53 protein-coding genes and 1 riboswitch (1 of these 54 cut by a window edge) are annotated in these 56659 nt (G+C 72.3%); of the genes, 10 read left to right on the top strand and 43 right to left on the bottom strand.

Going from position 1 to position 56659, the window contains the following annotated elements; all coding sequences use genetic code 11:
* A protein-coding gene (locus tag ACZ68P_RS30005) for an AAA family ATPase (protein WP_471011698.1) crosses the window boundary here: on the top strand, positions 1 to 584 show its 3' end. The gene continues 1318 nt to the left of window position 1, outside the view; the window shows 584 of its 1902 coding nt (coding positions 1319-1902); its start codon lies beyond the left edge, outside the window; it ends in the stop codon at positions 582 to 584.
* Between the two features lie 198 nt (positions 585 to 782).
* Here ACZ68P_RS30005 and ACZ68P_RS30000 read toward each other — a convergent pair whose 3' ends face one another.
* From ACZ68P_RS30000 to ribD, 10 genes are all read right to left on the bottom strand, one after another.
* Positions 783 to 1874, bottom strand: coding sequence for a hemolysin family protein (locus tag ACZ68P_RS30000; protein WP_471011697.1), 1092 nt, complete (start codon positions 1872 to 1874; stop codon positions 783 to 785).
* The gene (locus tag ACZ68P_RS29995) at positions 1871 to 3211 is read right to left on the bottom strand and encodes a hemolysin family protein (RefSeq protein ID WP_471011694.1); all 1341 of its coding nucleotides are present in this window, start codon (positions 3209 to 3211) and stop codon (positions 1871 to 1873) included. The genes ACZ68P_RS30000 and ACZ68P_RS29995 overlap by 4 nt, the downstream gene beginning before the upstream one ends.
* A 209-nt stretch (positions 3212 to 3420) precedes the next feature.
* On the bottom strand, positions 3421 to 3873 hold the full coding sequence (locus ACZ68P_RS29990) for a PH domain-containing protein (protein WP_471011692.1): 453 nt from the start codon (positions 3871 to 3873) through the stop codon (positions 3421 to 3423).
* Positions 3874 to 3920: 47 nt separating this feature from the next.
* Complete coding sequence (gene hisG / locus ACZ68P_RS29985) at positions 3921 to 4769, bottom strand: ATP phosphoribosyltransferase (RefSeq protein WP_471011691.1); 849 nt, start codon at positions 4767 to 4769, stop codon at positions 3921 to 3923.
* 75 nt (positions 4770 to 4844) lie between these two features.
* On the bottom strand, positions 4845 to 5117 hold the full coding sequence (locus ACZ68P_RS29980) for a phosphoribosyl-ATP diphosphatase (protein WP_053643769.1): 273 nt from the start codon (positions 5115 to 5117) through the stop codon (positions 4845 to 4847).
* Positions 5118 to 5152: 35 nt separating this feature from the next.
* Positions 5153 to 5638, bottom strand: coding sequence for a 6,7-dimethyl-8-ribityllumazine synthase (gene ribH, locus ACZ68P_RS29975; RefSeq protein ID WP_365722503.1), 486 nt, complete (start codon positions 5636 to 5638; stop codon positions 5153 to 5155).
* Positions 5639 to 5722: 84 nt separating this feature from the next.
* The gene (locus tag ACZ68P_RS29970; protein ID WP_471011688.1) at positions 5723 to 7000 is read right to left on the bottom strand and encodes a bifunctional 3,4-dihydroxy-2-butanone-4-phosphate synthase/GTP cyclohydrolase II; all 1278 of its coding nucleotides are present in this window, start codon (positions 6998 to 7000) and stop codon (positions 5723 to 5725) included.
* Complete coding sequence (locus ACZ68P_RS29965; protein ID WP_471011777.1) at positions 6997 to 7587, bottom strand: nicotinamide mononucleotide transporter family protein; 591 nt, start codon at positions 7585 to 7587, stop codon at positions 6997 to 6999. The genes ACZ68P_RS29970 and ACZ68P_RS29965 overlap by 4 nt, the downstream gene beginning before the upstream one ends.
* A gap of 44 nt (positions 7588 to 7631) precedes the next feature.
* Positions 7632 to 8240, bottom strand: coding sequence for a riboflavin synthase (locus ACZ68P_RS29960; RefSeq protein WP_471011687.1), 609 nt, complete (start codon positions 8238 to 8240; stop codon positions 7632 to 7634).
* A 2-nt stretch (positions 8241 to 8242) separates the two neighbouring features.
* Entirely contained in the window at positions 8243 to 9331 is a 1089-nt protein-coding gene (gene ribD, locus ACZ68P_RS29955) for a bifunctional diaminohydroxyphosphoribosylaminopyrimidine deaminase/5-amino-6-(5-phosphoribosylamino)uracil reductase RibD (protein WP_471011685.1), read from the bottom strand.
* Positions 9332 to 9506: 175 nt separating this feature from the next.
* Positions 9507 to 9637, bottom strand: a riboswitch (FMN riboswitch).
* Between the two features lie 271 nt (positions 9638 to 9908).
* Between ribD and ACZ68P_RS29950 the strand changes: the two genes are divergently transcribed.
* Both ACZ68P_RS29950 and ACZ68P_RS29945 read left to right on the top strand, forming a co-directional pair.
* The gene (locus ACZ68P_RS29950; RefSeq protein ID WP_471011683.1) at positions 9909 to 12269 is read left to right on the top strand and encodes a chitinase C-terminal domain-containing protein; all 2361 of its coding nucleotides are present in this window, start codon (positions 9909 to 9911) and stop codon (positions 12267 to 12269) included.
* A gap of 206 nt (positions 12270 to 12475) precedes the next feature.
* Positions 12476 to 13252, top strand: coding sequence for an SDR family oxidoreductase (locus ACZ68P_RS29945; protein ID WP_471011681.1), 777 nt, complete (start codon positions 12476 to 12478; stop codon positions 13250 to 13252).
* 139 nt (positions 13253 to 13391) lie between these two features.
* Here the strand turns inward: ACZ68P_RS29945 and ACZ68P_RS29940 are convergent, their stop codons facing one another.
* Positions 13392 to 14531 carry an ROK family transcriptional regulator gene (locus ACZ68P_RS29940; RefSeq protein WP_471011680.1) on the bottom strand — a complete coding sequence of 380 codons (1140 nt, stop codon included), beginning with the start codon at positions 14529 to 14531 and terminating at the stop codon, positions 13392 to 13394.
* 108 nt (positions 14532 to 14639) lie between these two features.
* On the opposite strand from ACZ68P_RS29940, the gene ACZ68P_RS29935 reads away from it, so the two are divergent.
* The 3 genes from ACZ68P_RS29935 (at position 14640) to ACZ68P_RS29925 (ending at position 18321) form a co-directional block, all read left to right on the top strand.
* Positions 14640 to 15857, top strand: a complete 1218-nt coding sequence (locus tag ACZ68P_RS29935; protein WP_471011678.1) for an MFS transporter — start codon at positions 14640 to 14642, stop codon at positions 15855 to 15857.
* Positions 15858 to 15955: 98 nt separating this feature from the next.
* Positions 15956 to 17413, top strand: coding sequence for a uracil-xanthine permease family protein (locus ACZ68P_RS29930; protein WP_471011677.1), 1458 nt, complete (start codon positions 15956 to 15958; stop codon positions 17411 to 17413).
* Between the two features lie 74 nt (positions 17414 to 17487).
* Positions 17488 to 18321 (top strand): DUF5995 family protein, encoded by an 834-nt coding sequence (locus ACZ68P_RS29925; protein ID WP_471011675.1) that lies wholly within the window; start codon positions 17488 to 17490, stop codon positions 18319 to 18321.
* 55 nt (positions 18322 to 18376) lie between these two features.
* Here ACZ68P_RS29925 and ACZ68P_RS29920 read toward each other — a convergent pair whose 3' ends face one another.
* Entirely contained in the window at positions 18377 to 20071 is a 1695-nt protein-coding gene (locus ACZ68P_RS29920; RefSeq protein WP_365722536.1) for a flavin monoamine oxidase family protein, read from the bottom strand.
* 61 nt (positions 20072 to 20132) lie between these two features.
* A complete protein-coding gene (locus ACZ68P_RS29915; protein ID WP_471011674.1) occupies positions 20133 to 20939 on the bottom strand; it encodes a carbon-nitrogen hydrolase family protein in 807 nt (268 codons plus the stop codon).
* Between the two features lie 279 nt (positions 20940 to 21218).
* Between ACZ68P_RS29915 and ACZ68P_RS29910 the strand changes: the two genes are divergently transcribed.
* Positions 21219 to 21827, top strand: a complete 609-nt coding sequence (locus ACZ68P_RS29910; RefSeq protein ID WP_471011671.1) for a Repetin — start codon at positions 21219 to 21221, stop codon at positions 21825 to 21827.
* Positions 21828 to 21839: 12 nt separating this feature from the next.
* Here ACZ68P_RS29910 and ACZ68P_RS29905 read toward each other — a convergent pair whose 3' ends face one another.
* Positions 21840 to 22295 (bottom strand): Lrp/AsnC family transcriptional regulator, encoded by a 456-nt coding sequence (locus tag ACZ68P_RS29905; RefSeq protein ID WP_365722532.1) that lies wholly within the window; start codon positions 22293 to 22295, stop codon positions 21840 to 21842.
* Positions 22296 to 22305: 10 nt separating this feature from the next.
* Positions 22306 to 23769: an amino acid permease gene (locus ACZ68P_RS29900; protein ID WP_471011669.1), complete on the bottom strand. Its 1464-nt coding sequence runs from the start codon at positions 23767 to 23769 to the stop codon at positions 22306 to 22308.
* Positions 23770 to 24057: 288 nt separating this feature from the next.
* Here ACZ68P_RS29900 and ACZ68P_RS29895 point away from each other — a divergent pair, with 288 nt between their 5' ends.
* Positions 24058 to 25086, top strand: coding sequence for a GDSL-type esterase/lipase family protein (locus tag ACZ68P_RS29895; RefSeq protein WP_471011667.1), 1029 nt, complete (start codon positions 24058 to 24060; stop codon positions 25084 to 25086).
* 107 nt (positions 25087 to 25193) lie between these two features.
* On the opposite strand, the gene ACZ68P_RS29890 is transcribed toward ACZ68P_RS29895, so the two are convergent.
* The 5 genes from ACZ68P_RS29890 to fmt all read right to left on the bottom strand — a co-directional run bounded on the left by ACZ68P_RS29890 (position 25194) and on the right by fmt (position 32129).
* Positions 25194 to 26636, bottom strand: coding sequence for a GuaB1 family IMP dehydrogenase-related protein (locus ACZ68P_RS29890; RefSeq protein ID WP_471011666.1), 1443 nt, complete (start codon positions 26634 to 26636; stop codon positions 25194 to 25196).
* A 708-nt stretch (positions 26637 to 27344) separates the two neighbouring features.
* Positions 27345 to 28334, bottom strand: coding sequence for a sugar-binding transcriptional regulator (locus tag ACZ68P_RS29885; RefSeq protein WP_365722548.1), 990 nt, complete (start codon positions 28332 to 28334; stop codon positions 27345 to 27347).
* 208 nt (positions 28335 to 28542) lie between these two features.
* On the bottom strand, positions 28543 to 29226 hold the full coding sequence (gene rpe / locus ACZ68P_RS29880) for a ribulose-phosphate 3-epimerase (RefSeq protein ID WP_471011664.1): 684 nt from the start codon (positions 29224 to 29226) through the stop codon (positions 28543 to 28545).
* A 221-nt stretch (positions 29227 to 29447) separates the two neighbouring features.
* Positions 29448 to 30890, bottom strand: a complete 1443-nt coding sequence (locus tag ACZ68P_RS29875) for an RsmB/NOP family class I SAM-dependent RNA methyltransferase (RefSeq protein WP_471011663.1) — start codon at positions 30888 to 30890, stop codon at positions 29448 to 29450.
* A 306-nt stretch (positions 30891 to 31196) separates the two neighbouring features.
* The gene (gene fmt / locus ACZ68P_RS29870; protein ID WP_365722519.1) at positions 31197 to 32129 is read right to left on the bottom strand and encodes a methionyl-tRNA formyltransferase; all 933 of its coding nucleotides are present in this window, start codon (positions 32127 to 32129) and stop codon (positions 31197 to 31199) included.
* A gap of 310 nt (positions 32130 to 32439) precedes the next feature.
* Here fmt and ACZ68P_RS29865 point away from each other — a divergent pair, with 310 nt between their 5' ends.
* Positions 32440 to 32961: a hypothetical protein gene (locus tag ACZ68P_RS29865; RefSeq protein ID WP_471011661.1), complete on the top strand. Its 522-nt coding sequence runs from the start codon at positions 32440 to 32442 to the stop codon at positions 32959 to 32961.
* A gap of 188 nt (positions 32962 to 33149) precedes the next feature.
* Here ACZ68P_RS29865 and ACZ68P_RS29860 read toward each other — a convergent pair whose 3' ends face one another.
* The 14 genes from ACZ68P_RS29860 to pyrR all read right to left on the bottom strand — a co-directional run bounded on the left by ACZ68P_RS29860 (position 33150) and on the right by pyrR (position 49773).
* Positions 33150 to 35294: a primosomal protein N' gene (locus ACZ68P_RS29860; RefSeq protein WP_471011660.1), complete on the bottom strand. Its 2145-nt coding sequence runs from the start codon at positions 35292 to 35294 to the stop codon at positions 33150 to 33152.
* A gap of 105 nt (positions 35295 to 35399) precedes the next feature.
* A complete protein-coding gene (gene metK, locus ACZ68P_RS29855) occupies positions 35400 to 36608 on the bottom strand; it encodes a methionine adenosyltransferase (RefSeq protein ID WP_471011658.1) in 1209 nt (402 codons plus the stop codon).
* Between the two features lie 336 nt (positions 36609 to 36944).
* Positions 36945 to 38159: a bifunctional phosphopantothenoylcysteine decarboxylase/phosphopantothenate--cysteine ligase CoaBC gene (gene coaBC, locus ACZ68P_RS29850; RefSeq protein WP_471011656.1), complete on the bottom strand. Its 1215-nt coding sequence runs from the start codon at positions 38157 to 38159 to the stop codon at positions 36945 to 36947.
* 108 nt (positions 38160 to 38267) lie between these two features.
* Positions 38268 to 38540, bottom strand: coding sequence for a DNA-directed RNA polymerase subunit omega (gene rpoZ / locus ACZ68P_RS29845; RefSeq protein ID WP_005319902.1), 273 nt, complete (start codon positions 38538 to 38540; stop codon positions 38268 to 38270).
* A 70-nt stretch (positions 38541 to 38610) separates the two neighbouring features.
* On the bottom strand, positions 38611 to 39174 hold the full coding sequence (gene gmk / locus ACZ68P_RS29840; RefSeq protein WP_471011655.1) for a guanylate kinase: 564 nt from the start codon (positions 39172 to 39174) through the stop codon (positions 38611 to 38613).
* A gap of 49 nt (positions 39175 to 39223) precedes the next feature.
* The gene (locus ACZ68P_RS29835; RefSeq protein WP_030693098.1) at positions 39224 to 39547 is read right to left on the bottom strand and encodes an integration host factor; all 324 of its coding nucleotides are present in this window, start codon (positions 39545 to 39547) and stop codon (positions 39224 to 39226) included.
* Between the two features lie 262 nt (positions 39548 to 39809).
* Positions 39810 to 40658, bottom strand: coding sequence for an orotidine-5'-phosphate decarboxylase (pyrF, locus tag ACZ68P_RS29830; RefSeq protein WP_471011654.1), 849 nt, complete (start codon positions 40656 to 40658; stop codon positions 39810 to 39812).
* On the bottom strand, positions 40655 to 41764 hold the full coding sequence (locus ACZ68P_RS29825; RefSeq protein ID WP_471011652.1) for a quinone-dependent dihydroorotate dehydrogenase: 1110 nt from the start codon (positions 41762 to 41764) through the stop codon (positions 40655 to 40657). The genes pyrF and ACZ68P_RS29825 overlap by 4 nt, the downstream gene beginning before the upstream one ends.
* A gap of 54 nt (positions 41765 to 41818) precedes the next feature.
* On the bottom strand, positions 41819 to 45127 hold the full coding sequence (gene carB / locus ACZ68P_RS29820; protein ID WP_471011650.1) for a carbamoyl-phosphate synthase large subunit: 3309 nt from the start codon (positions 45125 to 45127) through the stop codon (positions 41819 to 41821).
* A complete protein-coding gene (carA, locus tag ACZ68P_RS29815; RefSeq protein ID WP_471011647.1) occupies positions 45120 to 46283 on the bottom strand; it encodes a glutamine-hydrolyzing carbamoyl-phosphate synthase small subunit in 1164 nt (387 codons plus the stop codon). The genes carB and carA overlap by 8 nt, the downstream gene beginning before the upstream one ends.
* The gene (locus ACZ68P_RS29810; protein WP_365722667.1) at positions 46280 to 46858 is read right to left on the bottom strand and encodes a PH-like domain-containing protein; all 579 of its coding nucleotides are present in this window, start codon (positions 46856 to 46858) and stop codon (positions 46280 to 46282) included. The genes carA and ACZ68P_RS29810 overlap by 4 nt, the downstream gene beginning before the upstream one ends.
* Entirely contained in the window at positions 46855 to 48141 is a 1287-nt protein-coding gene (locus ACZ68P_RS29805) for a dihydroorotase (RefSeq protein ID WP_471011644.1), read from the bottom strand. The genes ACZ68P_RS29810 and ACZ68P_RS29805 overlap by 4 nt, the downstream gene beginning before the upstream one ends.
* Before the next feature lie 2 nt (positions 48142 to 48143).
* A complete protein-coding gene (locus ACZ68P_RS29800) occupies positions 48144 to 49124 on the bottom strand; it encodes an aspartate carbamoyltransferase catalytic subunit (RefSeq protein WP_365722671.1) in 981 nt (326 codons plus the stop codon).
* 85 nt (positions 49125 to 49209) lie between these two features.
* Entirely contained in the window at positions 49210 to 49773 is a 564-nt protein-coding gene (pyrR, locus tag ACZ68P_RS29795; protein WP_471011642.1) for a bifunctional pyr operon transcriptional regulator/uracil phosphoribosyltransferase PyrR, read from the bottom strand.
* A gap of 245 nt (positions 49774 to 50018) precedes the next feature.
* On the opposite strand from pyrR, the gene bldD reads away from it, so the two are divergent.
* Positions 50019 to 50519, top strand: a complete 501-nt coding sequence (gene bldD / locus ACZ68P_RS29790; RefSeq protein ID WP_030214967.1) for a transcriptional regulator BldD — start codon at positions 50019 to 50021, stop codon at positions 50517 to 50519.
* Between the two features lie 301 nt (positions 50520 to 50820).
* On the opposite strand, the gene ACZ68P_RS29785 is transcribed toward bldD, so the two are convergent.
* The 9 genes from ACZ68P_RS29785 to ACZ68P_RS29745 form a co-directional block, all read right to left on the bottom strand.
* A complete protein-coding gene (locus ACZ68P_RS29785) occupies positions 50821 to 50982 on the bottom strand; it encodes a hypothetical protein (protein WP_471011640.1) in 162 nt (53 codons plus the stop codon).
* 32 nt (positions 50983 to 51014) lie between these two features.
* Positions 51015 to 51446, bottom strand: a complete 432-nt coding sequence (gene nusB / locus ACZ68P_RS29780; protein ID WP_365722675.1) for a transcription antitermination factor NusB — start codon at positions 51444 to 51446, stop codon at positions 51015 to 51017.
* Positions 51447 to 51448: 2 nt separating this feature from the next.
* Positions 51449 to 52015, bottom strand: coding sequence for an elongation factor P (gene efp / locus ACZ68P_RS29775; RefSeq protein WP_365722677.1), 567 nt, complete (start codon positions 52013 to 52015; stop codon positions 51449 to 51451).
* Positions 52016 to 52064: 49 nt separating this feature from the next.
* Positions 52065 to 53171, bottom strand: coding sequence for an aminopeptidase P family protein (locus tag ACZ68P_RS29770; RefSeq protein ID WP_471011637.1), 1107 nt, complete (start codon positions 53169 to 53171; stop codon positions 52065 to 52067).
* A gap of 100 nt (positions 53172 to 53271) precedes the next feature.
* A complete protein-coding gene (locus tag ACZ68P_RS29765; RefSeq protein WP_471011635.1) occupies positions 53272 to 54249 on the bottom strand; it encodes an AAA family ATPase in 978 nt (325 codons plus the stop codon).
* 97 nt (positions 54250 to 54346) lie between these two features.
* Entirely contained in the window at positions 54347 to 54793 is a 447-nt protein-coding gene (aroQ, locus tag ACZ68P_RS29760; RefSeq protein ID WP_471011634.1) for a type II 3-dehydroquinate dehydratase, read from the bottom strand.
* The gene (aroB, locus tag ACZ68P_RS29755) at positions 54790 to 55884 is read right to left on the bottom strand and encodes a 3-dehydroquinate synthase (RefSeq protein WP_471011632.1); all 1095 of its coding nucleotides are present in this window, start codon (positions 55882 to 55884) and stop codon (positions 54790 to 54792) included. The genes aroQ and aroB overlap by 4 nt, the downstream gene beginning before the upstream one ends.
* A complete protein-coding gene (locus ACZ68P_RS29750; protein WP_471011774.1) occupies positions 55881 to 56363 on the bottom strand; it encodes a shikimate kinase in 483 nt (160 codons plus the stop codon). The genes aroB and ACZ68P_RS29750 overlap by 4 nt, the downstream gene beginning before the upstream one ends.
* A gap of 29 nt (positions 56364 to 56392) precedes the next feature.
* The coding region (locus tag ACZ68P_RS29745; protein ID WP_471011630.1) for a chorismate synthase at positions 56393 to 56659 on the bottom strand (267 nt) is incomplete at its 5' end.

The raw sequence follows: 56659 nt of genomic DNA, 5'->3' as shown, positions 1-56659 counted from the left end.
CGAACGAGCTGATCGACTCGGCCGTGGGCGGGGTCCTCTTCGTCGACGAGGCGTACTCGCTCTCGAACACCGGCTACAGCAAGGGCGACGCCTACGGCGACGAGGCGCTCCAGGTGCTCCTCAAGCGGGCGGAGGACAACCGCGACCACCTGGTGGTGATCCTGGCCGGATACCCGGAGGGCATGGACCGGCTGCTCGCCACCAATCCCGGGCTCTCCTCGCGCTTCACGACCCGGGTGGACTTCCCCTCGTACCGCCCCCTGGAACTCACCGCGATCGGCGAGGTCCTGGCGGCGTCGAACGGGGACGAGTGGGACGAGGAGGCGCTGGACGAGCTGCGGTCGATCAGCGGCCACGTCGTGGACCAGGGCTGGATCGACGAACTGGGCAACGGCCGTTTCCTGCGGACGCTGTACGAGAAGTCCTGCGCCTACCGCGACCTCCGCCTGGCGGGCTACCCGGGTACCCCGACCCGCGAGGACCTGGCCACGCTCCGCCTGGCCGACCTGATGCAGGCGTACGGCGAGGTCCTCTCGGGCCGCGGCCCGTCGGCCAGGGGGTCCCAGGAGCCCCCGGCCCTCTGACGGCCCGCGGGCGCGAAGGCGAGAACCCGAAGGCGCGAGGAGTCGAAGGCACGACGGCCGGTGCCACGCGTTCCCGCACGGCACCGGCCGTCGGGCCGTGGCCTTGGAGCCGTCCGGTGGGCCGTCCAGCACGCCCGGCGGACGTTCAGCCGGTCCGCCTGACGTTCGGCCGGTGAGTACGCCCGGTCCGCCTGCCCCTCAGCCGGTCAGTACGCCCGCCGGGCGCTCCGGACGAGGTTCCGCCACCCGGGGTGCCGTCGGCGCGGGGGTGCGGTGGGCCGGGTCGCGGACCTCGCCGACGAGCGTCTCCAGGACGTCCTCCAGCGCGACCAGACCGAGGATCCGGCCCGAGCCGTCGGCGACCTGGGCGAGGTGCGTGGCCGCCCGCCGCATCACGGTCAGCGCGTCGTCGAGCGGCAGCTCCGCCCGGACCGTCGCCATCGGGCGCCAGACGTGCTGCGGTACCGCCCGCTCGCGCTCCTCCAGGTCCAGGACGTCCTTGACGTGCACGAAGCCCATGTACGTCCCGCGTCCCTCGGCGCACACCGGGAAGCGTGAGTAGCCGGTGCGGACCGTCAGCTCCTCGATCTCGCGCGGGGTGACGGCCGGGGTGACCGTCACCAGCGCCGCCGGGGCGATGAGCACGTCCGTGACCGGGCGGCTGCCCAGTTCCAGGGCGTCCTCCAGGCGCTCCTGTTCGGCCGGGTCGAGCAGGCCGGCCTGCCCCGCGTCCTCCACCAGGCGGCCGAGCTGGACGCGGGTGAAGACGGCCTCCACCTCGTCCTTGGGCTCCACCTTGAAGGCGCGCAGGACCAGCCGGGAGCAGGCGCCCAGCGCGCTGGTCACCGGACGGCAGAGCCGGGCGAAGCCGACCAGGGCGGGGGCGAGCCAGAGCGCCGTCCGCTCCGGGGCCGCCATCGCGAGGTTCTTCGGCACCATCTCGCCGATGACGAGGTGGAGGAAGACGACCGCGGCCAGCGCCAGGACGTACCCGAGGGGATGGATCAGGCCCTCCGGCACCCGCAGGGTGTGGAAGACCGGTTCGAGCAGCCGTGCCACGGTCGGTTCGGCGACCGCGCCCAGGGTCAGCGAGCAGACGGTGATGCCGAACTGGGCCGCCGCCATCATCTGGGGCAGGTTCTCCAGGCCGTGGAGCACCTGGCGGGCCCGTTTGCCGCCGAGCGGCTCGATCTGACTGCGGCGTACGGAGACGAGCGCGAACTCGGCTCCGACGAAGAAGCCATTGGCCACCACGAGAAGGACGGCGAACAGCAGGGGGAGCAGGCTCATCGGACCGCCTCCGGGACCAGCGGAAGATCGGCCGTGCGCACGATCCGTACGCGCTCGGCCCGGTAGCGGTCCACCTGCCGCACGGAGAGCCGCCAGCCGGGCAGCTCGGCCCGGTCGCCGGGCGCCGGGATCCGGCCCAGGAGGTCGGCGACGAGCCCGGCGACCGTCTCGTACGGTCCGTCGGGCACGTCGAGGCCTATCCGGTGCAGGGTGTGCACCCGGCAGGAGCCGTCGGCGTCCCAGGCGGGCCGGCCGTCCTCGGCGGTCACCGCGGCCAGCTCGGGCGGCTCGTCGGCGGCGGTGTCGTGCTCGTCGCGGACCTCTCCGACGAGCTCCTCCACGATGTCCTCCAGGGTGACGACGCCGGCGGTGCCGCCGTACTCGTCGACGACGACGGCGATCGGCTGCTCGCGTCGCAGCCGCTCCAGGAGGGGCTGCGCCGGCAGGGTCTCGGGGACGAGCAGCGCCGGGACCACGATCCTGCCCACGGGGGTGCGCAGGCGCTCGTCCGGGGGCACGGCGAGCGCGTCCTTGAGGTGGACCATGCCGACGATCTCGTCGATGCGTTCGCGGTAGACCGGGAAGCGGGAGAGGCCGGTGGCCCGGGTGAGGTTGAGGACGTCGGCAGCGGTGGCGTCCGACTGGAGGGCGCTCACCTTCACCCGGGGGGTCATGACGTGCTGGGCGGTGAGCCCGCCGAGGGTCAGGGTCCGGACGAAGAGGTCGGCCGTGTCCTGTTCCAGCGCGCCCGCGCGGGCGGAGTGCCGGGCCAGCGAGACCAGCTCGCCGGGGGTGCGGACGGAGTCCAGCTCGTCGGTGGGCTCCACTCCCATCAGCCTGACCAGCCGGTTGGCGACCCTGTTGAGCAGGGAGATGACCGGGCGGAAGGCGGTCGAGAAGAGGTGCTGCGGGCCGGCCACGAAGCGGGCGACCTGGAGCGGCCGCGAGACCGCCCAGTTCTTCGGCACGAGCTCGCCGACCACCATCTGGACGGCGGAGGCGAGCAGCATCCCGATCACGACCGAGATCCCGGAGACGGCGCCCTCGGGCAGTCCGGTCAAGGTCAGGGGGGTGTCGAGGAGCCGGGCGAGCGCGGGCTCGGCGAGCATGCCGACGACGAGCGAGGTGAGGGTGATGCCGAGCTGGGTGCCGGAGAGCTGGAAGGACAGCTCCCGCAGGGCCTTGACGACTCTGCGGGCGCGCCGGTCACCGGCGGCCGCGGCCCGCTCGGCGTCGGGGCGTTCCACGGTGACGAGGCCGAACTCGGCCGCCACGAAGAAGCCGTTGGCGAGGATCAGGAGGAAGGCTGCGGCGAGCAGCAGAAACGTGATGATCATGCCGCCGTCTCCAGGGAGAGGGCGGCGCGGGTACTACCGGACGATCCGTCCATTGCTGGAGGGAGTCACTCCTCGGGTCGCAGGGTGGCCTCGCGGCCGCCGTGGGCGGCCGTGCACGTGCGAGGCGGTGGTGCCGCTCGGCACCACCGCCTCCAGAGTAATCACGCCGAAGGGGCGTGGGGCAGGGGGTCTGCCCCCGTATGGGCGACTCAGGCCGTCTCCGGCCCGGTGCCGTGGGCGTCGGCCAGGGTCCGCAGCGCGCGGGCGTCGCGGATGGCCTGCTGCTTGGCGATGCCGGGCTGGATGCCGAGCGCCGGCATGCTGGTGCCGTCGCTCAGGTCGAGGAAGACCCAGGGGTCGCCGGGCCGCAGGTTGACCCGCAGGATCTCGGCCCAGGCCAGTCGGCGCGTCCGGGTGATGTTGACGACGGTGACGCCCTCCTCGTCGGCGACGACCTTCGGGCGGCTGAGCAGCGCGAGGACGCCGAGGAAGAGCGCAGCGGTGAAGACGAAGCTGGCCCGCTCCCCCGGGCCGAGCTTCTCCAGCATCAGGGCGACGGCGGTGATGACGGCGAACATCACCGCTCCCACGGTCAGCAGGACCGCACGGGTGCGGCCCGGCCGGAAGGTGACCGGGAGAGAGGGCGTCACGGGGTCGGACATCGCGCTTCCTTCGTGCCTGGGCCTGGTGCCGGGGTGTGCCGTGGCCGTCAGAGGCGGCAGGCGTGGATGGCCGTCGTCAGGATGGCGCGGGCTCCCAGTTCGTACAGGTCGTCCATGATCCGCTGCGCCTCCTTGGCCGGGACCATGGCCCGGACGGCGACCCAGCCCTCGTTGTGCAGCGGGGAGATCGTGGGCGATTCCAGGCCGGGGGTGAGGGCGACCGCCTGCTCCAGGTGCTCGGCGCGGCAGTCGTAGTCCATCATCACGTACGAGCGGGCGACGAGGACGCCCTGGAGGCGGCGCAGGAACTGCTGCACCTGCGGGTGGTCGGCCTCGGCGCCGTTGCGCCGGATGACGACGGCCTCGGACTTGAGGATCGGCTCGCCGATGACCTCGAGGCCGGCGTTGCGCAGGCTGGTGCCGGTCTCGACGACGTCCGCGATGATCTGGGCGACGCCCAGCTGGATCGCGGTCTCGACGGCACCGTCGAGGTGGACCACGGAGGCGTCGATGCCCTGGTCGGCGAGGTGCTTGGCGACGATGCCCTCGTACGAGGTGGCGATCGTCATGCCGCCGAAGTCCTCGGGTCCCTTCGCGATGCCCGGGCGGGTGGCGTAACGGAACGTGGAGCGGCCGAAGTTCAGCGGGAGGATCTCCTCCGCGCTGGCTCCGGAGTCCAGCAGGAGGTCCCGGCCGGTGATGCCGATGTCCAGCTTGCCGGAGGCGACGTAGATCGCGATGTCCTTCGGCCGCAGGTAGAAGAACTCGACCTCGTTGTCGGGGTCGATGACGACGAGCTCCTTGGACTCCTTGCGCTGGCGGTAGCCGGCCTCATGGAGCATCTCCGACGCAGGTCCGGAGAGGGAACCCTTGTTGGGGACGGCGATGCGCAGCATGGGGTGGGCTTCCTTTGCCTGGGAGTTTCGGGAGGGTGTGTCGGTGCGCTCGGAGGTCCGGTGGAGGCGGGACCGTCAGAGGTGGGCGTAGACGTCGTCGAGCGAGATCCCGCGGGCGACCATCATCACCTGGACGTGGTACAGCAGCTGCGAGATCTCCTCGGCGGCGGCTTCCTTGCCCTCGTACTCGGCGGCCATCCAGACCTCGGCGGCCTCCTCGACGACCTTCTTGCCGATGGCATGGACACCCTTGTCCACCAGTTCCGCGGTGCGGGAGGTGGCAGGGTCGCCGTTCTCGGCCTTGAGCTTGAGCTCGGCGAAGAGCTCTTCGAAGGTTTTGTTCGCCATGATGGTCCTAAGAGTACGGGGTGAGGGTCGCGTACTTAGCGCCAGGGTTCGCTGACCGTGCGCAGCGTGGTCGCGGTGGCGACGGCGGCGGTGACGGCCTCGTGGCCCTTGTCCTCGTTCGAGCCCTCGAGGCCGGCCCGGTCCAGGGCCTGCTCCTCGTTGTCCACGGTCAGGACGCCGAAGCCGACGGGTACGCCGGTGTCGATCGAGACCTGGGTGAGGCCGTGGGTGACGCCCTGGCACACGTACTCGAAGTGCGGCGTTCCGCCGCGGATGACGACGCCGAGGGCGACGATGGCATCGTAGCCGCGACCGGCCAGGACCTTCGCCACCACCGGCAGTTCGAAGCTGCCGGGGACGCGCAGCAGCGTCGGCTCGTCGATGCCCAGCTCGCGCAGGGCCCGCAGGGCGCCGTCGACGAGGCCGTCCATGATCTTCTCGTGCCACTGCGCCGCGATGACCGCGACCCGCAGGTCGCCGCAGTTCTTCACGCTGAGGACGGGTGCGCCCTTGCCGCTCATGTCTCTCCTTGCTCGGTGCTCGTTGCTCGTTGCTCGGTGTGCCTGGTGCTCGGTGCCGGGGTGGCGCGCCGGGTGGCGCGCCCGTCACTGGTTGGCGCAGGTGGAGGCGGGGACGCCGTCCAGCCAGGGAAGGTCGTGCCCCATCCGGTCCCGCTTGGTGCGGAGGTAGCGGAGGTTGTGCTCGCCCGCCTGGACCGGCATGGGCTCGCGGCCCTCGACCGTCAGGCCGTACCGGGTGAGGGCGGAGATCTTCTCGGGGTTGTTGGTCATCAGCCGCAGGCTGCGGACACCGAGGTCGACGAGGATCTGCGCCCCTGCCGCGTAGTCGCGGGCGTCGGCGGGCAGGCCCAGTTCCAGGTTGGCGTCGAGGGTGTCGCGGCCGCGCTCCTGGAGCTCGTACGCGCGGAGCTTGGACAGCAGGCCGATGCCGCGTCCCTCGTGGCCGCGGAGGTAGACGACGACGCCGCGGCCGGCCTCGGTGACGCGGTCCATGGAGGCCTGCAGCTGGGGGCCGCAGTCGCAGCGCAGGGAGTGGAAGATGTCGCCGGTGAGGCACTCGGAGTGGACCCGGACGAGCACGTCCTCGCCGTCGCCGATCTCGCCGTGGACGAGGGCGACGTGCTCGACGCCGTCGACGGTGGAGCGGTAGCCGTACGCGGTGAAGTCGCCGTGCGCGGTGGGCAGCCGGACCTCGGCCTCGCGGCGGACCGTCGGCTCGGCGGAGCGGCGGTAGGCGACGAGGTCCTCGATCGAGATGATCGTGAGGCCGTGCTTGCGGGCGAACGGCACGAGCTCGGGCAGGCGCAGCATCACGCCGTCTTCTCCCGCGATCTCGACGATGGCGCCGGCCGGGCGCAGGCCCGCGAGCCGGGCGAGGTCGACGGCGGCCTCGGTGTGGCCGTTGCGGACGAGGACGCCGCCGGGCTTGGCGCGCAGGGGGAAGATGTGGCCGGGCCGGACGAAGTCGGACGGCTCGTACGCGCCGCTCGCCAGCATGCGAAGGGTGGTGGCGCGGTCGGCGGCGGAGATGCCGGTGGTGACGCCGTGGTCGGGGGACGCGTCGACGGAGACGGTGAAGGCCGTGCCCATCGACTCGGTGTTGTTCTCGACCATCTGCGGGAGCCGGAGGCGCTCCAGCTCCTCGTCCTCCATCGGGGCGCAGATCAGACCGCGGCACTCGCTCATCATGAAGGCGACGATCTCGGGGGTGGCCTTCTCGGCGGCGATGACGAGGTCGCCCTCGTTCTCGCGGTCCTCGTCGTCGACGACGACGACGGGCCGGCCGGCGGCGATGTCGCGGATGGCCTGCTCGACGGGGTCGAGGGAGAGGTCGGTGGCGTCCCACAGGGGCAGCGCGCTCATGAGAGGGCTCCTTCCAGAGCGGGAGCCGTGCGCGTCCGGAGCCACCAGTCGCGCATGCCCCAGATGACGAGGGCGAAGTAGATCACGTAGACCAGGCCGGAGAAGGCCAGGCCGCTGTTGAAGGCGAGGGGGACGCCGACGAGGTCGACGAGGAGCCAGGCGAACCAGAACTCGACCAGGCCGCGGGCCTGGGCGACCATCGCGACGAGCGTGCCGACGAAGATGTACGCGTCGGCCCACGGGCTCCAGGAGAGCGACGGGTAGAGGGTGAAGAGGCCGCCGACCGCGAGGGTGCCGAGGACGGCTCCGGCGAGGAGCAGTCCGCGCTCCGTCCAGGTGGCGAAGCGGACGGCGATGGAGCCGTCCTGGGCCTGCCGCCTGCCCCGGTTCCACTGCCACCAGCCCCAGGCGGCGACGCCGATGACCAGGAGCTGCTTGCCGACACCGCCGGCGAGGTGGGCGGAGGCGTACGCGCCGACGAGGACCACGCCGGAGAGGAGCTGGGCGGGCCAGGTGAGGATGGAGCGCCGCCAGCCGAGGGCGAGCGCGATCAGACCGATCGTGTTGCCGATCATGTCGGACCACATGATGTGCTGACCGAAGGCGGTGAAGGCCTCGGAGTTGAGCCAGCTCACTTCGCGTTCTCCTTGCCTTCGGCGCCGAGCAGCCGCTCGACGTACTTGGCGATGACGTCGACCTCGAGGTTCACAGGTGCGCCGCTCTGCTTGAGGCCGAGCGTGGTGAGGGCGAGGGTGGTGGGGATGAGGCTGATGGTGAACCAGTCGTCCCCGACCTCGACGACGGTGAGGCTGACGCCGTCGACCGTGATCGATCCCTTCTCGACGACGTAGCGGGCGAGGTGGGCGGGCAGGCCGACCTTGACGATCTCCCAGTTCTCCGACGGGGTGCGGTCCAGGATGGTGCCGGTGCCGTCGACGTGGCCCTGGACGATGTGGCCGCCGAGGCGGTCGCCGACGGCCATCGGGCGCTCCAGGTTGACCCGGGAGCCGACGTCGAGGGCGCCGAGCGAGGAGCGCTTCAGCGTCTCCGCCATCACGTCGGCGGTGAACTCCCCGTCGCCGTGTTCGACGACCGTGAGACAGACACCGTTGACGGCGATGGAGTCGCCGTGCTTGGCGCCTTCCGTGACCAGGGGGCCGCGCAGGCGGAAGCGGGAGGCGTCCTCCAGCTGCTCGACGGCGGTGACCTCACCCAGTTCTTCGACGATTCCGGTGAACACGCTCAGGCTCCCTTGAGGGTGGCGGTGATACGAAGGTCGGGGCCGATACGGACGGTCTCGGTGACATCGAGCCGCAACGCGTCGGTGATGGTGGTGATTCCGGCGTCGGCGAGGGCGTGGGGGCCCGCGCCCAGGAGGACCGGGGCGAGATAGCCGACGACCTGGTCGACGGCTCCCGCGGCCACGAAGGCGCCCGCGAGGGTGGGGCCGCCTTCGAGGAGGACGGAGCGGACGCCCTGCCGGTGGAGCGTCGCGAGGAGGGCGGGGATGTCGAGTCCGCCGCCGGGCGCACGGGGCAGCCGCCACGCCTCGGGCAGGTGGGCGATGTCCTCGGGGAGGACGTCCTCGGCGACGGCGATCACGGTGCGGGCCGCGTCGTCCAGGACCCGCGCGCCGGGCTTCACGGCGCTCGCCTCGGTGTCGACGACGACCCGGAGCGGCTGGACGGCCCCCTCGACGCCCCGTACGGCCAGGTGGGGGTCGTCGGCGCGGGCGGTGCCGGAGCCGACCAGGACGGCGTCGGCCTCGGCGCGCAGCCGGTGGACGTCGGCGCGGGACTCGGCGGAGGTGATCCAGCGGGAGCTGCCGTCGGCGGCGGCGATCCGGCCGTCGAGGGTGGCGGCGTACTTCCACCGGACGAAGGGACGGCCGAGGCGTACGGAGGTGAGCCAGGCGATGTTGACCGCTTCGGCCTCGTCCTCCAGGAGGCCCCGGGAGACGTCCACACCGGCCGCCGCGAGGGTGTCCGCACCGCCCGTGGCCTGCGGGTTCGGGTCGCCGACCGCGTACACGACCCGGCTGATCCCGGCCTCGACGAGGGCCTGCGCGCAGGGGCCGGTGCGACCGGTGTGGTTGCAGGGTTCGAGGGTGACGTAGGCGGTGCCGCCGCGGGCGAGGACACCGGCCTGGCGCAGGGCGTGGATCTCGGCGTGCGGTCCGCCGGCGCGCTGGTGGAAGCCCTCGCCCACCTGGTGTCCGGAGGCGTCGAGGATGACGCAGCCGACGACCGGGTTGGGGCTGGTGGAGCCGAGTCCGCGCGCGGCGAGCTCGACGGCTCGGCGCATGGCGTTCGCGTCGGCTGGCGTGGCCACCGGGTCCTCCTGCCTCTTCGGGCACGGACTCCGGGGCCTGTCGATGTCGACAGAGAGCGGGAACAGCGCCTGACGAGGGGGCACGGGGCCGCTCGCACCGGCCGCCGCGAGCGCCGGCGGACCGGCTGCGACGACCAGCGGAATACGGCCGACGCACCCTGTCGAGGGCCGCCCGCCGCGCACTGCCTCCCATCCGGACTTTCACCGTCGGTCCAGGAATCTCACCTGGTCAACCGGCCGCTGGCTGCGGACGGGTCGCGGACTATAACCGCCGGTTCGGAATTACACCGACCCCGGAGTGCGCTGCTGCTGGTACAGGGCCAGTGTGCCATGGACATTGTCGGCCATGCGGGTGACGTCTTGTGGGGTGGCTCACAAACCCCCCACTTCCCCCACTTTGGTCCAGACCTATTGACGCACTGGTCTAGTCCTCTTAATCTCCGTGTCACCTCCGAGGTACAGCCCGCCGGTGTGCGCACTCCACGGGCCCAACACGACCCACCCCCTTGTTCGTTGTGTTTCCCACTCCCCCTACGCCCTGGGGGCGTGGTGGCTCCCCATCCAGGAGGAACCGATCGTGCTGTCCCCCGCGAAGACGAGAGCCTCGCTGCTCGCATCCGGCGCGGCCGTCGCCGGACTGCTGATCAGCTCGCTCTCCGGCGGCGTCTCGTACGCCGCCGACAACGAGTCCTGTCGGCCCGACGGGCTGTACAAGACGCCCGGCGTCGACGTCCCCTACTGCTCGGTCTACGACACCGAGGGCCGCGAGAAGATGGGCGCGGACCACCAGCGCCGGGTCATCGGCTACTTCACCGGCTGGCGCACCGGCAAGAACGGCCAGCCCGCCTACCTGGCCAACAACATCCCGTGGGACAAGATCACCCACATCAACTACGCCTTCGGGCACATCGGTTCCGACAACAGGCTGTCGGTGGGCGCGGACGGCCCGAACAACGCGGCCACCGGGATGACCTGGCCCGGTGTCGCCGGCGCGGAGATGGATCCGGGCTTCGCCTACAAGGGCCACTTCAACCTGCTCAACAAGTTCAAGAAGCAGCACCCGGACGTCAAGACGCTGATCTCGGTCGGCGGCTGGGCCGAGACCGGCGGCTACTTCGACGACAACGGCACCCGGGTGAACTCCGGCGGCTTCTACTCGATGGCCACCAACGCCGACGGTTCGGTCAACCAGGCGGGCATCGACACCTTCGCCGACTCGGCCGTCGCCTTCATCAAGAAGTACGGGTTCAACGGCGTCGACATCGACTACGAGTACCCGACCACGATGAAGGACGCCGGCAACCCGCTCGACTGGCAGCTCTCCAACGCCCGCCGCGCGGGTCTGGTCAAGGGCTACGACGCGCTGATGAAGTCCCTGCGCGAGAAGCTCGACCGGGCCGGCGCGACCGACGGCAAGCACTACCTGCTCACCGTCGCCGCACCCTCCTCGGGCTACCTGCTGCGCGGTATGGAGACGTACCAGAGCCAGAAGTACCTGGACTACGTCAACATCATGTCCTACGACCTGCACGGCGCCTGGAACGAGTACGTCGGCCCCAACGCCTCGCTCTTCGACGACGGCAAGGACGCCGAGCTGGCCGCGGCCAACGTCTACGGCTCCTCGCAGTACGGCGGCATCGGCTACCTCAACACCGACTGGGCGTACCACTACTTCCGCGGCTCGATGCCGGCCGGCCGGATCAACATCGGCCTGCCCTACTACACCCGCGGCCACAAGAACGTGCAGGGCGGCACGGACGGCCTGTGGGGCAAGGCGGCGGCGACCACCTGCCCGGCCGGAGCGGGTCTGACGAAGTGCGGTGACGGCGCCGTCGGCATCGACAACCTGTGGCACGACAAGGACACCAACGGTGTCGAGTCGCCCGCCGGGTCGAACCCGATGTGGCACGCCAAGAACCTGGAGAAGGGGATCGTCGGCGACTACGTCACCCAGTACGGATTCCCGGCGAACACCACCCTGACCGGCACCTACGCCCGCAAGTACGACTCGACCCTGGTCGCGCCGTGGCTGTGGAACGCGCAGAAGAAGGTCTTCCTCTCCACCGAGGACGAGCAGTCGGTGGCCGCCAAGGCCGACTACGTGGTCGGCAAGGGCATCGGCGGCACGATGGTCTGGGAGATGGCCGGCGACTACGACTGGAACGCCGGCAAGGGCCAGTACGAGATGGGCGACACGCTCACCTCGCTGATGTACGACAAGTTCAAGGCGGCCACCCCTTACGGCGCCAAGAAGTCGAACACCGCGCTGCCGACGAAGGCCGTGAACGTGGGCGTGGAGTTCACCGAGTTCAAGCTCGGCGACTCGAACTACCCGATCACCCCGAAGATCAAGATCACCAACAACACGACCACCGCGCTGCCGGGCGGCACGGAGTTCCAGTTCGACTACGCGACGGCCGCGCCGGGCAACGCCTCCGACCAGTCCGGATTCGGTACGAAGGTGATCAGCAGCGACCACACGGGCAGCAACGTGGGCGGACTGAAGGGCGACTTCCACCGGGTCTCGCTGAAACTTCCGGCCTGGCAGTCGCTGGCTCCGGGTGCCTCCGTGGACCTGGCCTTCAACTACTACCTGCCGGTCTCCACGCCGTCCAACTGGACGGTGAACATCAGCGGCACGACGTACGCGCTCGCCGGTGACCTGGCGCGCGGCACGACGGTGGTGGAGCCGGGCGGCTCGACGCCGACGCCCACGCCCACCCCGACGAACCCGACGCCCACGCCCACCCCGACGCCGACGCCGACCAACCCGGGTGGCACCTGCACCGCCCCGGCGTACGTGGCCGGCACGGTCTACAACGCGGGCAACGAGGTCGCGCACAAGGGCCACACCTGGAAGGCCCAGTGGTGGACCCAGAACGAGGAGCCGGGTTCGACCGGCCAGTGGGGCGTCTGGAAGGACCTCGGCGCCTGCTGAGTCCGCCGAGAGGCCGAGCCCCTCGCCCGGCCGGCCGGCCGGGCCCCCGGTTCACCGGGTCACCCGGCCACCGGCCTCCGGGCCGGACCGGCCTCCCCCGAACGCCCGGCGGCGGAATTCACGGCCCTTGCCGCCGCCGGGTCCTCCCCCGGCCTTCGCCGCGGCCCGCATGTGCGGGTCGCGGCGAAGGCGTTCACGCTGGAGACATGACCACGATCCTGGTGACGGGGGGCACGGGCACCCTCGGGCGACCCGTGTGCGACCTGCTGCGCTCCGGCGGCCACGAGGTCCGCGTCCTGAGCCGCCACTCCCCGCCCTTCGCCGTCGATCTGCGCCGAGGCGGCCCGCTGCTCGACCGGGCCGTCCGGGGCGTGGACGCGATCGTCCACTGCACCAACATCGTCCGCGGCGACGAACAGGCCGCCGACCACCTGATCGAGGCGGCCCAGCGGGCCGGCGTCCCGCACCTGCTCTACATCTCGATCGTCGGCGTCGACCGGGTCCCGCTGCGCTACTACCGGACGAAGTACGCCGTGGAACGGCGGATCCAGCAGTCCGGGATCGGCTGGACGATCCTGCGGACGACGCAGTTCCACGACCTGGTCCTGCGCCTCCTCCAGGGCCTGGCGAAGCCGCCGGTCATGCTGCTCCCGAAGGGAGTACGGGACCAGCCCCTGGAGGTCACGGAGGCCGCGGCCCGTCTGGCGGAACTCGCGGCGGACGCCCCCGCGGGCCGGGTGGCGGACATGGGAGGCCCCGCGGTCCGCACCTTCCCCGAGCTGGCCGAGGCCTATCTGCGGGCGAGCGGCCGGCAGCGCCGGACCGTGGAGGTGCCCCTGCCGGGGCGGACCTACCGGGGACTGCGCCTCGGCGGCCACCTGGCCCCCGAGTCGGCGGTGGGGCGGGTGACCTTCGAGGAGTTCCTGACGACGCGCTTCGGCGGCGTCCCGGCGGGCGCCGGGCCGGCCGGCACCGGGCCGTAGCGGACGGCGCCGGGCCCTGGCGGACGGCGCCGGGCGGACGGGGCCCCTCTCGCAGGCTCCGCGCGCGCCGAGAGATGCGTCCCCGTACGGCGTCGCGAACGGCCGGAAGGGCTCCGGGCGGGCGGAAGGCCGCCTCTTCCTAGGCGGAACCCCGCGCGCCGAAGAGTTCGTCCTGGGCGGCGTCGCGGGCCGCCAGGAGGGCGCCGCGCAGGACCGCGGCGTCGCCCAGCATGGTGGGGCGGACCTCCGTGCGCAGCGGCGACAGGACCGTCAGACGCTCCGCGACGCGCTCCGCCAGAGCGGCCCCGCCCGCGTGGCCGGTCTCGCCGCCGAGCACGACACAGCCCGGGTCCAGGACCGAGACGACCGCGGCCGCGCCGACGGCGAGGCGGTCGGCGAGCGCGTCCAGGAAGGGCCCGTCGCCCGAGGCGAGGGCCGTGCGGGGGTCCAGACCGTGCCGGACGGCCAGCGCGCCGACCGCCGCCACGCAGACCAGCTCGTGGAAGCCGCCCGCGCAGTCGGTCGCCGAGGGCAGCCCGGAGGTGCCGGGAACCGGCAGGAAGCCGATCTCCCCCGCGCCGCCCGACGCGCCCCGCCGCAGCCGCCCGTCCAGGACGACGGCCGCCCCGACGCCCTGGCCGAGCCAGAGCAGCACGAAGGTGTCGCAGTCCTGGGCCGCACCGACCCGCTGCTCGGCGACGGCCGCCAGATTGGTCTCGTTCTCGACCAGGACGGTGGCCGGCAGGCGCTCCTGAAGGGCGGGGACGAGCCGCCGGTGCCACGCGGGCAGCCCCGAGGAGTCGTTCAGCTCCCCCGTCGCCGGGTCGATGAGGCCGGGCGCACCGATGCCGACGCTGTGCAGCGACCCCACCCCCGCCTCCTTCGCCGTGCGTTCGAGGAGGGCGACCGCCTGCTCGACGGCGGGCTCCGTGGCCGTTCCGTCGCCGACGGGCAGCGACGCCTCGGCGAGCGTCGCCCCCAGGAGGTCGGCGACCACGACCGAGACGGAGCGGGTGCGCACGTCCAGGGCGGCCAGATGGGCGCGGTCGGCGACGATCCCGTACAGCTTGGCGTTGGGTCCGCGACGCTCGGCGCCTGCCTCCCCCACGACCCGGACGAGTCCGGAGTCCTGGAGCCGCTCGACGAGATCGGCGACGGTGGGACGGGACAGCCCGGTCAGCGTCTTGAGCTGGCTTGCCGTCAGCGGCCCCTCGTCCTGGAGCAGTCGCAGGGCGAGCCGGTCGTTGATGGCCCGGGCGGTGCTCGGGGATGCGGGCATGCCGTGGATCCTCTCAGACTTCCGGTGGGCGCACTATTTATCAGGCAGGGTTCCTGATAGTTTACGTCGGCATCATCCGAAGGACGGCGACAGCTCCGGGGAGGGCCCATGGCGGGCGAGACCGTTTTCAGTACCGAGCGGCTGCGGCGGGCCCGGTTCGCCGTCGCCGCCGTCTTCTGCGTCCACGGCGCGGTCACCGGCAGCTTCGCCACCCGCATCCCGTGGATCCAGGACCACGCCGACGTCAGCGCGGGCCAGCTCGGCCTCGCGCTCGCCTTCCCCGCTCTCGGCGCCTCGCTCGCGATGCCGCTGGCCGGCGCGATCAGCCACCGGTTCGGCGCACGCACCGCGCTGCGCGGGCTGCTCGCGCTGTGGACGCTGGCCCTCACCCTGCCGTCGCTCGCCCCGAACATCTACGGACTGTGCGCGGCGCTCTTCGTCTTCGGCGCCACGGCCGGCATGTCCGACGTGGCGATGAACTCGCTCGGCGTCGAGGTCGAGAACCGGCTCGGCAAGTCGATCATGTCCAGCCTGCACGGGATGTGGAGCGTGGGCGCCCTCATCGGCTCCGCCGCCGGCACCGTCGCCGCCCATCTCGGCGCGGACGCCCGGCTCCACCACCTCGTCGCGGCCCTCGTCCTGACCGCCCTCGGCATCGCCTTCTGCCAGGGCGTCCTCGACCTGCAGAGCGCCCCGGACGAGGAGGCGCCGCCGCGCTTCTCGCTGCCGCCGAAATCCGCCCTGGTCATCGGCGCGATCGGCTTCTGCGCGGTCTTCGCCGAAGGCGCCAGCCTGGACTGGTCGGCGGTGTACCTCGAGGACGAACTCGGCTCCTCGGCCGGGATCGCGGCCGCCTCCACCACCGCCTTCGCCCTGACGATGGCCGTCGCCCGGCTGGTCGGCGACCGGGTGGTGGACCGATTCGGCGCGGTGCGGACCGTACGGGTCGGCGGCTGCGCCGCCACCCTCGGCGGGTTCCTCGTCGTCTTCGCCCCGCACGCGGCACTCGCCATGGCCGGCTTCGGTCTGATCGGTCTCGGTGTCGCGGTCGTCGTCCCGCTCGCCTTCGCCGCGGCCGGCCGCAGCGGCCCCAACCCCAGCCAGGCCATCGCGGGCGTCGCCACCATCACCTACACCTCGGGACTGATCGCCCCGTCGGCGATCGGCGGCATCGCCGACGCCACCTCGCTGACGTTCTCCTTCGGCCTCGTCACGCTCCTGGCCTTCGGGCTCGTCCTCGGCGCCGGCGTCCTGCGCCCGGGCGCCCGCACCTCCGCGCCGAGCGTCAGCGGAAGCGCGCGGGAGAGTTCCGGCAAGACCGGCTGAGAGGCGCCCCGGCCCCGGTGACCTGCGGCGCACTACCATGTGGCTGATCTTTTGCGGCCACGACGCGGCCGCCTGAACCGGAGAACGGGAGCGGCCTCATGAACCTCGGCGTGCGCTGGACCCTGCACGGCGACGGACGGACACCCGCTCCGGGAGCCGTGGTCAGGCCGGACGAGCGGCTCTCGTGGCCCCGTACGGCCGGACTCGGGGCCCAGCACGTGGTCGCGATGTTCGGCGCGTCCTTCGTCGCCCCGGTCCTGATGGGTCTCGACCCGAACCTCGCCATCATGATGTCGGGCGTCGCGACGGTGATCTTCCTGCTCGCGACCCGGGGGACGGTGCCCAGCTATCTGGGCTGCTCGCTCTCCTTCGTGGGTGTCGCCGCGGCCATCCGGGCCTCCGGAGGCACCAGCGCCACCGTCACCGGGGCGGTGTTCGTCGTCGGCGCGGTGCTGTTCCTGGCGGGTCTGGCGGTACGGAGGTTCGGCGCGCGGATCATCCACGCGGCGATGCCGCCGATCGTCACGGGCGCCGTCGTCATGCTGATCGGCTTCAACCTGGCTCCGGTCACCGCGGCGACGTACTGGCCGCAGGACCAGTGGACGGCTCTGCTGGTGATGCTCTTCACCGGCCTGGCCGTGGTCTGTCTGCGCGGGTTCTGGTCGCGCATCGCGATCTTCCTCGGCCTGATCTTCGGCTATGCCGTCTCGTGGATCCTCGACCTCGTCTTCGGGAAGATCCACTCGATGTCCCCGAGCGGCCAGGTCACCGACCACTGGCGGCTCGACCTCTCCGCCGTCTCCCAGGCCGACTGGGTCGGTCTGCCGTCGTTCCACGGCCCGAGCTTCGAGTGGTCCGCGATCCTGGTCGCGCTGCCCGTGGTGATCGCGCTGATCGCCGAGAACGCCGGGCACGTCAAGGCCGTCGGGGAGATGACCGGGGACCGGCTCGACGACAAGCTGGGCACGGCGATCGCCGCGGACGGCGCCGCCTCGATGCTGTCGACCGCCGTGGGCGGCCCGCCGAACACGACGTACTCCGAGAACATCGGCGTCATGGCCGCCACCCGCGTGTACTCCACCGCCGCCTACTGGGCGGCCGCCGGCTTCGCCCTGCTCTTCGGTCTCTGCCCGAAGTTCGGCGCGGTCGTCGCCGCGATCCCCGGCGGTGTGCTCGGCGGCATCACGGTGATCCTGTACGGCATGATCGGTCTGCTCGGCGCCCAGATCTGGATCAACGCCAAGGTCGACCTGCGCAATCCGCTCAACCTGGTGCCGGCCGCGGCGGGCATCATCATCGGCGTCGGCGGGGTGAAGCTGACCTTCACCGACACCTTCGAGCTGGGCGGGATCGCCCTCGGCACGCTCGTCGTGATCACCGGCTACCACGTCCTGCGCGCCTTCGCCCCGGCGCACCTGAAGCGGCAGGAGCCCCTGCTGGACTCGGGCACCAGCTCGTACGAGAGCGGGGAGAGCGACGGGCCCCGCGAGAGCGGCGGTCCCGGCCCGCTCCCGGGGGACGGCGCCACCGGCGAGGAGCCCGCCACCAAGCCGTAGCGGCATTCGCCCGTTCTGGGTAAGCCCGGCCGAGGAGAGTTCCCTCGAGGCCGGGCTGCTGGGACGCTGCCCCCATGGCGCAGACCCAGCAGATCGAGACCGGGGCCGATGAGACCGGTACGGAAGAACGCGGGACCCCGGACCTCCTGACCCCGGCCACCGGAACCGTCGACACCGCACCGGCCGGGACCGCCCCGGTCACGGTCGCACCGGTCGCGGTCGAGGAGCTCGGGCCGTTCACCGCGGTCGACCCGGTGGTGGACCGGATGCGGGCCATCCGGTCGGCCTGGCACGCCACCGACGGGGTCGCGGTCTTCAACCGGGTCTATCTGACCGTGACGGAGGAGATCGGCCACGCCATGGACGCCGGCACCTTCGCCGACCGCAGGGCCGCCGCCACCCTCGACGTCCGCTTCGCGGAGCGCTATCTCGCCGTGGTCGACGCCGTCGCCACCGGCGGCCCCGCCCCGGCCTGCTGGCGGCCGCTCTTCACCTACCGGCGCCACCCCGGCGTACGCCCGCTCCAGTTCGCGCTCGCCGGGATCAACGCGCACATCGGCCACGACCTGGCGCTCGCGGTGGTCGACACCTGCCGGGCGCTGGAGTGCGCGCCGCAGGACCTGGAGGACGACTTCGACCGCGTCGGCGACGTCCTCGTCCTCCTGGAGGAGCGCATCCGCGAGGAACTGATGCCGGGCCCGGACCTCCTGGAGATCGCGGACCCGCTCACCCATCTGCTCGGCTGCTGGAGCCTGGACCGGGCCCGGGACGGGGCCTGGCTCGCCGCCCGTTCACTGTGGCAGCTGCGGGAGCTGCCCGGCCTGGCCGAGGAGTTCGCCGAACGCCTCGACCGGTCGGTGGGTCTGGTGGGGCGGATGCTGCTGACGCCGCTCGCACAGCGCGGCTGACCGCTCTCGCGGCCGCTCGCGCGCCGATGCTGTCCGCCCCACCTCCCCAACGGCGTCAGTCCTCCGGAAGTTCCACCGGCGCGATGTCGTCGTAGACGTCGCCGGGACCCGGGTTGGTGGCGTCGGTGGCGCCGCCGAAGTGGTGCATGACGCCCCACACGGCGTTCAGCGCGGTCTGCACGGCGCCCTCGGCCCAGCCGGCCGTCCAGGAGATGTCGTCGCCCGCGAGGAAGATGCCCCGCTTGTCCTCGGGCAGCCGGTCCTGCATGAAGTGCGTGAACAGGCGGCGCTGGTAGCGGTAGTGGCCCGGCAGGTTCGCCTTGAAGGCGCCCATGAAGTAGGGCTCGTTCTCCCAGGAGACCGTCACCGGGTTGCCGATGATGTGCTTCCGGATGTCGACCTTCGGGTAGATCTCGCCGAGCGACTTCAGCATGACCTCCATCCGCTCGTTCGCGGACAGCGGCAGCCACTTCAGGCTGTCGTCGCACCAGGTGTACGACAGGCAGATGACGGCCGGCTTGTCCGGGCCGTCATCCAGGAGGTAGGTGCCCCGGGTCATCCGGTCGGTCAGCGTCATCGACATGACGTCCCGCCCGGTCTCCTCGTCCTTGTCCAGCCAGAACGGCCGGTCGACGGGCACGAAGAGCTTGGAGCTCTCCATGTAGTGGGTGCGCTCGATCGCCGTCCAGTGGTCGATCGGGAAGAGCGAGTCGTCACAGGCGATCTTGGACAGCAGCATCCAGGACTGGGCGGTGAAGATCGCCGCCTGGAAGGTGCGGATGTCACCGGAGGCGTCCGTGACGGTGATGCGGTTGCCGGCGGTCCGGTTCAGCCGGGTCACGGCCGGCTTCGGAGCACCGTCGTGGAGCGAGGACAGCGAGGTGCCCTGGGCCCAGTGGACGATCTTCTCCGGCTCGCGCTCCCACAGACGCAGCGGCAGCTGCTGGGAGCCGCCCACGATGCCGCGGTGGTGGTCGTCGGCCTCGGTGTAGACGACCCGGAGGATCTCCAGGATGGAGTTCGGGAAGTCGGTGTCCCAGCCGCCGGTGCCGAAGCCGACCTGACCGAAGATCTCCCGGTGGCGGAAGGACTTGAACGCCTCCGACTCGCACAGGAAGCCGTAGAAGGTCTGGTTGTCGAGCTTCTCGACGAGCTTGGCCCAGATCTCGCGGATGCGCGGGACGTCGCGCTCGCGCATGGCCTGGTTCATGTCGGAGAAGTCGGCGCCCTCCTCCAGACAGGCGTTCCACGCGGCGGCGACGTCGCGGTAGACCTGCGGCAGGTCGTCGACGGTCTCGGCGTAGTGCGACTCGCCCTTGAGGTCGACGACGGTCGACGGGGTCGACTCGGCGAGCGGGTTCGGGAAGGGCTGCGTCTCCAGGCCCACCAGGTCGATGTAGTGCTGGAAGGCGGTCGAGGAGGGCGGGAAGCGCATGGCGCCCATCTCGGCGGTCAGGTCCTCGGTGCCGGTGCCCTCGAAGCCGACGGTGCGCAGCCGGCCGCCGATCTGGTCGGCCTCGTAGACGACGGGCTTGAGGCCCATCTTCATCAGCTCGTAGGCGGCGATGATGCCCGAGAGCCCGCCGCCGATCACGGCGACCTCGGTGCCGTGCTCGGTCGCGGGTATCTGGCCGAGCCCGGCCGGGTGGGCCAGGAAGTCGTCGTAGGCGTACGGGAAGTCCGGACCGAACATGGTGATCGGCGGCTGCGCGTCGGTGTGCTGGACGGCGGTGGGCACCGTGGACGTCATGGGGTTCGGACTCCTTGCACGGAAAAGACTGGGGAGGGGGCGGGCAGGCGGTGGGGGCGGCTCAGACGAGGGAGCCGTACAGCCCGGGGCGGCGGTCGCGCAGATACGGGTTGTCCACCCGGGACGCGGCCAGGATCTCGGGGTCGACATCGCCGAGGACCAGATCCTCGCCCCGGCCGGCGCGGGCGCGGGCGGTGCCGTCGGGGCCGGCGAGCGTGGAGAGGCCGACGAACTCGAACTCCCCCTCCGCCCCCGCCCGGTTGGCGTACGCGACGTACATCTGGTTCTCGAAGGCGCGCACGGGGACGACGGACTCGGCGACGATCTCGGCGGGGTGCATGAGGGCGGTCGGGACGAGGAGGAGGTCCGTGCCGGCCAGCGCCTGCGCCCGTACGTTCTCCGGGAACTCGACGTCGTAGCAGATCATGAGGCCGACCGTGAGGCCGCCGAGCTCGGCCTGGACGACGCCGTCGTCGCCGGGTGTGAACCACTGCTGCTCGAAGCCGCCGTAGAGGTGCGTCTTGCGGTAGCGCGCGAGCACTGCTCCGTCGGCGCCGAAGAGCTGGGCGGAGTTGTAGAGGACTCCGTGCCGGTCGGTGTCCCGCTCCGGGTAGCCGTAGCCGACGGCCAGGCCGTGGCGTGCGGCGACGGCCGCGACGGCCCGGGCGGAGGGCCCGTCCGACGGCTCGGCCAGGCGCGCCAGGTCGGCGCCGATCGCGTACCCCGTCAGGAACAGCTCGGGGGCGAGGAGCAGGCCGGCGCCGGCGGCCGCCGCGCGGGCGGCGGCCTCGTCGAGGATCTTCAGGTTGGCGGCCACGTCACCGAGCTCGCCGGAGCTCTGGAGCAGGGCGGTGCGCAGCGCGGGCATGGTGATCCTCTGGGGGTCCGGAGTGCGAGGGGGAAGACGTCAAAAACGGTACGGTTTCGCACTCGGCCGGGACAAGGCGGGAGCGTTGCGGACCGACCGTCGAACCGTTGCGCGATCTCCGGTCGGCGCGGCGATTCGTTGCGTGAGGCCCCTTCGGGGGGTGTACGACTCCCCCGTCGCGCGGCGGAGGGCGGACCGTCCGGCGGGGCGACGCCCTCGGGCGGACCGGGCGGAAGAGTGGTGGTCGTCCGGTTGACCTGCCGAAAGGACCGCAGCGCCATGAACCGTCGTACGAAGACCGCCGCCCTCGCCGCCGCTCTGATGATCACCGTCGGAGCCGCGGGTTCAGCCGTCGCGTCGGGTGCTCCCGCGGCCTCCGGGGCCGCGGGTCCCGCCGTCGCCCAGGGTCCCGCCGGAACTCCCGGGGAAGGCAGGGAGGGCGGCCGGGAGGCGGCCGCGCTGACCGGGACCGCGAGGCTCCACCGGCCGGCCGGGGACGACATCACGTTCTCCTTCGACGCGCACCTGGCGGCGAAGGACCGCAACGATCCGCGGCTGGCCACCGGAACCTTCCGGTACAGCCACGTCAAGGACGGCGAGGGGGGTTCCGCCGAGGTGAAGGTCGACTGCCTCGCGACCGGGGGCAAGGTGGCCACCGTGACGGGCATTGTCACCGCGACCGACGTCCCGGGCCTGCTGCACCAGCGGGTCGGCGTCTCGGTGCGCGACGACGGCAGGCACGACCGGCTCGGCTACAGCTGGCTCGCCTCCGACCCGCGGGAGGACAAGGTGCCGCCGTGCAACAGCGCCGCCCCGTTCGAGCGGGTCAAGGCGGGCACCGGCGACTTCCGGGTCCTGCCCTGGGCTTTCACGTACCCGACGGAGTAGGAGCCGCCGGCCCTAGGCGGGCGAGCCGGAGGAGAAGCGCCGCAGCAGCGGCGAGAGCACCAGGACCGACTTGGTGCGCTCCACGAACGGCTCGCCCGCGATCCGTTCCAGGACCCGCTCGAAGTGGCGCATGTCGGAGGCGAAGACCTGCACGACGGCGTCCGCGTCGCCGGTGACGGTCGACGCGGACACCACCTCGGGGTACCGCTCCAGACCTCGCCGGATGTCGTCGGGCGAGGTGTTGTGGCGGCAGTAGATCTCGACGAACCCCTCCGTCTCCCAGCCGAGCGCCGCCGGGTCCACCCGTACGGTGAAGCCGGTGATGGCGCCCTCGGCCCGGAGCCGGTCCACGCGCCGCTTCACGGCGGGCGCCGAGAGACCGACGAGCGAGCCGATGTCGGCGAAGGAGCGACGGGCGTCCTCCGCGAGGGCGTGGACGATGCGTTCGTCGAGGTCGTTGAGTCGCACTACGGGTGGATCACTTCTCTGCGGAGGCCAGTCGGGAGCGGCGCATGCCGTAGAGGAAGTAGACCACGAGGCCGACGGCCATCCAGCAACCGAAGACCACCCAGGTGACCGAGTCCAGGCTGAACATGTTGTAGACGCAGAACCCGAAGCCGAGGATCGGGAAGGTCCAGCCGAGCGGGACGCGGAAGGTGCGGTCCATGGTCGGGCGGGTGCGGCGCAGCACGATCACCGCGATGTTGACCAGGGCGAAGGCGAACAGGGTGCCGATGCTGGTGGCGTCGACCAGCTTGCCCAGCGGGATGACCGAGGCGAGGGCGCCGCAGAACAGCGACACGATGACCGTGTTGACGCGCGGGGTGCCGGTCTTGCCGCTGACCTTGCCGAAGGCCTTCGGCACGAGGCCGTCGCGGGACATCGCGAAGAGCACCCGGGTCTGGCCGTAGAGGACGGTCAGCACGACGCTGGCGATCGAGATGACGGCGCCGGCCGCGAGCAGCGTGCCCCAGAACGCCTGGCCGCTGACGTCGTTCATGATCACGGCCAGAGTGGCCTCGGAGCCCTCGAAGTCCTTCCAGTTCCACGCGCCGACGGCGACGGCCGCGACCAGGACGTAGAGGACGGTGACGATGAGCAGCGACAGCATGATGGCGCGGGGCAGGTCACGCTTCGGGTCCTTCGCCTCCTCACCGGCGGTGGAGGCGGCGTCGAAGCCGATGTACGAGAAGAAGAGGCTGGCACCGGCGGCGCTGACGCCGGCGACGCCCAGCGGCATGAAGTCGGCGTAGTTGCCGGACTTGAAGCCCATGAAGCCGATGGCGCAGAAGAGCACCAGCGCTGCGATCTTCACGAACACCATGACGGTGTTGACGAGGGCGGACTCGCGCGCGCCACCGAGCAGGAAGACCATCGCGAGCAGGACGACGATCAGGCCCGGCAGGTTGATGATGCCGCCCTCGCCTGGGGCGGAGGAGAGCATGTCGGGAATCGTGACGCCGATCGTCCCGTCGAGCAGCTCGTTGAGGTACTCACCCCAGCCGACCGCCACCGCGGCGACCGAGACGCCGTACTCCAGGACCAGACACCAGCCGCAGACCCAGGCGACGAGTTCACCCATCGTTGCGTACGCATACGAGTAGGAGGATCCCGCGACCGGTATGGTGCCGGCCAGCTCGGCGTACGAGAGGGCGGAGAAGAGCGCCGTGAGACCGGCGATGACGAACGCGACGGTGACCGCGGGGCCGGCCTTCGGCACGGCGTCGCCGAGGACGACGAAGATGCCGGTGCCGAGCGTCGCGCCGATGCTGATCATCGTCAGCTGCCACATCGACAGGGAGCGGCGGAGCGAACCGCCCTCGCCCTGCCCACCCTCGGCGACCAGCAGTTCTACCGGCTTGCGCCGGGTCAGGGCGGAGAGTCCGGAGGACTTGGGGACGGTCGGCTCGGTGGCCGGCGGGGCTGCGCCTTGATCCAGCACTGCGGGGGCTCCTTGATCGCTGCCTGTCGGGACGCGACGACCGCGGCGGCACGCGAGCAGGGGTAGGGAGCCCGCGAGGGATGGGGGACCGCCGAGCAGGCGGTCGCCGCCACTCCTGGTACGAGGCATGAGCCTAAGCCTTTACGCTTCGCGTCCGTAATGCAGGGTTGTTGCGCACCTGCGGATGATCATTGCGCTCTCGCGGCGCAGACGGGGAAACATTGCGCCCCACCGCATGAATCCACACATCGAGGTGTGAAGCGCCCCCTTCGTGTGCAGGGACTTCTCATGCCGGAAGACCCATGCCGCGAGCCCCAGACGCCCCCTCCACCCCGGGAGGCGGCGAGGGGATGGCTCGCCCCGGAGCCCTTCCTGCGCGGCACGGCATGGCTCGACCGGGGGCGGGCGGTGCGCGCCGATCCCGCCGACCGCGACCGCCTGCCGTGGGACACGGCCGAGCGCGCCGATCTGCCGATCGGGGTCCGGGTCGAGTTCACGGTCTCGCCGGGGACGCGGGAGGTGGAGCTGCGCTACCGGACGGCCGCGCCGGGATCGCTGCCGCACTGCTTCGCCCTGTGGCAGGACGGGCGGTGCGTGCGCGAGGTCCTGACCGACCCGGCCGGGGAGGCGACGGCCCGGCTTCCGCTGCCCGCCGCCGGGGGCACGTTCGTCGTCCACCCCCCGGAGAGCCGCGGGCCGGTGGTCCTCGGCCTGCGGGCGACCGGGGGCACGCTCGCGCCCGCTCCCCGGCGCCCGCGCTGGCTGGTGCACGGCGACTCGATCACCGAGGGCTGGTGGTCGACCCGGCCGGCCCTCTCCTGGGCCGCCACGGCGGGCCGGCTGCTCGCCCTGGACACGGTCAACCTCGGGTACGCGGGCGGGGCGCGCGGCGAGCTGCCGCTGGCCGAGCAGCTCGCGCGCCTGCCGGGCGAGCTGGTCACCCTCGCCTTCGGGACCAACTGCTGGTCGGGCTCGCCCTGTTCGGCCGGCTGGCTGTACGAGACGGTGCGCGCCTACGTCGGGCTGATCCGGCGGGGCCACCCGGACGCCCCGCTGCTGATCCTCTCCCCCGTCCTCCGCCCGGAGGCCGAGACCACCCGGAACGCCCTGGGCGCCACCCTGGAGGACCTGCGCGCCGCGATGGAGCACGCGGGGCGGGACCTGGCGGCGGAGGGCGACAGGCGGCTCCTGGTGCTCTCCGGCAGGCCGCTGCTCGGCCCCGGGGACCTGGCGGACGGTCTGCACCCCAACGACCGGGGACACGCCCGCATGGCGGCGGCGGTCGCTCAGGCGTTGCGCCCGCACGTGCCGGCCTGACCGGCCGGGGTACGGCGAACGCCCGGCCGGGGTACGGCGAAGGCCCCCGCGAGAGTCTCGCGGGGGCCTCGACGGCGGGGACGCTGCGGCGGCCCGCCGGGGCGGCACTAGCTCCAGCTGGCGTGCAGCGGCTTGCCCTCGGCGTATCCGGCGGCGCTCTGGACGCCGACGACGGCCTTCTCCTCGAACTCGGCCAGCGAGGCCGCGCCCGCGTAGGTGCAGGAGGAGCGGACACCCGCGATGATCGAGTCGATCAGGTCCTCGACGCCCGGGCGGGCCGGGTCGATGAACATCCGGGAGGTCGAGATGCCCTCCTCGAACAGCGCCTTGCGGGCGCGGTCGTAGGCCGACTCCTCGCTCGTGCGGTTGCGCACGGCGCGGGCGGAGGCCATGCCGAAGGACTCCTTGTAGAACCGGCCCTGGGCGTCCTGGTGGAGGTCGCCCGGGGACTCGTACGTGCCGGCGAACCAGGAACCGATCATCACGTTGGAGGCGCCGGCGGCGAGCGCCATGGCGACGTCACGGGGGTGCCGGACACCGCCGTCGGCCCAGACGTGCTTGCCGTACTTCTTCGCCTCGGCGGCGCACTCCAGGACGGCGGAGAACTGCGGCCGGCCGACGCCGGTCATCATGCGGGTGGTGCACATGGCGCCGGGGCCGACACCGACCTTGATGATGTCCGCGCCGGCGTCGATGAGGTCCTTGACGCCCTCGGCGGCCACGATGTTGCCGGCGACGATCGGGACGTGCGGGTCGAGGCCGCGGACGGCCTGGATCGCGGCGATCATCGACTCCTGGTGGCCGTGCGCGGTGTCCACGACGAGCGTGTCCACACCGGCGTCGAGGAGCTGCTTGGCCTTGCCCGCCACGTCGCCGTTGATGCCGACGGCGGCGGCGATGCGCAGCTTGCCCCGGGAGTCGGTGGCGGGGGTGTACAGGGTCGCGCGGAGCGCGCCCTTGCGGGTGAGGATGCCGGCCAGGCGCCCGTCCTTGTCGACGGCGGGGGCGTAGCGGCGGTTGGCGTGGTCCAGCTTGTTGAACGCCTCGCGCGGTTCGATGTCGGCGTCGAGGAGCAGCAGGTCCTTGGACATGACCTCGGACAGCTGGGTGAAGCGGTCCACGCCGGAAAGGTCGGCGTCGGTGACGACACCGACCGGGCGGCCGTCCTCGTCGACGACGACACCGGCGTCGTGCGCCCGCTTGGGGAGCAGCGACAGGGCGTCGGCGACGGTCTGGTGCGGGGCCAGGACGATGGGGGTGTCGAGCACGTGGTGCCGGCTCTTGACCCAGGAGATGACGTCGGTGACGACCTCGATCGGGATGTCCTGGGGGATGACGACGATGCCGCCGCGGCGGGCGACGGTCTCGGCCATCCGGCGGCCGGCGATCGCGGTCATGTTGGCGACGACCAGCGGGATCGTCGTACCGGTGCCGTCCGGGGAGGAGAGGTCCACGGCCTGGCGGGAGCCAACGGCCGAACGGCTCGGCACCATGAACACATCGTCGTACGTGAGGTCGTACGGCGGCTTGACGTCATTGAGGAAACGCACGTGCTGAACATCCCAGTCGATCGGAGTGGCCCCTAGGCATTTCAGCCAGGGGAAAAAGCACGTAGTTCATTGTCCCACGCCCGTACCCATACCAGTCCCGGGCGTTTCATCCGAGGCTCGCGGCACCACCTTCGTCGGATCCTCCAGAAGGTTCCCGCAGGGCGACGAGGACGGAGAGGCGAGTGGGGCGTGCTTCGACGGCCGGGGTGAGGACGTCCTGAGCGAGCCGCCCCAGCAGCCGACGAGCGCCCCGACGCACAGGAACAACGCGAGGCCTTGCAGGGGAGGGAGCGGGAAGCCGGGCGGGGCCGGAGCAGCACGGGCCGAATCTACGGCGCGCGGCGGGCCGGCCATCGTCGGCGCCCACGAGGCGGGCGAAGCGGCCCTGGGGGCCGAAGCCGGCGCCGCCCGGCCAGCACAGGCAGGCCCCCGCCGCAGGCCGGAACGGCGCTGCGGGGCACCCCGGGGACGGCCCCGGTAAGGGTGCCCGTCTCCAGGTTCGGGCCGGCCTGCGGGTGGGCGCCGGGGCGGCCGTGGCGGCGGGAGGCCAGGCTACGGGTGGGCGCCAGGACGGCCGTCGCGGCCGGAAACCGGGCCACATGCGCACGCCAGGACGGCCGTGGCAGCCGGAAGCCGGGCCACCGGGAGGGGTCCGGGCAGCGGACAGCCGGGCCCCGGCAGGCGCCCGGACGGCCCAGCGCCGGTGCCTCAGACGCCGTCCGGGTCCGCGCGTTCCAGGGCCGGGCGGGGGCCGGGGGCCGCCTCGGTGAGGAGGTAGTCCGCGGCGGCGCGGTCCGTGACGAGGCTGGTGACGAGTCCGGAGCGCAGGACCGCCCCGATCGCGGCCGCCTTGCGCTGGCCGCCCGCGATGGCGACGACCTCCGGGATGCGGCGCAGCCGGTCCGCCTCGACCGTGATGCAGCGCTCCCCCAGGTCGCGTCCGACCCGGCGGCCCTCGGCGTCGAAGAGGTGCGCGGACATCTCCGCGGCGACGCCGAGCGAGGCGTAGTGGGCCCGCTCCTCGTCCGTGAGCATGTCGTGGACGGTCGAGATGCCCCGCTCCCACGAGCCGATGGAGACGCAGGCGACGGTGACCTTGTCGAAGTACTCGAAGGCGCGGGCGATGCCGGTCTGGTTGCGCAGCGCGGCCGCCGTGGCCGGGTCGGGCAGCAGCATGGGCGCGTAGATGGGGTGGGCCTCGCCGCCGGAGACCTGGGCGGCACGCCGTACCGCCTCGACGGAGCCGCGCTCGGCGGTCCCCGCGTCGTACACACCGGTGAGCTGGACGACCGTACAGGGCGGCAGCCGGTCGAGCGCCGCGGCCATGTGGATGGTGGAGCGGCCCCAGGCGAGACCCAGGACGTCACCCTCGGCGACCAGCTCGCCGAGGAGGTCGGCCGCGACCTCGCCGAGGTTCTCCGGATCGGGCGACTCGTCCTCGCCCTCGGCCGGGGACTCGACGACGACCGCGTGGCGGAGCCCGAAGCGGGCGCGGAGCGCGTCCGAGCGCTCGGCGTCCAGCTCGGCGGGTACGCGGATCTCGATGCGCACGAGGTCGCGTTCGAGGGCGGTCTCCAGGACCCGGGCCACCTTGAAGCGGCTCACGCCGAACTCCTCGGCGATCTGGATCTTGGACTTGCCCTCGAGGTAGAAGCGGCGGGCCATGGCCGCCGCCTGCACCAGCTCCGCGGGTCCCATCCGCAGGGCTGACCGTCCCGCCGAGATACCCGCCACCGCGATCTCCTCACTGCTGCTGTTCACGTACCGCTGCCCGCGTCTGCTCGCGTCGTCGCTGTTCAGACGTCACTGCCGTTCACACTCCGGCTCGCCGTTCATCCTGTCAGATACGACGGGCCCTGATCAGTCCTGGCGGTCCTCCGTCGGACCGCGTTCATCTTCCGGAGGCTCAGTGGCCACACGCCCACGCCGCCGACGCGGTAGCGGCGTCGGCCCGCGCCCGCAGCGCGCGGACGGCCTCGGCCGGGTCCTGCGCGCCGTAGACGGCGGAGCCGGCGACGAAGACGTCGGCCCCGGCCTCGGCGCAGCGCTCGATCGTGGACTCCGAGACACCGCCGTCCACCTGCAGCCACAGCTCCAGGCCGTGCTTGGCGATCAGCTCACGGGTCCGGCGGATCTTGGGCAGCATGATGTCAAGGAAGGCCTGGCCGCCGAAGCCGGGCTCGACCGTCATGATCAGCAGCATGTCGAGCTCGGGGAGCAGATCCTCGTACGGCTCGATGGGCGTCGCGGGCTTCAGCGCCATGGACGCCCGCGCTCCCTTGGCCCGGATCTCCCGCGCCAGCCGTACGGGCGCGGCCGCCGCCTCCACGTGGAAGGTGACGGAACCGGCCCCGGCCTCGACGTACTGCGGGGCCCAGCGGTCGGGGTCCTCGATCATGAGGTGGCAGTCCAGCGGAGTGTCCGTGGCCCGGCTGAGCGACTCGACGATCGGCACGCCGAGCGTCAGGTTGGGCACGAAGTGGTTGTCCATGACGTCGACGTGCAGCCAGTCGGCGCCGTCGACGGCCTTCGCCTCCTCGGCGAGGCGGGCGAAGTCTGCGGACAGGATGCTGGGATTGATCTGCGCCATGTGCCAAGCCTGCCATGTTCTTGGGCACTTCTTTGCCGCGGTCCGGTTTCGGTTCGCATCCGGTGCGGCCGGAGGGGGCCGACGGCCGTCACAGGCCGGGCATTCGCGGCTTTTCGCCGCCACTGGAACCGGAGTCGGTCCGTCCGTACGGCTCCGCCGGGCCGTGGGTGGCGGCGGAGCCGTGCGCGACGGCCTCGCGGAGACGTGCGTGCGGGGCGGTGTCAGGCCGTGCGGCGCAGGAGGGCCAGATACATCGCGTCGGTGCCGTGGAGGTGGGGCCAGAGCTGGACGTCCGGACCGTCGCCGAGGGCGGGGACGTCCGCCATGAGGGGGCGGGCGTCGATCCACTCGGCCTCGACGGCGGGGCCGCCACGGCCCTTGAGGACGTCCTCTACGACCACGCGGGTCTCGGCGAGGTGCGGCGAGCAGGTCGCGTAGCCGACGATCCCGCCGACCCGGACGGCCGACAGCGCCTCGCGCAGCAGCCCGCGCTGGAGCGGGGCGAAGCCGTCGAGGTCCTCCGGACGGCGGCGCCAGCGGGCTTCGGGGCGGCGGCGCAGGGCGCCCAGGCCCGAGCAGGGCACGTCCATCAGGACGCGGTCGAAGGAGCCGGGGCGCCACGGCGGACGGGTGCCGTCGGCGGCGATGACCTGGTAGGGCCCGGGGTTCCCTGCCAGCGCGCGCTCGACGAGGCGGGCGCGGTGGGGCTGCTTCTCGGAGGCGAGCAGCGCGGCTCCGCGCTGCGCCGCCAGGGCGCCGAGCAGGGCGGCCTTGCCGCCGGGGCCGGCGCAGCCGTCGAGCCAGCGCTCGTCACGGCCTTCCAGGGGCGCGTTGGCGAGCGCGATCGCGACCAGCTGGCTGCCCTCGTCCTGGACGCCCGCCCGGCCGTCGCGGACCGCCTCGATGGCACCGGGCTCGCCGCCCTCGGCCAGCCGGACGGCGTACGGCGACCAGCGTCCGGGAAGGACCGACTCCTCGCCGAGGACCTCGTGCAGTTCCCGGGTCGTGGACCGGCCGGGCCGGGCCACCAGCGTGACCTCTGGCCGCTCGTTGTCGGCCTCCAGCAGGTCCTCGATCCCGGCCCGGGGGCCGCCGAGCGCGTCCCACAGCGCGGAGACCACCCAGCGGGGGTGGGAGTGGACGACCGACAGGTGGTCCTCGGCGTCCTTCTCGTACGGCGGGGCGACCCGCGCCACCCAGGTGTCGAAGTCGTCCTGCGAGATCTTCCGCAGCACGGCGTTCACGAACTTGGCCCGTCCGTCCCCGAGGACGACCCGTGCCAGCTCCACGGTCGCCGAGACGGCCGCGTGGGTGGGGATGCGCGTACCGAGCAGCTGGTGCGCGCCGAGCGAGAGCACGTCGAGCACCGGCGGGTCGACCTCCCGCAGCGGCCGGTCGATACAGGCGGCGACGATCGCGTCGTACGTCCCCTGCCGGCGCAGGGTCCCGTACACCAGCTCCGTCGCGAGGGCCGCGTCCCGCGCCTCGAACTTCTCGGGGCCTTCCTTCTCCCGCGCCTTCTTCAGCAGCGGGGGCAGCACCAGGTTCGCGTAGGCGTCCCGCTCGTCGACGGCCCTGAGCACCTCGAAGGCGAGGATCCGGACGGGATCCTTCTGGGGGCGGCGGTAGGGCTTGGATGGACGGCGACGTGCCTGCTCGCTCAAAAGGTGCTCCGCTGACGAAGTGAGAGGTGGATCCCTCTCAGCCTACGTCCGCGCGAGACGGGCTCCCGCCCGGGCCTGGGGCCGGGGCCCGACGCCCTGCCCGCACCCGGAGCCGGGCCGCGGCGCGGTGCAACCCGGCGCCGGACCCGGGCACGGGTGGGACCGGACGGCTGGCCCGGTCGCGGTGGGCCCGTGCGCCGAGCGCGGAGAGGGGGCGGGACCGGGAGCCTGGCCCGGTCGCGGTGGGCCCGTGCGCCGAGCGCGGAGAGGGGGCGGGACCGGAAGCCGTACGGCTCCCGGAGGCAGTCACGCGCCGACCCGCTCCCCGGGGGCGATCCGCACGCCCCGCGCCCAGTCGGCGGCCTTCATCGGCTTCTTGCCCTGGGGCTGGACCCAGAGCAGCTCGACGGCGTACGAGCCGGTGCCGACGAAGACGTTGTTCTTGCCGGCCGCGAGCTCGCCGGGCGCCAGGTCGGTGCGGTCCGGCACGGGCAGCGCCTGGATCAGCTTCAGCCGCTCGCCGCGGAAGACGGTCCAGGCTCCGGGGGCCGGGGTGCAGCCGCGCACCACCCGGTCGACGCGGAGTGCCGGGGCGGTGAAGTCGACGTGCGCGTCCTCCACCTGGATCTTGGGGGCGAGCGAGACGCCGTCGGCGGGCTGCGGAACGGCCTTCAGGGTGCCGTCCTCGATGCCGTCCATCGTGGCCGCGAGCAGCCCGGCGCCCGCGAAGGCGAGCCGGGTGAGCAGATCACCGCTGGTGTCGGTCGGCCGGACGTCCTCGGTGATGACGCCGTAGACGGGGCCGGAGTCGAGCCCCTCCTCGATCAGGAAGGTGGACGCGCCCGTCACCTCGTCCCCGGCCATGACGGCGTGCTGCACGGGGGCGGCGCCGCGCCACGCCGGCAGCAGCGAGAAGTGCAGGTTGACCCAGCCCTGGGCGGGGATGTCGAGGGCGACGCGGGGCAGCAGCGCGCCGTAGGCGACGACCGGGCAGCAGTCGGGGGCGATCTCGCGCAGCCGGGCGAGGAACGCCTCGTCCCGTGGCCTGGCCGGCTTGAGCACCTCGATGCCGGCCTCCTCCGCGCGCTGGGCGACCGGGCTGGCGACCAGGTGCCGGCCGCGGCCCGCGGGGGCGTCCGGGCGGGTGACGACGGCGGCCACCTCGTGCCGCCCGGAGGCGAGCAGGGCGTCCAGGGCGGGTACGGCGACCTCGGGGGTGCCTGCGAAGACCAGCTTCACTCGGGAAAACCTCGCATCTTCAGTGTCGGCGCCGCCCACGGTGTCCGCCGGGGGCCCGGTGTCACCCCCGGGAAAGCAGGGCGTCCGGGCCGACCGCCTGTCCGTCGGGGCGGTCGGCGGGCAGCGCACCAGTCTAGGGGGCGGGGCCCGAGGGGGCGTACGTGAGCACGAGCGCCCTGTGCATATGCGTGTACGCCCCCGCAGCGTGACCCCAGCCCGGGTGGCGCGTTGGTCAAGAGAGATTGACCGAAACGGGCCGACCTTTCGTCCTGGCCCGACCCTATTCCACGCCGGTTCGAGAGGCTTTCACATGGCCGACCACGCAACCCACGACGCCCAAGCCCGGGCGAGCCTGCACCTGTTGGTGCGGGACATCGAGCGGGTCCGGCGGCAGGTGGACGCACTGCGCACGCTCACGGCCCAGTTGGGCAACGTCTACCGCCCGCGTCGCTCCGGCCCGTCCACGGGCTTCGTCGTCTACGGCCGGGCACCCGCACCGACCGTCCGGCTCGCCCAGGAGCTGCGGGACAGCGTCGAGACGCTGGTCACGGCGGCGGTCGACTTCGACCGCTCGCTCGGGTTCTCGTGGGACGCGGTGGGCTCGGCGCTCGGGGTCACCAAGCAGGCCGTCCACCGCCGGTACGGCGCCAGGCGCGCGCCCCAGCCGACGGGCGGTGTCGTGGAGCAGGACCGCGCGCCCGAGCCGGTCCCGACCCGCACCCTGCCGGTGGTCCCGTCCGCCCGGCCGATGCCCCCGCAGCCGACGCCCGCCACGCAATCCCTCCGCGAGGACCACCGTCCCCCCGCCTTCCCGGCCCCGCGCAACGGCTGACACCGCCCTCCCTCCCCGGCCGCCCACCCCACCAGGGGACCGGGCGGCCGAGCCGCGTCCGGGGCCGGGATCGTCGGGGGGCTCGACATCCGGGCCGGGCGAGGGCGTGGTCGGATGCGCGCCCGGTCCGCGGCGGCCCCGCCATCCAGGCCGACCCCGATACCCCGGCACGGCCGCCTCGCCGCCCCTCAGCCGATGTCCGGCGGGTCCACCCGGACCCGTACCGGATCGCCCCCGCCCCGAGCCAGGCGAGCCGCCTGGGCCTTCTTCAGGGCGGCCGCGAGCGCCGCGCCCTTGCCCGGAGGCACCCGGACCAGGGCCCGCTCCCAGCGCTCCCCCGGAGGCGTGTCGCCGGGCCGACGCGGTGCGCCGGCGCGGACCACCGGGAGCTCCACCGGACCGAGGACCTCGGCGTCGCCCGGCAGCTCGGCGGCGGCGAGGAACGCCCGCACCGCCTCCGGCGGGCCCGACACCGCCGCCATCCGGGACACCGGCGGAAAGCCCAGCTCCGCGCGTTCCGCCAGCTCCCGCTGGGCGTGGCCGACGGGGTCCCACCGGACGAGCGCCTGGACGGGGCGCAGCGTCGGCTCCGCGACCACCACGACCGTGCCCCCCTCCCCCTGTCCCCGCACCAGCGAGGCCGCGTCGATCCAGCGCCGCAGCGCCTCCTCGCCGGCGCGCAGGTCCGGGCGCCCCAGCATCGCCCAGCCGTCCAGGAGCAGCGCGGCCGCGTATCCGCCCTCCGCGACCGGCTCGGCGCCGGGGGTCGACACGACCAGGGCGGGCCGCCCCGGCACCCGGTCCAGGACGTGGTCGCGCCCCGACGTCCGTACCGGCACGGCGGGAAAGGCGCGGCCCAGCTCCTCCGCCGTCCGACGCGCGCCCACCACCTGGGCGCGCAGCCGCGTCGAACCGCACTCCACGCAGTGCCAGTCGTCGGCGCCGCGCCCGCACCAGCCGCACGTCAGCTCGCGCTGCCCGGGTGCCTCCAGCGGCCCCGCGCAGTGCCGGCACCGGGCCGGGGTCCGGCAGCGTTCGCACGCCAGGCTCGGGACGTACCCGCGCCGGGGCACCTGGACGAGCACGGGGCCGGTCTTCAGGCCCTCCCGGACCGTCTGCCAGGCCAGCGAGGGCAGCCGGGCGGCGCGCGCGGCCTCGTCGCGGGCGAGGTCGGTGTCGCCGACGGTCCGGACGAGCGGCGCGGCGGCGCGGACCTGGTCGCGGCCCGCGACCAGCGGCCGGGCCCAGCCGGACTCCACGAGCTGCGCCGCCTCGACCGTGCAGCTCGTGCCGCCCAGGAGGAAGCCACAGCCGTCGTGCGCGGCGCGCAGCAGCAGGACGTCGCGGGCGTGCGGCTGCGGGGCGTGCGGCTCGCTGTGGCTGCCGTCCCCGTCGTCCCAGATGGCGACCAGTCCGAGGTCCCGCACGGGAGCGAACATCGCGGCCCGGGTGCCCACGACGGCCCGCACGGAGCCCCGGCGTACCGCGAGCCACTGGGCGTACCGCTTCTCGGGGCCCGTCTCCGCCGTCAGCACGGCGTGCCGCCCCTCGCCGAGGACCCGCCCGAGCGCCTCGTCGACCCGGCTCGCGGCCCGGCCGTCGGGGACGACGACGAGGGCTCCGCGCCCGGAGGCGAGCGTGGCTCCGACGGCCCGGGCCAGCTCGTCCGCCCAGTGCGGCCCCGGCAGCGCGTTCCACACCGCCCGCGGCGCCCCGCCGCGCGCGAGGGACTCCAGGAACGCCGGGCCCTGGGCGTACCGGCTCCAGGTGCCCGCCTCCGGCGCCTCCGGCGGCGGCAGCGGTTCCGGCGACGGCTTGGCCTCGGCGCGGGCGCTGCGCGGGGGAACCGCCAGCTGGAGGACGTCGGCCAGGCTTCCCGCGTACCGGTCGGCGACCGCCCGCGCCAGTCCGAGCAGCTCGGCGCTCAGGACGGGCTCGGGCGAGACGACGTCGGCGAGGGCGGCCAGCGCCCCCTTGTAGTCGGACTCGGCCCGGCGCTCGACGAGGAAGCCGTCGATCAGCCGCCCGCCTTCGCGCCGCCCGTCCCGGACCTGGTGCGCCCCGGCCCCGAACCGGACCCGCACCCGGACCCCGGGCCGCGCGACGGCGTCCAGCTCCTCCGGCACGGCGTAGTCGAAGAACTGGTCGAGGTGCAGCACGCCCTTGTTGACCACCACCCGGGCCACGGGCAGCTCCTCGGCCAGCTTGGCTCCCCGCCAGGTGCGCGGCTTGGCCCGCGGGACCTTGGCCTTGCGCACCGTCTCCCGGATGAGCGCGAGCTGCTCGGGCGGCTCACCGGCCGCCCCCTCGGGCTTCTCGTTCTCGCTGCTCACAGCCCCATACCTACCAGACCGCTCGGACAGTCGGACCGGGGCCCGGACGGCCGGAAGCCCGGCCCCCCGTGGGGGAGCCGGGCTTCCAGGGCTCGAGCGTCTCGCCTACAGGCCCGCGGCCGCGCGCAGGGCGTCCACGCGGTCGGTGCGCTCCCAGGTGAAGTCGGGCAGCTCGCGGCCGAAGTGGCCGTACGCCGCCGTCTGGGAGTAGATCGGGCGGAGCAGGTCGAGGTCGCGGATGATCGCGGCCGGACGCAGGTCGAAGACCTCGGCGATGGCCTGCTCGATCTTGTCGGTCTCGATGGTGTTGGTGCCGAAGGTCTCGACGAAGAGACCGACGGGCTCGGCCTTGCCGATGGCGTAGGCGACCTGGACCTCGCAGCGCGAGGCGAGGCCGGCCGCGACGACGTTCTTGGCGACCCAGCGCATGGCGTAGGCGGCCGAGCGGTCGACCTTGGACGGGTCCTTGCCGGAGAAGGCACCGCCGCCGTGACGGGCCATCCCGCCGTACGTGTCGATGATGATCTTGCGGCCGGTGAGGCCGGCGTCCCCCATCGGGCCGCCGATCTCGAAACGGCCGGTCGGGTTCACCAGGAGGCGGTAGCCCTCGGTGTCCAGCTTGATGCCGTCGTCCAGGAGCTGCTTGAGCACGTGCTCGACGACGAACTCGCGGATGTCGGGCGCGAGCAGCGACTCGAGGTCGATGTCGGAGGCGTGCTGCGAGGAGACCACGACGGTGTCGAGACGGACGGCCTTGTCGCCGTCGTACTCGATGGTGACCTGGGTCTTGCCGTCGGGGCGGAGGTACGGGATGGTGCCGTTCTTCCGGACCTCGGTCAGCCGCTTGGAGAGGCGGTGCGCGACGTGGATCGGCAGCGGCATCAGCTCGGGGGTCTCGTCCGAGGCGTAGCCGAACATCAGGCCCTGGTCACCGGCGCCCTGCTTGTCCAGCTCGTCCTCGTCACCCTCGACGCGCTTCTCGTACGCCGTGTCGACGCCCTGCGCGATGTCCGGGGACTGCGACCCGATGGACACCGACACGCCACAGGAGGCGCCGTCGAAGCCCTTCTTCGAGGAGTCGTACCCGATCTCGAGGATCTTGTTCCGCACAAGGGTGGGGATGTCGGCCCACGCCTTGGTGGTCACCTCGCCCGCGACGTGCACGAGGCCGGTGGTGATCAGCGTCTCGACGGCGACGCGGGAGGTGGGGTCCTCGCGGAGAAGCGCGTCGAGAATGGTGTCGCTGATCTGGTCAGCGATCTTGTCGGGGTGACCCTCGGTCACGGACTCCGAGGTGAACAGACGACGGGACACAACGCTCCCTGGGGTTGCAGCGGCTGCTGGCTCAATGCATGGTGCGGACCGGCAGGGGGCTGCGCCCCTCGACGTTCCGAGGCCAGTCTATCGGTCATGGTCGCGTATGGGACCGGGTGTCTCGCAAGGTGGGAGTCCGAACGGGCGTGAAAAGACCCCCTCGGACAGGGGGAATATCCGGCAAGGCCGCCCGGGACGGGTGGTTTCACCGCGTTTCGGTCCGCCATGGCGGTGGTGTCGCGACGCGGGAGTGCGCCCGACAGGTTGCACCGGTTCCGCCGGTTCCGTCCCCGACGCCCGTTCTCGCCTTCCCCGGGAGCGGCCGCTCCCGGCCGGTCAGGCGGGGTACGGCCGGAGGCGGGGTGCCACGAGGTCCCAGACCGTCTCCGCGAGCGCTTCCTTCGGCCCGTACGGTACGGGCGTCTCGGCGCCGTCGGCCGCGAGGACCACGGCCTCGTTCTCCTCGGAGCCGAAGGTCTTGCGCTCCCCCACCTCGTTGACCACCAGCAGGTCGCACCCCTTGCGGCGGAGCTTCTCGCGGCCGTTGGCGAGGACGTCGTCGGTCTCGGCGGCGAAGCCGACCACCACCTGGCCGGGCAGGGCCCGGTCGGCGGAGATCTCGGCGAGGATGTCGGGGTTGCGGACCAGCTCGACGACCGGAGCCTCGACGCCGTCCCGCTTCTTGATCTTGCCGGTGGCGTAGACGGCCGGCCGGAAGTCGGCGACCGCCGCGGCCATGACCACCGCGTCGGCGTCGGCGGCCGCCTTGAGGACGGCCTCACGCAGCTGCACGGCGGTGCCGACGTGCACGACGTCGACGCCGGCCGGGTCGGCGATCCCGGTGTTGGCCTCGACCAGGGTGACCCGGGCACCACGGGCGGCGGCCGCCTTGGCGAGGGCGTAGCCCTGCTTGCCGGAGGAACGGTTGCCCAGGTAGCGGACCGGGTCGAGGGGCTCGCGGGTGCCGCCGGCGCTGACCACCACATGACGTCCGACGAGGTCGGGGGCGGCGGTGCCGCGGGCCAGGATCCGCCGGCAGACCTCGAAGATCTCGGCGGCCTCGGGCAGCCGCCCCTTGCCGGTGTCGACGCCGGTCAGGCGGCCGACGGCGGGCTCGATGACGACCGCGCCGCGGCGGCGCAGCGTGGCGACGTTCTCCTGGGTGGCGGGGTGCTCCCACATCTCGGTGTGCATCGCCGGGGCGAAGACGACCGGACAGCGGGCGGTGAGCAGCGTGTTGGTCAGGAGGTCGTCGGCGAGGCCGTGGGCGGCCTTGGCGAGCATGTCGGCGGTGGCGGGGGCCACGACGACGAGGTCGGCGGCCTGCCCGATCCGTACGTGCGGGACCTCGTGGACGCTCTCCCAGACCTCGGTGGAGACGGGGTTGCCGGAGAGCGCGGACCAGGTGGCGGCGCCCACGAAGTGCAGGGCGGAGTCGGTCGGGACGACGCGGACGTCGTGGCCGGACTCGGTCAGCCGCCGGAGCAGCTCGCACGCCTTGTACGCGGCGATGCCGCCGCTCACCCCCAGGACGACCTTCGGCTTTGCCACCACTGCTGCTCCCCGCACTCGGATGCGTACGTCTCCATGAGACACCACAGGCCCGGCGGATGTTCCGCCGGGCCTGTGGTGACGAGCGTCACGCGCTCGTGTTCGTGCTTACTGCGCCGGGCCCTCGATGGCCTCGGAGGTCAGCAGACCCGCGTTGATCTCACGCAGGGCGATCGAGAGCGGCTTCTCGTGGACGTGGGTGTCCACCAGCGGACCGACGTACTCGAGCAGGCCCTCGCCGAGCTGCGAGTAGTACGCGTTGATCTGACGCGCGCGCTTGGCCGCGTAGATCACGAGGCTGTACTTCGAGTCGGTGGCCTCGAGCAGCTCGTCGATCGGCGGGTTGATGATGCCCTCGGGCGCGGTGATGGAAGAGGACACGCTCTAGCCTTCCGAAGAAACTTCTGGGTGAGCTGATCGGGACGATCAGATCCAGGTGATCAGTGATAGATCAGACAACGTTCATCAAGGCTAGCAGCTCACGCGCCACGTCCTCGACGGAGGTGTTGACCAGGGTGGTGTCGAACTCGGTCTCGGCGGCCAGCTCGACCTTCGCGACCTGGAGCCGGCGCTCGATGACCTCGGGCGACTCGGTGCCGCGGCCGGTGAGCCGGCGGACCAGTTCGTCCCAGCTCGGCGGGGCCAGGAAGACCAGCTGGGAGTCGGTCATCGACTCCTTGACCTGGCGGGCGCCCTGGAGGTCGATCTCCAGGAGCACCGGCTCGCCCGCCTCCAGGCGCTCCAGGACCGCCTGCCGGGGCGTGCCGTAGCGGTTGCCCGCGAACTCGGCCCATTCGAGGAGCTCACCGTTGGCGACCAGCTTGTCGAACTCGTCGTCCGAGACGAAGAAGTACTGGACGCCGTGCTTCTCGCCGGGCCGCGGCTTTCGTGTCGTGGCCGACACCGAGAGCCAGACCTCGGGGTGGACCTTGCGCATATGAGCGACGACCGTGCTCTTGCCGACCCCTGAGGGGCCGGAGAGCACGGTCAGTCGCGGACGAACCTCTGCTGCCATGCAGCGATTATTCCAGCTTCGCGGGGGTGCCGGGGACGGCAGTCCCGGCTCAGGCGCCGGTGCTGCCGAACTCGCGCTCCAGCGAAGCGATCTGGTTGGAACCGAGACCGCGCACGCGACGGCTTTCGGAGATGCCGAGTCGCTCCATGATCTGCTTGGCGCGGACCTTGCCCACGCCCGGCAGGGACTCCAGCAGCGCGGAGACCTTCATCTTGCCGATGACGTCGTTCTCCTGGCCACTCTTGATGACCTCGTGGAGGGAGGCGCCGGAGTGCTTGAGTCGATTCTTGACCTCGGCCCGCTCCCGGCGAGCCGCGGCGGCCTTTTCGAGCGCGGCTGCGCGCTGTTCAGGGGTAAGGGGCGGAAGAGCCACGCCTACGTCACCTCGGATGTCGAACTGTCGGATACGGACCGGTGAGGAACCTAGTCGCCCCACACCAGTGGAGCAACGATCAACGTAGTCTCCGTTGAACGCTGACTCTGCCCCGGAGACTAGCGGCCTATGCCTCTCCAGTCAGCGAGAACAGCGGAAAAGTCCTGGTCAGCATCGACTGACCAGGACTTTCCAGGCATAACGACCGGCTTTTCGGCCAAGTTTTTGTCAAAGGGTGAGACGGCTCCGACCTGCGGATTGGTCAGATGTGCGGTTTCGCGGCCACCGCCTCGCGGATTTCGTCCGCGTACCGCTCCGCCGAGGCCCGCAGGGCGGCGGCGTCCGGGCCCTCCTTGAGGACGCCCCGGCTGACGTTCGGGACGACGTTGCGGACCGCCGCGCCGAAGACGGCGGGGAGGTCGGCCGGGGTCGCGCCCTGGGCTCCGATGCCGGGGGCCAGGAGGGGGCCGTTGATGTCGAGGTCGAAGGAGGAGAGGTCGCCGAGGGTGGCGCCGACGACCGCGCCGAAGGAGCCCATGGGGGTCTCCCCCGCGTTCTCCTCGGCGAGGTGGGCCAGCATGGTCGCCCCGACGCTCCGGCCGTCCTCGCGGACGGCCCGCTGGACCTCGGCGCCCTCCGGGTTGGAGGTGAGGGCCAGCACGAAGAGGCCGGCGCCGTTCTCGCGGGCCAGGTCGACGGCGGGGCGCAGGGAGCCGTACCCCAGGTACGGGGAGACGGTCAGGGCGTCGGAGAAGAGCGGGGAGTCCTTGTGCAGGAAGGTCTCCGCGTAGGCGGCCATCGTGGAGCCGATGTCGCCGCGCTTGGCGTCCATGACGACCAGGGCGCCGGCCGCCCGCAGGTCGGCGACGGCCCGCTCCAGGACGGCGATGCCGCGCGAGCCGAAGCGCTCGAAGAAGGCGGCCTGGGGCTTGAAGACCGCCACCTGTCCGGCGAGCGCCTCGACGACGGTGCGGGTGAAGGTCTCCAGGCCCGTGACGTCGTCGCCGAGGCCCCAGGACGCCAGCAGGGAGGCGTGCGGGTCGATGCCGACGCAGAGCGGTCCGCGCTCGTCCATCGCGGCGCGCAGGCGGGTACCGAAGGAGAGGGTCACGAGGTGGCCTTTCGGGTGTCGGCGCCGACGGCCTCGGCGAGGGTCGCGTACGGGCTGGCCGCGAGGCGCGCGGCGAGGCCCTTGTGGATCGCGCGGGCGTAGAACGGCCCTTCGTAGATGAAGGCGCTGTACCCCTGGATCAGCGTGGCTCCGGCCAGGATCCGCTGCCAGGCGTCCTCGGCGTTCTCGATGCCGCCGACGCCGACGAGGACGATCCGGTCGCCCACGCGCGCGTGGAGGCGGCGCAGGACGGCCAGGGAGCGCTCCTTGACCGGGGCGCCGGAGAGTCCGCCCGTCTCCTTCACCAGGGCGGGCTCCGACCGCAGACCGAGTCCCTCGCGGGCGATGGTCGTGTTGGTGGCGATGATGCCGTCGAGGCCGAGCTCCAGGGCCAGGTCGGCGACGGCGTCGATGTCGTCGTCGGCGAGGTCGGGGGCGATCTTGACCAGGAGGGGGACCCGGCGGTCGGTGACCGTGCGGTCGGCAGCCTCCCGTACGGCCGTGAGCAGGGGGCGCAGGGACTCGGTGGCCTGGAGGTTGCGCAGCCCGGGGGTGTTGGGCGAGGAGACGTTCACGACGAGGTAGTCGGCGTGCGCGGCGAGGCGCTCGGTCGACTTCACGTAGTCGGCGGCGGCCTCGGCCTCGGGGACGACCTTGGTCTTGCCGATGTTGACGCCGACGACGGTCCTGAAGACCGGCACGCGCGCGTGGAGCCGGGCGGCGACGGCGGCGGAGCCTTCGTTGTTGAAGCCCATGCGGTTGATCAGGGCGCGGTCCTGGACCAGCCGGAAGAGGCGCTTCTTGGGGTTGCCGGGCTGGGGTTCGCCGGTGACGGTGCCGATCTCGACGTGGTCGAAGCCGAGCATCGCCATGCCGTCGATCGCGACGGCGTTCTTGTCGAAGCCGGCGGCGAGGCCGAAGGGGCCGTGCATGCGCAGTCCGAGGGCCTCGGTGCGCAGCTCCTCGTGGCGGGGCGCGAGGGCCGCGGCGACGAAGGTGCGCAGGACCGGGACCCGGGCGGCGAGGCGGATCCAGCGGAAGGCCAGGTAGTGGGCCTCCTCCGGGTCCATGCGCTTGAAGACGAGGTGGAAGAAGAACTTGTACATGGAGGTGTCCTCACCAAGAGGGGGACACCGTTTCCGGTGTCCCCCTCGTGGCTGCTAGTCGCGGGCCGCGGTCAGATGCGCCGCGTGTTCCTGGAGTGAGCGGACGCCCACGTCGCCGTGGCCGAGCGCCTCGATGCCCTGGACCGCCGCGGCGAGCGCCTGGACGGTGGTGAGGCACGGGACGCTGCGCGCGACCGCCGCCGTACGGATCTCGTAGCCGTCGAGGCGGCCGCCGGTGCCGTAGGGGGTGTTGACGATGAGGTCGACCTGACCGTCGTGGATGAGCTGGACGATCGTCTTCTCGCCGCCGGGGCCCTCGCCCTCGCTGAGCTTGCGCACGACGGTGGCGTTGATGCCGTTGCGCTTGAGGACCTCGGCCGTGCCGGAGGTGGCGAGCAGTTCGAAGCCGTGGGCGACGAGCTCGCGCGCCGGGAAGATCATCGAGCGCTTGTCGCGGTTGGCGACGGAGATGAACGCGCGGCCCTTGGTGGGCAGCGGGCCGTAGGCGCCGGCCTGCGACTTGGCGTAGGCCGTGCCGAAGACGGAGTCGATGCCCATGACCTCGCCGGTGGAGCGCATCTCCGGGCCGAGGATGGTGTCCACGCCGCGGCCCTGGATGTCGCGGAAGCGCGACCACGGCATCACGGCCTCCTTGACGGAGATCGGCGCGTCGAGCGGCAGGGTGCCGCCGTCGCCGGTCTTGGGCAGCAGGCCCTCCGCGCGCAGCTCGGCGATGGTGGCGCCGAGCGAGATGCGGGCGGCGGCCTTGGCCAGCGGCACGGCGGTCGCCTTCGAGGTGAAGGGGACGGTCCGCGAGGCGCGGGGGTTGGCCTCGAGGACGTACAGGATGTCGCCGGCCATGGCGAACTGGATGTTGATCAGTCCGCGCACGCCGACGCCCTTGGCGATCGCCTCGGTGGAGGCGCGCAGGCGCTTGATGTCGAAGCCGCCGAGCGTGATCGGGGGCAGGGCGCAGGCCGAGTCGCCGGAGTGGATGCCGGCCTCCTCGATGTGCTCCATGACGCCGCCGAGGTAGAGCTCGGTGCCGTCGTAGAGGGCGTCGACGTCGATCTCGATGGCGTCGTCGAGGAAGCGGTCGACCAGGACCGGCCGGGTGGGGCTGATCTCGGTGGACTCGGCGATGTACGCCTCCAGGCGGGCCTCGTCGTAGACGATCTCCATGCCGCGGCCGCCGAGGACGTACGACGGGCGTACGAGGACGGGGTAGCCGATCTCGTCGGCGATGGCCTTGGCGCCGGCGAAGGTGGTCGCTGTGCCGTGCTTCGGGGCGGGGAGTCCGGCCTCGGCGAGGACCCGGCCGAAGGCGCCGCGGTCCTCGGCGGCGTGGATGGCCTCCGGGGAGGTGCCGACGACCGGCACGCCGTTGTCCTTGAGCGCCTGGGAGAGGCCCAGCGGGGTCTGGCCGCCGAGCTGGACGACGACGCCGGCGACGGGGCCGGCGAGCGTCTCGGCGTGGACGATCTCCAGGACGTCCTCCAGGGTGAGCGGCTCGAAGTAGAGCCGGTCGGAGGTGTCGTAGTCGGTGGAGACGGTCTCGGGGTTGCAGTTGACCATCACGGTCTCGTAGCCCGCGTCGCTGAGCGCGAAGGAGGCGTGGACGCAGGAGTAGTCGAACTCGATGCCCTGGCCGATGCGGTTCGGGCCGGAGCCCAGGATGATCACGGCGGGCTTCTCGCGCGGCGCGACCTCGCTCTCCTCGTCGTACGAGGAGTAGAAGTACGGCGTCTTGGCGGCGAACTCGGCGGCGCAGGTGTCGACCGTCTTGTAGACGGGGCGGACACCGAGGGCGTGCCGGACCTCGCGGACGACGTCCTCGCGCAGGCCGCGGATCTCGGCGATCTGGGCGTCGGAGAAGCCGTGGCGCTTGGCCTCGGCGAGGAGCTCGGGGTGGAGCTTCTCGGCGGCGGTCAGCTCGTCGGCGATCTCCTTGACGAGGAAGAGCTGGTCGACGAACCAGGGGTCGATCTTCGTGGCGTCGAAGACCTCCTCCGGGGTGGCGCCGGCGCGAATGGCCTGCATGACGGTGTTGATGCGGCCGTCGGTGGGCCGGACCGCCTCGCGCAGCAGCTCGGCCTTGTCGCCGGGCTCGCCGACGAAGGTGAACTGCGAGCCCTTCTTCTCCAGGGAGCGCAGGGCCTTCTGGAGGGCCTCGGTGAAGTTGCGGCCGATGGCCATGGCCTCGCCGACCGACTTCATGGTCGTGGTGAGCGTGGAGTCGGCCTGCGGGAACTTCTCGAAGGCGAAGCGCGGGGCCTTGACGACGACGTAGTCGAGCGTGGGCTCGAAGGAGGCCGGGGTCTTCTCCGTGATGTCGTTGGGGATCTCGTCCAGCGTGTAGCCGACGGCGAGACGCGCGGCGATCTTCGCGATCGGGAAGCCGGTCGCCTTGGAGGCGAGGGCGGAGGAGCGCGAGACGCGGGGGTTCATCTCGATGACGATGATCCGGCCGTCGTCCGGGTTGACCGCGAACTGGATGTTGCAGCCGCCGGTGTCGACGCCGACCTCGCGGATGATGGCGATGCCGATGTCCCGCAGCCGCTGGTACTCGCGGTCGGTGAGGGTCATCGCCGGGGCGACCGTGATCGAGTCGCCGGTGTGGACGCCCATGGGGTCGAAGTTCTCGATGGAGCAGACGACCACGACGTTGTCGTTCTTGTCGCGCATCAGCTCCAGCTCGTACTCCTTCCAGCCGAGGATGGACTCCTCCAGGAGCACCTCGGTGGTCGGGGAGAGCGTCAGGCCCTGGCCGGCGATGCGGCGCAGCTCGTCCTCGTCGTGGGCGAAGCCGGAGCCGGCGCCGCCCATCGTGAAGGAGGGGCGGACGACGACGGGGTAGCCGCCGAGCGTCTCGACACCCTGGAGGACGTCGTCCATGGAGTGGCAGATGACCGAGCGGGCGGACTCGCCGTAGCCGATCTTGGCTTTGACGGCCTCGACGACGCCCTTGAAGAGGTCGCGGTCCTCGCCCTTGTGGATGGCCTCGACGTTGGCGCCGATGAGCTCGACGCCGTACTTCTCCAGGACGCCCTGCTCGTGCATGGAGATCGCGGTGTTGAGCGCGGTCTGGCCGCCGAGGGTGGGCAGGAGGGCGTCGGGGCGCTCCTTGGCGATGATCTTCTCGACGAACTCGGGCGTGATCGGCTCGACGTAGGTGGCGTCGGCGATCTCCGGGTCGGTCATGATCGTGGCCGGGTTGGAGTTGACCAGGATCACCCGCAGGCCCTCGGCCTTGAGGATGCGGCAGGCCTGGGTGCCGGAGTAGTCGAACTCGGCGGCCTGGCCGATGACGATCGGGCCGGAGCCGATGACCAGGACGGACTGGATATCGGTGCGCTTAGGCACGCTCGGCCTCCATCAGGGATACGAAACGGTCGAAGAGGTACGCGGCGTCGTGCGGGCCCGCGGCCGCCTCGGGGTGGTACTGGACGCTGAAGGCCGGCCGGTCGAGCAGCTGGAGGCCCTCGACGACCTGGTCGTTCAGGCAGACGTGGGAGACCTCGGCGCGCCCGAAGGGGGTGTCCGAGACCTTGTCGAGGGGGGCGTCGACGGCGAAGCCGTGGTTGTGCGCGGTGACCTCGACCTTGCCGGTCGTACGGTCCTGCACCGGCTGGTTGATGCCGCGGTGGCCGTACTTCAGCTTGTAGGTGCCGAAGCCGAGCGCGCGGCCCAGGATCTGGTTGCCGAAGCAGATGCCGAAGAGCGGGGTCCTGCGCTCGAGGACGCCCTGCATGACGGAGACGGGGCCGTCGGCGGTGGCCGGGTCGCCGGGGCCGTTGGAGAAGAACACGCCGTCCGGCTCGACCGCGTAGACGTCCTCGACGGTGGCGGTGGCGGGCAGCACGTGGACCTCGATGCCGCGCTCCGCCATCCGGTGCGGGGTCATGCCCTTGATGCCGAGGTCGACGGCGGCGACGGTGAACTTCTTCTCACCGATGGCGGGGACGACGTACGTCTCCTTGGTGGCGACCTCCGCGGAGAGGTTCGCGCCCTTCATCTGCGGGGCTTCCTTGACGCGGGCCAGCAGGGCCTCGTCGCGGACGCCCGTCCAGGCGTCGCCGGAGAAGATGCCGACGCGCATGGCGCCGCGCTCGCGCAGGTGGCGGGTGAGGGCGCGGGTGTCGATGCCGGAGATGCCGACGACGCCCTGGGCCGCGAGCTCCTCGTCGAGCGAGCGCCGGGCCCGCCAGTTGGAGGAGACGCGGGCGGGGTCACGGACGACGTAGCCGGCGACCCAGATCTTCGCGGACTCGGGGTCCTCGTCGTTGACGCCGGTGTTGCCGACGTGCGGGGCGGTCATCACGACGACCTGACGGTGGTACGACGGGTCGGTGAGCGTCTCCTGGTAGCCGGTCATGCCGGTGGAGAACACGGCCTCGCCGAAGGTCTCCCCCACGGCCCCGTAGGCGCGGCCGCGGAAGACGCGGCCGTCCTCCAGGACGAGTACGGCGGGAAGCGACCCCTTCCGCTGCGAGGCCGTCCCCGGATTGGAGGTTGTCATCGTGCGGTGCCTTCCGTCGGAGTGGTGCTGTTCTTCGCGTGCATGGAATTGACGGCCTCGACCCAGGCGGTGTGCTCCGCCGCGCGGTCGGACCGGAAGCCCGAGTCCAGGAGCTGATCGCCGTGCGCCCAGGTCACGATCAGCAGCCCTCCCTCGGCGAGGACCTTGCCGGCGATGCCCTTGTCGAGCCGGGCCTCGCGCAGCTGCTCGGCGGGGACGAAGAAGTCGGTCGCCCCGGGGCGTACGACTTCCAGGCCCGCGTCGGTCAGCGTGAGCTCGACCCTGCTGCGGGTGCCCAGGCCGTGCGCGACGATCCGGTCGAGCCACTGCCCGGCGGTCGTCGAGCCGTGGTAGCGGCCGGTCATGCTCAGTTTCGCCTCACCCGGCGTCCGGGGCATTCCCGGCAGCTCCGGCAGGTCCGACTGGAGGCTGCCGCGCCACTTCCATCCCTGGCGCATCAGCCAGTAGACGAAGGCGACGAACAGCGCCAGGCCGACCAGCCAGCCGATGCGTCCGGCCCAGTTGGTGACCTCCGCCGATTTCTCCCCGGCGGCCAGGATGATCAGAGATGTCACGCCAGCTTCCCGTCCACGAGCGTCGCCCGGCCCCGCAGGAAGGTGTGGGTGACGCGTCCCGGCAGCTCGCGGCCCTCGTAGGGGGTGTTGCGGCTGCGGGAGGCGAAGCCCGCGGGGTCCACGGCTCCACGGTATGCCGGATCGACCAGGGTCAGGTTGGCGGGCTCACCTGCCGAGACGGGGCGTCCGTGGCCCTCGGCCCGGCCGATCCGCGCGGGCGTGACGGACATGCGGTCGGCCACGCCGGCCCAGTCGAGCAGCCCGGTCTCCACCATCGTCTGCTGGACGACGGAGAGCGCGGTCTCCAGGCCGACCATGCCCATGGCGGCCGCGGCCCACTCGCAGTCCTTGTCCTCGTGCGGGTGCGGGGCGTGGTCGGTGGCGACGATGTCGATGGTGCCGTCGGCCAGGGCCTCGCGCAGCGCCATCACGTCACGCTCGGTGCGCAGCGGCGGGTTGACCTTGTACACGGGGTTGTAGGTGCGGACCAGCTCGTCGGTCAGCAGCAGGTGGTGCGGGGTGACCTCGGCGGTGACGTCGATGCCGCGGGACTTGGCCCAGCGGACGATCTCGACCGAGCCGGCGGTGGAGAGGTGGCAGATGTGGACGCGGGAGCCGACGTGCTCGGCGAGGAGGACGTCGCGGGCGATGATCGACTCCTCGGCCACGGCCGGCCAGCCGCCGAGACCCAGCTCGGCGGAGACGACGCCCTCGTTCATCTGGGCGCCCTCGGTGAGGCGGGGCTCCTGGGCGTGCTGCGCGACGACGCCGCCGAAGGCCTTCACGTACTCCAGCGCGCGGCGCATGATCACGGCGTCGTCGACGCACTTGCCGTCGTCGGAGAAGACGGTGACGCCGGCGGCGGAGTCGTGCATGGCGCCCAGCTCGGCGAGCTTCTTGCCCTCGAGGCCGACGGTGACGGCGCCGATGGGCTGCACGTCGCAGTAGCCGGACTCCTTGCCGAGGCGGTAGACCTGCTCGACGACGCCGGCGGTGTCGGCGACGGGGAAGGTGTTGGCCATGGCGAAGACGGCGGTGTAGCCGCCGGAGGCGGCGGCCCGGGTGCCGGTGAGGACGGTCTCGGAGTCCTCACGGCCGGGCTCGCGCAGGTGGGTGTGGAGGTCGACCAGGCCGGGCAGCAGGACGCGGCCCTCGGCCTCGACGACCGTGGCACCCTCGGCGGACAGGCCGGTGCCGACGGCGGCGATGCTCTCGCCCTCGATGAGGACGTCCTGGGCCTCGCCGCCAAGCACCTGCGCACCGCGGATAAGGATCTTGCTCATGGTTACTTGGTCTCCTCGGTACGGTGGTGGGTGACGGCGGGCTCGTTGCCGCCCAGGAGCAGGTAGAGGACCGCCATCCGGATGGAGACGCCGTTGGCGACCTGCTCGATGACCGTGCAGCGGTCGGAGTCGGCGACCTCCGCGGTGATCTCCATGCCCCGGACCATCGGGCCGGGGTGCATGACGACGGCGTGCTCGGGCATCCTCGCCATCCGGTCGCCGTCGAGTCCGTACCGGCGCGAGTACTCGCGCTCGGTCGGGAAGAAGGCGGCGTTCATCCGCTCGCGCTGCACACGGAGCATCATCACGGCGTCGGACTTCGGCAGCACGCTGTCGAGGTCGTAGCTGATGTCGCAGGGCCAGGCCTCGACGCCGACGGGGACGAGGGTGGGAGGGGCGACCAGGGTGACCTCGGCGCCGAGGGTGTGCAGCAGGTCGACGTTGGAGCGGGCGACCCGGCTGTGCAGGATGTCGCCGACCAGCGTCACCCGCTTGCCCGCGAGGTCCTGGCCGAGGCCGGCGTCGCGGCCGACGAGGCGGCGGCGCAGGGTGAAGGCGTCCAGCAGGGCCTGGGTGGGGTGCTGGTGGGTGCCGTCCCCGGCGTTGATGACGGGGGCGTCGATCCAGCCGGAGGTGGCGAGACGGTAGGGGGCGCCGGAGGCGCTGTGCCGGATGACGACCGCGTCGACGCCCATGGCCTCCAGGGTCTGGGCGGTGTCCTTGAGGGACTCCCCCTTGGAGACGCTGGAGCCCTTGGCGGCGAAGTTGATGACGTCCGCGGAGAGGCGCTTCTCGGCGGCCTCGAAGGAGATCCGGGTGCGGGTGGAGTCCTCGAAGAAGAGGTTGCAGATCGTACGGCCGCGCAGCGCGGGCAGCTTCTTGATCGGCCGGTCGGCCACCCGGGCCATCTCCTCGGCGGTGTCGAGGATGAGGACGGCGTCGTCGCGGGTGAGGTCGGCGGCCGAGATGAGGTGACGCATCATCGGGGGTTCGCTCCGTGTGGTGGCGAGTGTGAGGGCGTGCGGGCACGCAGGGGCGTGCCCTGGACCCGTCGGGGTGCCGGTACGGCTAGGAGGCGGGCTTGCCACCGAGCAGGACGGTGTCGCGACCGTCCTCCTCGGCGAGCTGCACCTTGACCGTCTCCCGCAGCGACGTGGGGATGTTCTTGCCGACGTAGTCGGCACGGATCGGGAGTTCGCGGTGGCCGCGGTCGACGAGGACCGCGAGCTGGACGGCGCGGGGGCGGCCGAGGTCGCCGAGCGCGTCGAGCGCGGCGCGGATGGTGCGGCCGGAGAAGAGCACGTCGTCGACCAGGACGACCAGGCGGTCGTCGATGCCGTCGGCGGGGATGTCGGTGCGCCCGATGGCCCGGGCGGGCTTCATCCGCAGGTCGTCGCGGTACATCGTGATGTCGAGGGAGCCGACCGGGATCTTCCGCCCGGTGATCTCCGCGAGCTTGTCGGCCAGCCGGCGGGCGAGGAACACGCCGCGCGTGGGGATGCCGAGGAGCACCACGTCGTCGGCGCCCTTGGCGCGCTCGACGATCTCGTGGGCGATGCGGGTCAGTACCCGCGCGATGTCGGGGCCCTCGAGAACAGGGCGTGCGGCATCGGTGTGCTGCTGTGCGTCCATATGAAACGGACCTCCTTCTCCGCCTCACGGGACGGTTCTTAAAGGACGTCGGAATTGCGCCTTCGACTGTAGCAGGGGCGGGCGACGGCCCTGCTCACACCCCCGCCGCCGCTCCGGCGCCGTCGCCCGGGAGGGGTCGGTACGGACCATTCGGCTTGACGGAGACAAGTAACGCTGCGTAACCTCACAGTGAGTTACCAGCCACGCGGCGGAGCCGCACGTTGTCACAGCGTCCGGGGAGCTATATGTCCAGCGAATACGCAAAGCAGCTCGGGGCCAAGCTCCGTGCCATCCGCACCCAGCAGGGCCTTTCCCTCCACGGTGTGGAAGAGAAGTCCCAGGGCCGCTGGAAGGCCGTCGTGGTCGGCTCGTACGAGCGCGGCGACCGCGCGGTGACGGTTCAGCGCCTCGCCGAGCTGGCGGACTTCTACGGCGTCCCGGTGCAGGAGCTCCTGCCCGGCACGACCCCCGGCGGTGCCGCCGAGCCGCCGCCGAAGCTGGTCCTGGACCTGGAGCGCCTGGCCCACGTCCCGCAGGAGAAGGCCGGCCCGCTCCAGCGTTACGCGGCGACGATCCAGTCCCAGCGCGGGGACTACAACGGCAAGGTGCTGTCGATCCGCCAGGACGACCTGCGCACCCTCGCCGTGATCTACGACCAGTCGCCCTCGGTGCTGACCGAGCAGCTGATCAGCTGGGGCGTCCTGGACGCGGACGCGCGCCGTGCGGTCGCTCACGAGGACAGCTGATACTCACCCGCTGAACGACTCAGCAGAAACGTTGCCGCCGGGGTGGCGGAAGGCCTTCGGGTCCTCCGCCACGCCGGCGGTTTCGTCGTCTCCGGGCGCCCGCGTACGCCCCTGAGCGCCGTCGCGCGGCGGCGTGCGCCGTCACGGGGCATCGGACGCGGTCGCGCGCGGCCTGCGGGTCTGTGGACGGGGGAACGGGAAGCGGGGGGGCGCGCACGGCCTGCGGGTCCGTGGGCGGGGTTGCGGCAGCCTCGGGCGCCGTCGTACGCGCCCCGCGCCCCTGTGCGCGGTGTGCGGGGCCCTACGGCGTCGTGCGGTCCACGTACGGGCCGTACGACCCCGTCGGCCCGTCGTACGGCTCGAAGCGCGCTCGCACGTGCTCGTACGGCGGAGGGGCATCACGGACGGCGACAAGGCCCCAGAGGGCGCGCACGCCGAAGGGGCCCGCGGCAGTGCGTGCCACGGACCCCTTCGACTGCCGGGAGGGCGCCTCGTTCAGGCGTCCCGGCGCAGGCGCGGCTTCAGGTCCTTGAAGCGGGCCAGCAGGCCGTTGACGAAGGTCGGCGACTCGTCGGTGGAGAACTCCTTGGCGAGCTGCACCGCCTCGTCGATCGCCACGGCGTCCGGAGTCTCGTCCAGCCAGATCAGCTCGTACGCACCAAGGCGCACGATGTTCCGGTCGGCGACCGGCATCCGGTCCAGGTCCCAGTCCACCGCGTAGGTCGCGATGAGCTCGTCGATGCGGGCCACGTGGTCCGCGTACCCCTCGACCAGCTGCATCGTGAACTCGCTGACCGCCGCCTGGCGGTCGTCGGACCGGGCGTGCCGGACCCAGTCCGCGAGGACCTGCTGCACGGAGGCCCCGCGCTGGTCGGCCTCGAAGAGGATCTGGAAGGCGCGCTTACGGGCGTTGCTGCGGGCAGCCACGGTTAGCTGTTCACCCGGCCGAGGTAGTCGCTCGTGCGGGTGTCGACCTTGATCTTCTCACCGGTGGTGATGAAGAGCGGGACCTGGATCTCGTGGCCGGTCTCCAGCGTCGCCGGCTTGGTGCCGCCGGTGGAGCGGTCGCCCTGGACGCCCGGGTCGGTGTGCTGGATGGTCAGCTCGACGGCGGCGGGCAGCTCGACGTAGAGCACCGCGCCCTCGTGCTGCGCGACCGAGGCGGTGAAGCCCTCGATCAGGAAGTTGGCGGCGTCGCCGACGGCCTTGCGCTCGACCATCAGCTGGTCGTACGTCTGCATGTCCATGAAGACGAAGTAGTCGCCGTCCATGTACGAGAACTGCATGTCACGGCGGTCGATGGTGGCCGTCTCGACCTTCACACCGGCGTTGAAGGTCTTGTCGACGACCTTGCCGGAGAGCACGTTCTTGAGCTTGGTGCGCACGAAGGCCGGGCCCTTGCCGGGCTTGACGTGCTGGAACTCGACGACGGACCAGAGCTGGTCCCCGTCGAGCTTGAGCACCATGCCGTTCTTGAGGTCGTTCGTGGAAGCCACGGTTGCGGAATCTCCTGGACTGACGTGGGACCACGGAGGCGTACGCGCCCTAGAGCGCGAGCAGCTCCTTGGTCGTGATGGTGAGTAGCTCGGGTCCGCCGTCCGCCTCCTGGCGCACGACGAGCGTGTCATCGATCCGGACTCCGCCCCGGCCCGGGAGGTGGACCCCCGGTTCGACGGTGACCGGCACACAAGCGTCCAGTTTACCCATGGCCGCGGGTGCGATCTGCGGGTCCTCGTCGATTTCCAGGCCGACCCCGTGCCCGGTGAGCGCGGGAACGGCCTCCGCGAGGCCCGCCCCGTCCAGGATCTGACGGGCCGCTCGGTCCACGTCGCGGTACTCGGCGCCCGGCGCGAGCGACTCCCGTCCGGCCCGCTGAGCGGCGAAGACAAGGTCGTAGAGCTCGATCTGCCAGTCCGCAGGAGTCGTCCCGATGACGAACGTGCGCCCGATCTCGCAACGGTACCCGCGGTAGTTGGCGCCGAGGCAGACCGACAGGAAATCGCCCTCCTCGACCCGGCGGTCGGTGGGCCGGTGCCCGCTCCGGCCGGAGTTCGGGCCGGTGGCCACGGAGGTCGGGAAGGCCGCGCCGTCCGCGCCGTGGTCGACCAGCCGCCGCTCCAGCTCCAGGGCGAGATGGCGCTCGGTCCTGCCGACCAGGATGGACTCGAGGAGCTCGCCGAGGGCCTGGTCGGCGATCTCGGCGGCGATCCGCAGACAGGTGATCTCGTCCTCGTCCTTGACGATCCGCAGCTGCTCCACCGCCCCGCGCAGGTCCGCCAGCCGCAGCCGGGGCGCCATCGAGCCCATGGCCCGGTGGCGGGCCACGGTCAGGTGGTGTTCCTCGACGGCGAGGGCGTCGGCGCCGGCCTGGCCGGCGATGCCGACGGCCGTGACGGCCGGATCACCGCCGCCGGTGGGCAGGACCTTCTGCCGGAGCGCCTCGTCCAGCCGTCCGTCGGCCGGATCGCCGCCGGGCGGTACGGGGCAGAGCAGCACGTCCTCGTCCGGACCGACCAGCAGGACGGCACCGGGGGGCGAGGCGCCCGCGAGATAGCGGACGTTGGCGGGGCGGGAGACCAGGGCCGCCGGGCTGCCCGCCGCCGCGCACCGGTCGCGCAGCCGCACGCGGCGGTCCGCATACACCTGTGACATGTTCCGAGCCTACGAGGGGCCGGGCGTCCTGGCCTGCTCAGCGCCGCCGACCGGAGCAACGGCGTGCACTTCGGGCCATCGCCGCCCGTCGCCCGCCCGGCTACCAGGCGGGCGGGCTGGCTATGGAGCGGGCGAGGACCTCGTCGAGGACCCGCGCCGTGGTCTCCACGTCGTACTTGGAGTTGTCGATGATCGGCAGGCCGGAGCCGTACCAGCCGGCCATCCTGCCGTGGATGGAGGCGACCTCCTCGTCCGACAGGCGCCGGTTGCCGCTGCGCTCGGCGTTGCGCTCCAGGACGATCTCCAGCCCGGGCAGGAGGACCACGGGGAGCAGTCCCGGGCCGACGTGGCGCTTCCAGCCGCCGAGGCCGACGACGGGCCGGTCGGGGAAGACGGCGTCGTCGAGGATGCAGGAGATGCCGTTGGCGAGGAAGTTCCGGGCGGCGAAGCCGCAGGTGCGGCGGGCGAGCCGGTACTGCGCCTCGGAGTGCTCGTTCCAGCCCGACTGCGGGTCGGCGAAGCCGGAGCAGACCCATTCCCGGACGTCGTCGAGGCTGATGTGCGCGGTGGGGACGCGGCGTCGCTGGGCCCAGTGGCGCGCGACGGTCGTCTTGCCCGCGCCGGCGGGACCGATCAGCAGGACGGCGAGGGTCGCCGTGCCGGTGCCGGGCTCGGCGTGCAGCGCCGCGGGCAGCGGGACCGGCGGCAGCTGGACGTGCGCGGTGGTGTCCCGGGGCGGGCCGACGGGGGCGGAGGCCGAGTGGGGCGCGCCCGGATGCGGCGGGCCGGGGTGCTGCGCGCCCGGATGCGGCGGGCCGGAGTGCTGCGGGCCGGGCGCCTGGGGCATGCCGCCGCCCCAGCCGGGTGCGGGCAGACCCGGAGGCGGTCCCTGCGGCAGGGGGTGATGGCCCTGCGGCGCGGGCTGTGGAGGTGCGCCCTGCGGGCGGGCCGGGTGCGGGGGCGGTGCCTGCGGTCCGCCATGGGCCAGTGCCGGGGGCGGGGCCTGGTGGCCGCCCTGGGCCGCCGTCCACCCCGACTGCTCGTGCGGTGGCAACGGAGCCCCCACTGCGTGCTGCATCCGGTGCCACTCCGTCTCGTACGGCCGATACTTCCGGGAACGTTACCGCCCCCGGTCCCCGCAGGGGGAACGGCCGGGGGCGGTCGGCAGTGCCCTGTCAGCCGGTCGATTCCTCGGCGAGGGCGCGCAGGGCGAGCCGGTAGGAGCCGATGCCGAATCCGGCGATGGTCCCGCTCGCGACCGCGGCGACGACCGAGGTGTGGCGGAACTCCTCCCTGGTGTACGGGTTCGAGATGTGCACCTCGATGAGCGGGGCGGTCCGCTGGGCGGCCGCGTCGCGCATTCCGTACGAGTAGTGCGTGAAGGCGCCGGGGTTGAGAACGACCGGAATCGAACCGTCGGCCGCCTCGTGCAGCCAGCGGATCATCTCTCCCTCGTCGTTGGTCTCCCTGACCTCCACGTCGAAGCCCAGCTCGGCGCCGAGGGCCCGGCAGGACTCCGTGAGGCCCTTGTAGGACGTGGCGCCGTAGATGTCGGGCTCGCGGGAGCCGAGCCTGCCGAGGTTCGGGCCGTTGAGCACCAGCACGGGACGCAGCTCGCTCACGCGGACACCTCGCCGTAGGCCGCGACGAGCACCGCCGGGTCGGGTCCCTCCAGGACGGTCGGCTTGCCGAGTCCGTCGAGGACGATGAAGCGCAGCAGGTCGCCGCGGGACTTCTTGTCGACCTTCATGGTGTCGAGCAGCTTGGGCCACTGGTCCCCGCGGTAGGTCAGCGGCAGGCCGACCGATTCCAGGACGGCGCGGTGGCGGTCGGCGGTGGCGTCGTCGAGCCGTCCGGCGAGCCGGCCGAGTTCGGCGGCGAAGACCATGCCGACGGAGACGGCGGCGCCGTGGCGCCATGTGTAGCGCTCGTTCTTCTCGATCGCGTGGGCCAGGGTGTGGCCGTAGTTGAGGATCTCGCGCCGCCCCGACTCCTTGAGGTCGCCGGAGACGACCTCGGCCTTGACCCGGATCGACCGGACGATCAGCTCGGCGGTGTGCGGTCCTGCGGGCGTACGGGCCGCCTGCGGGTCCTCCTCGATCAGGTCGAGGATGGCCGGGTCGGCGATGAACCCGGCCTTGATGATCTCCGCCAGGCCGCTGACGTAGTCGTTGACCGGGAGCGAGTCCAGCGCGGCCAGGTCGCAGAGCACTCCGGCGGGCGGGTGGAAGGCTCCGACGAGGTTCTTGCCCTCGGCGGTGTTGATGCCGGTCTTGCCACCCACGGCCGCGTCGACCATGGCGAGGACCGTGGTGGGGACGGCGATCCAGCGCACGCCCCGCAGCCAGCTCGCCGCGACGAAACCGGCCAGGTCGGTGGTCGCGCCGCCGCCCACGCCCACGATGACGTCGGTGCGGGTGAAGCCGGTCTGTCCGAGCGCCTTCCAGCAGTAGGCCGCGACCTCGACGGTCTTGGCCTCCTCGGCGTTCGGCACCTGGATGGCGACGGCTTCGTAGCCCTGGCCGGCGAGGTCGGCGCGCAGCGCCTCGCCCGTCTCGGCGAGCGCCTCGGGGTGGATCACGGCGACGCGCTTGGCCTTGTCGCCGATGAGGGCGGGAAGCTCGGCGAGCAGCTGCCGCCCGACCAGCACCTCGTACGGATCCGTGCCCGCCGAGCCGCCGACGTGGATACGGGTCACTTCCTGGTCCGTCATACGTCCTTCAGCTCCAGTGCGTCGAGGACCGCGCTCGCGACCTCTTCGGGGGTGCGGTCGTCCGTGGCCACGACGACCCGTGCTACTTCGGTGTAGAGGTGGCGGCGCGCCTCCATCAGCTCGCGCCACTGGCGGCGCGGGTTGACGGCGAGCAGCGGCCGCGCGGTGTTGAGACCGACGCGGCGGACCGCCTCCTCGACGTCCATCGAGAGATAGGCGACGGGCAGCCCGGTGAGGAGGGCGCGGGTGCCGGCGTCGAGGACGGCGCCGCCGCCGAGCGCGAGGACGCCCTCGTGCTCGGCGACCGCGGTCCGTACGGCGTCCCGTTCCAGGGCGCGGAAGTGCTCCTCGCCGTCCTCGATGAAGATGTCCGAGATCTCGCGGCCCTGGGCGGCGACGATGTCGGCGTCGGTGTCGCGGTAGGGCGCGTCGAGCAGCTCGGCCAGGAGCGCTCCCACCGTGGACTTGCCCGAGCCCATCGGCCCGACCAGGACGACCAGGGGTCCGGTCACCGGATCTGGAGGTTGTCGAGGTAGGAGCGGACGTTGCGGCGGGTCTCGGTCACGCTGTCGCCGCCGAACTTCTCGACGACGGCGTCGGCGAGGACGAGCGCGACCATGGCCTCGGCGACGATGCCGGCGGCCGGGACCGCGCAGACGTCGGAGCGCTGGTGGTGCGCCTGGGTCGCCTCGCCCGTGACGACGTCCACGGTGGCCAGAGCACGCGGGACGGTGGCGATCGGCTTCATCGCGGCCCGCACCCGCAGCAGTTCACC

It is taken from the genome of Streptomyces sp. NPDC036822, from assembly GCF_055609145.1.
This window is presented reverse-complemented; position numbering and strand designations above follow the sequence as displayed.

Coding starts and splice junctions, on each gene's coding strand:
- ACZ68P_RS29930 (WP_471011677.1), top strand. CDS start 15,956: ATGAACCTCGGCGTGCGCTGGACCCTGCACGGCGACGGACGGACACCC.
- ACZ68P_RS29805 (WP_471011644.1), bottom strand. CDS start 48,141: ATGAGCAAGATCCTTATCCGCGGTGCGCAGGTGCTTGGCGGCGAGGCC.
- hisG (WP_471011691.1), bottom strand. CDS start 4,769: ATGCTGCGCATCGCCGTCCCCAACAAGGGTTCCCTCTCCGGACCTGCG.
- ACZ68P_RS29995 (WP_471011694.1), bottom strand. CDS start 3,211: ATGATCATCACGTTTCTGCTGCTCGCCGCAGCCTTCCTCCTGATCCTC.
- ACZ68P_RS29765 (WP_471011635.1), bottom strand. CDS start 54,249: ATGCAGCACGCAGTGGGGGCTCCGTTGCCACCGCACGAGCAGTCGGGG.
- ACZ68P_RS29885 (WP_365722548.1), bottom strand. CDS start 28,334: ATGGGACCCGCGGAGCTGGTGCAGGCGGCGGCCATGGCCCGCCGCTTC.
- ACZ68P_RS29920 (WP_365722536.1), bottom strand. CDS start 20,071: ATGACGTCCACGGTGCCCACCGCCGTCCAGCACACCGACGCGCAGCCG.
- ACZ68P_RS29825 (WP_471011652.1), bottom strand. CDS start 41,764: ATGTACAAGTTCTTCTTCCACCTCGTCTTCAAGCGCATGGACCCGGAG.
- ACZ68P_RS29750 (WP_471011774.1), bottom strand. CDS start 56,363: ATGGGCTCGGGCAAGTCCACGGTGGGAGCGCTCCTGGCCGAGCTGCTC.
- ACZ68P_RS29940 (WP_471011680.1), bottom strand. CDS start 14,531: ATGCCCGCATCCCCGAGCACCGCCCGGGCCATCAACGACCGGCTCGCC.
- ACZ68P_RS29865 (WP_471011661.1), top strand. CDS start 32,440: ATGGCCGACCACGCAACCCACGACGCCCAAGCCCGGGCGAGCCTGCAC.
- ACZ68P_RS29910 (WP_471011671.1), top strand. CDS start 21,219: ATGAACCGTCGTACGAAGACCGCCGCCCTCGCCGCCGCTCTGATGATC.
- aroB (WP_471011632.1), bottom strand. CDS start 55,884: ATGACGGACCAGGAAGTGACCCGTATCCACGTCGGCGGCTCGGCGGGC.
- ACZ68P_RS29935 (WP_471011678.1), top strand. CDS start 14,640: ATGGCGGGCGAGACCGTTTTCAGTACCGAGCGGCTGCGGCGGGCCCGG.
- ACZ68P_RS30000 (WP_471011697.1), bottom strand. CDS start 1,874: ATGAGCCTGCTCCCCCTGCTGTTCGCCGTCCTTCTCGTGGTGGCCAAT.
- pyrR (WP_471011642.1), bottom strand. CDS start 49,773: ATGGACGCACAGCAGCACACCGATGCCGCACGCCCTGTTCTCGAGGGC.
- ACZ68P_RS29925 (WP_471011675.1), top strand. CDS start 17,488: ATGGCGCAGACCCAGCAGATCGAGACCGGGGCCGATGAGACCGGTACG.
- ACZ68P_RS29895 (WP_471011667.1), top strand. CDS start 24,058: ATGCCGGAAGACCCATGCCGCGAGCCCCAGACGCCCCCTCCACCCCGG.
- bldD (WP_030214967.1), top strand. CDS start 50,019: ATGTCCAGCGAATACGCAAAGCAGCTCGGGGCCAAGCTCCGTGCCATC.
- ACZ68P_RS29915 (WP_471011674.1), bottom strand. CDS start 20,939: ATGCCCGCGCTGCGCACCGCCCTGCTCCAGAGCTCCGGCGAGCTCGGT.
- ACZ68P_RS29800 (WP_365722671.1), bottom strand. CDS start 49,124: ATGATGCGTCACCTCATCTCGGCCGCCGACCTCACCCGCGACGACGCC.
- ACZ68P_RS29945 (WP_471011681.1), top strand. CDS start 12,476: ATGACCACGATCCTGGTGACGGGGGGCACGGGCACCCTCGGGCGACCC.
- ACZ68P_RS29990 (WP_471011692.1), bottom strand. CDS start 3,873: ATGTCCGACCCCGTGACGCCCTCTCTCCCGGTCACCTTCCGGCCGGGC.
- ACZ68P_RS29970 (WP_471011688.1), bottom strand. CDS start 7,000: ATGAGCGCGCTGCCCCTGTGGGACGCCACCGACCTCTCCCTCGACCCC.
- rpe (WP_471011664.1), bottom strand. CDS start 29,226: ATGGCGCAGATCAATCCCAGCATCCTGTCCGCAGACTTCGCCCGCCTC.
- carA (WP_471011647.1), bottom strand. CDS start 46,283: ATGACAACCTCCAATCCGGGGACGGCCTCGCAGCGGAAGGGGTCGCTT.
- ribH (WP_365722503.1), bottom strand. CDS start 5,638: ATGAGCGGCAAGGGCGCACCCGTCCTCAGCGTGAAGAACTGCGGCGAC.
- ACZ68P_RS29770 (WP_471011637.1), bottom strand. CDS start 53,171: ATGTCACAGGTGTATGCGGACCGCCGCGTGCGGCTGCGCGACCGGTGC.
- gmk (WP_471011655.1), bottom strand. CDS start 39,174: ATGGCAGCAGAGGTTCGTCCGCGACTGACCGTGCTCTCCGGCCCCTCA.
- ACZ68P_RS29980 (WP_053643769.1), bottom strand. CDS start 5,117: ATGGCGAACAAAACCTTCGAAGAGCTCTTCGCCGAGCTCAAGCTCAAG.
- ACZ68P_RS29965 (WP_471011777.1), bottom strand. CDS start 7,587: ATGTGGTCCGACATGATCGGCAACACGATCGGTCTGATCGCGCTCGCC.